Here is a 55,676-nt window from a genome sequence, read left to right on the forward strand (position 1 = left end):
CGTGGGGGGGGGGGCCGGGGGCGGGGCTGGGGGTGGGGCTGGGGCTGGGGCTGGGGCTGGGGCTGGGTTGGAGTTGAGGCTAGGCCGGGGCCAGGGCTGAGGCCGAGTCGGGGTCGGGCTCTGGGATGGGGCCAGGGCGGGGTTATGGGACGGGGGCTGAGGCCGGGCCGAGTCGGGGTCGGGGTGCGGGACGGGAGTCGAGGTCGGGCTGGGGTCGGGGCCGACGCAGGAGCCGAGGCCGGGCCGGGGCAGTGCCAAAGGCCCGGTGGGCAAGGTAAGAGGCCGGGCAGGCAGGTCGAGGCCCGGGCCGGGCTGGCGCAGTGGTCAGGGCCGGGCTGGGGTTAGGGGGCGGGCGCGGTTAGGAGGGGCGGGATTCGACGCTGGTCAGGAGGGTCTTGAGGAGGCCGTCCAGGGTCTGGCGTTCGGCGGGGGTGAGGGCGGCGATGAGGGCGGTCTCGACCTCGGCGCGCAGGAGCATCGCCTCCATCCACAGGTCATGCCCCCGGGCGGTGAGCTCGACGTCGACGCGCCGCCGGTCGGAGGTGCCGCGTACGCGACGGACGAGGCCGGACTTCTCCAGCGTGTCGAGGCGGCCCGTCATGCCCGCAGGTGACAGGAGGAGCTCGGCCGCCAGTTGGGAGGGCGTGGCGGTGCCTCCGGCGGCTACGAGGCGGTGCAGGGTCTCGTACTCGAAGTCCTGCATCCCGACCTGGGCCAGCGCCGTCTCCTTGCTGTGGGCCAGGTGTTTCACCAGGACCTGCATGCGGGTGACGATGCCCTCCACGCGCTCGTCGTAGGGGGCCTTGCCGCGCCAGCGGGCGAGATGACGGTCGACGGAGTCCTCCACGCGACGCACTATACGGCAGCAAGTATTTTGTTGACGAAACATTAGCTGACGAATTAACGTCGTGGCTCATGACGAGACGGTTGCTGATCGGGCGTGCGCTGTCCGCGCTGGCCACGGCGTTGATCCCGACCACGCTCACCCTGGCGGTGCTGCGGGCCACGGGGAGTGCCGAGGACCTGGGTCTGGTCCTGGCGTGCGAGCTGCTGCCGCTGCTGCTGTGCCTGCCGGTGGCGGGGGTGGTCGCCGACCGGCTGCCGCCCGCGCGGGTCGTGCTGGTCGCCGACCTGGTGCGTTGTCTGGCTCAGGCGGGCATCGGGATCGAGCTGCTGGCGGGGGTGGGGCGGATCGCCGATCTGGCGGTGCTGTCCGCCGTGACCGGGGTGGCGATCGCGTTCGGGATGCCGGCGGTGCCCCGGCTGGTGGTCGCCGTCGTTCCGCCGGACGCGCGGCTGCGGGTGAACGCGCGCATCGGCGTGGCCACCAGCCTGTCGAGCGTGCTCGCGCCCGCTCTGGCGGGCGGCGTCGTGCTGGCCGCCGGTCCGGGCTGGTCGGCGCTGCTCACCGCCGCCGTGTTCGCCTGCTCGGCCCTGACCCTCGGCGGCATCCGTACGAGCTCCGACTTGAAGGCGGGTGGCGTCGGGTCGGTCCCCGTGCCGGGTGGCGGAGGATCGGTTCCTGCGCCGGGTGGCATGGCGTCGAGCCCCGCGCTGGATGACGCCCGTACAGGGTCCACCTCGGCGACTGATGGCGTCCGTACGGGGTCGGCTCCGGCGGCGGGTGGCGTTCGTGCGGGGTCCGGTTCCGGGGCGGGAGGGCGGGCAGGCAGGGGGGCGTTCGGGCGGGAGCTGGCCGAGGGGTGGCGGGAGGTGCGGGCTCGGCGCTGGTTCGTGGCGGCGGTGCTGGGGCACGGGGTGTGGCACTTCGTGGCCGGGCTGTTCCTGACGCTGGGCCCGCTCACGGCGGTGAACGCGCTGGGCGGCGAGGCGAGCTGGGTGCTGATCGTGCAGTGCGGCACGGTGGGCCTGGTGCTGGGCGTGCTGGTGGCGCCGAGGCTGCCGGTGCGCAGACCGCTGGTGGCGGCGCAGGCCGGGGCGGCGCTGTACGTGCTGCCGCTGGTCGCGCTGGCCGTGCCGCTGCCCGCGTGGGGGATCGCGGGGGCGTACCTGGTGGCGATGTTCGGGCTGGGCGTGCTGAGCCCGCTGTGGGAGACGCTGCTGGCGGAGGAGATCCCGGAGGCGGCGCTGGGCCGGGTGCGGTCGTTCGACGGGCTGATCTCGTTCGCGTCGCGGCCGCTCGGGCTGGCGGTGGCGGCGCCGCTCGCGGGGGTGACGGGGATGCCGGGGCTGCTGGTGGCCGGGGCGGTGCTGGTGGCCGTGGCGAACCTGGCGGCGGTGGTCAGGTTTCCTGCAGCGCGGCCTCTCGCAGCACGCCGTCGCTGATCTCCAGGACCCGGTCGGCGAGCGTGATCAGGCCCGGGTCGTGGGTGGCGACCAGGGCGGTGACGCCTTCGCTGCGGACGAGGGCGCGCAGCAGTTGCATGATCTGCCGGCCGGTCTGGGAGTCGAGCTGACCGGTCGGCTCGTCGGCGACGAGCAGGCGGGGCCGGTTGGCGAGCGATCGGGCGATGGCGACGCGCTGCCGCTGGCCGCCGGACAGCTCGTAGGGGCGCTGGTTGGCGTGCTGTTCGAGGCCGACGAGGGCGAGCAGCATGCGGATGCGCTTCTCGCGCTCCTCGACGGGGGTGCGGGCCAGGCGCATGGGCACGCCGACGTTCTCGGCCGCCGACAGCACGGGGATCAGCCCGAACGACTGGAACACGAACCCGACGACGTCGCGGCGCAGCGCGAGCAGGTTGTCCTCGGACAGCGAGGTGACCTCGTGCCCGGCGACGACCACGCGGCCGGCGTCGGGCCTGTCGAGGCCGCCGATCTGGTTGAGCAGCGTCGTCTTGCCCGATCCGGACCGGCCTCGGATGGCGACGAGCTCGCCGGGGTACGCCTCGAACGACACCTCCCGGAGCGCGACGACCTCCTTGGGCCCGCTGCGGTAGACCTTGCGGACGCCTTCGACGACGACGAGCGGCTCACTGCTCACCGGACGGCTCCTCTCTCGCCGGCCATACCCCGATATGGTCGGATTCCAGCTCCAGGCGCACGCGGCGCTCCATCTCCAGCGCGTTCATGAAGTCGCGCGGCAGCTGCAGGCGGCCCACGCGGTCGAGCACCGCGTACTCCTCGGCGATGATCTGGCCCTCGGCGTCCTCGCGGCGCAGCGTCTCGCTGCTGGTGCGGCCGTCGCGGATGCCGACGGTGCGGTCCACCTGCTCCGACACCAGCGGGTCGTGCGTCACCACGACCACGGTGACGCCCAGCTCCCTGTTGGCCTTGCGCAGCGCGTCGAACACCTGCTCCGAGGTGTCGCTGTCGAGCTCGCCGGTGGGCTCGTCGGCGAGCACGAGCTGCGGGCCGTTGGCGAGCGCGACCGCGATGGCCACCCGCTGCTGCTCGCCGCCCGACATCTCGGGCGTGGTCCGGTCGGCGCAGTAGCCGACGCCCAGGAGCTCAAGCAGCTCCGTCGCCCGGCCCCGCCTGGCCTTGCCGGCCAGCTTCATCGGCAGCTCGACGTTCTCCCGCGCCGACAGGTACGGCAGCAGGTTGCGCGCCGTCTGCTGCCAGATGAACCCGACCACCTCGCGCCGGTAGCGCAGCCGGTCCTTGGCCGTCATCGACAGCAGGTCCATGCCGCCCACCTTGGCGACGCCCGCCGTGGGCACGTCCAGCCCGGACAGCACGTTGAGCAGCGTCGACTTGCCGGAGCCGGACGCGCCGACGATGGCCAGCAGCTCGCCCTTCTGCACGAGCAGGTCGAGCCCCTGGAGGGCGACCACCTCGACGCCCTCGGTCTTGTAGATGCGCACCAGGTTGTCGCAGACGATGTGCGCGTCGCCGCCGAAGGCGGCCTTTCCCTTGCTGGCCTGCGCCTCCAGCTCGGACAGGGTCGGGTTCAAGACAGATCACCCACTCGGAGTACGGCGCCGAGGCTGCGGCGGCGGCTGATGGCGGTGTGCGCGTAGGCGCCGAGCACGGCCACGAGGGTGAGCCCGGCGGCCAGCGCCGTCGGCGTGACCAGGTCGAGCTCGTAGTCGCCGACGGGCAGCCCGCCGGCGTAGGCGGACAGGTCGACGCCGGGCCCGAGCGCGGCGGGCAGGACGAGCCCGAGGGCCAGGCCCACCAGGGCGGTGACGAGGATCATGGGCATGACCTCCAGCACGGTCAGGCGTTGTGCCTGCCGGTCGGACAGGCCCAGCGTACGCAGGAACGACAGCGCCCTGGCCCGGTCGGCGGCGCCGATCACCAGCGCGATGATCACCGCGACGAGCGCGTACGCGGACAGCGCGATCGTCACCACGAGCAGCGTGGTGCGGACGGTGCCGGTCAGCGGGTCGTCCTGGATGTCGGCGAGCGCGGCGGCCTGCGTCCGCACGATCGTGTCGGGTACGGCGGCGCGCAGCGCCTCGGCGGACGCGGTGCCGCCGACGATCAGCGTGTTGACCACCGGCCGCTGCCCGACGTCGAACGGCACCACGATGAACTTGCCCTCGGTGAAGAAGCCGGGCAGCGTCGGGGCGACGCCGGTCTCGGTGATCTTCAGCCGCGAGTTCCAGCCGATCTCGAACGTGCCGCGCCCCGCCAGCGCGGGCGAGACCACCGCCGGGATGCCGGACGGCGCGGTCCCCGCGGTGGGCAGCGTGATCGGGGAGCCGCCGAGCAGCCCCTGCCAGCTCCGCAGGTCGACCGCGAGCAGCTCGGCCCGTTCCGGCGTGTGGCCGACCTGGACCGAGGCGTACTGCGCGGGCACCACGGCGGTCACGCCGGGCACCTGACGCACGCGCTCGATCGCCTCGGCGGGCAGCTCCATCCTGGAGGTGACGGTGGCGGGCGCGCCCACGCTCTGCCAGGAGGCCAGCCGCTGCGTGTCGCCGACGCCGCCGGAGACCACCGAGGCGAACACCGACACGCCCAGCGCCGGCAGCAGGATCAGCACCGGCAGCATGCTGAACGAGCGCGCCCGGGCCGCCCGCGTCAGCCCGAGGAACGGCACGGCCGGCCGCATCCGGGCCGCGAGCCGTACCAGCAGGCGCAGCGGATAGGGGTAGCAGCGCATGGTGATCAGCCCCGCGGCGAGCGCGAGCGCGAGCGGGACCAGCAGCAGGAACGGGTCCTGCCCCTCGGTCCGCACGTCGGTCGTCAGCCCGCGCGTGCGCAGCAGGTAGGCCCCGGCCAGCGCCAGGCCGACGACCAGCACCTCCAGCGTGATCCGCTTGGCGGACGGCCGGGCGGTGGCCACGTCGTCGCGCCGCTCGTTCAGCGGGGTCCGGTGGGCGACGGCGATCCGCGCCGCCGCGAACGCCACCGCCACGACGACCACGAGCAGCGGGCCCGCGTGCACGAGCGGCAGCACCGGCCCGGGGAAGAGGTACGAGAGCGCGTACCCGGCCAGGGCGGCGGGCACGACGGCCAGCGCGACCAGCCCGGCGCCCGTCCCGGCGAGCTGCCGCAGCGCCCCGCCGCGCGCCCGCATCAGCCCGAGCGCGGTGTCCATCCGGTCGGCCAGGAGCTGCACGGCCAGCAGGATCACGCCGAGCGCGACCAGCAGCAGCCCGCCGAGCACCAGGTACATGACGGTCTGCGCGGTCGCCAGCCGGGCCTGGAACGAGCCGAGCATCTCCGGCAGCCCGGTCCGCAGGATCTGGCGCGGCAGCATCCCGTCGGCGACCTTCATCCGCCGCTCGAACTCTTTGATCGCCGGGAGCAGTTCGGGCACGTCGAGCGCGGTGGCCGCCTGCGTGCGCAGCGGCAGGATCCAGAAGTAGGTCAGGTTGCGGTCGCGCCCGCTGAGCTTGCTCAGGCCCTGGTCGGAGATCAGCGCGGTGGCGTGCACCTCCTCGTCGAGGCTGCCCGCCGGGCGGTTGAGCTGGAGGTTGATGACGTCCTGGTTGTGGCTCCAGTAGCGGTCGGCCGGGTCCTTGGCCTCGAAGGCGCCGACGACCTTGACGGCGGCGTAGTTGTTCTCGCCGATGACCCGCGTGTCGCCGATCTTGATGCCGAGCGCCGACATGGACTCGCGGGCCATGCCCGCTTCGAAGAGCGTGAGCTCCTGGTTGTTCCAGGTGGTCGTGGTCGGCTCGCCGGGTGCCCGGCCCTCGACCCAGGTGACGCGGCGTTCCTGGTCGGACAGCCAGGCGAGGTTGAGGTACTGCTTGCCGCCCGTGCCGGAGATCGGCGTCCCGTACGTCTTCGCGCCGGAGTGGCCGGTGCCTGTGCCGGCGGGGGCGATCAGCCGGTCGAGCGGCGCGGGCAGCACCGCGCGCATGTCCTGCTCGAGCTCGTCGAAGGACTGGGCCCGGGTCAGGTCCTGGCCGGGGGAGTCGGTCGTCATCATCGTCGTCAGGTCGACCCGCTCGGCGGGCGCCTTCAGCAGCGCCTCGCGCAGCGCGGCGTCGAACGCCGCCTGCGTCACGCGCGGCAGCCCCGCCACGAGCAGGCACGCGCTCAGCGTCAGCGCGAGCAGCACGGCCACCGCGCCCAGGTGTACCCGGGCCAGGTGCAGGAGCTTCACTGGTCCTCCCCGATCCGCAGGACCCGGCCGAGCCCTTGCCTGCGCAGGTTGCGCGCGAGTCCCGCGACGATGGCGAACAGCACCAGCGCCACCAGCGCGAGCATGCCCGCGGTCGCGAGCCACGGAATGTCGAGCAGCACCGACGGCGTGACCGCCGCCGCCTGCCCGGTCAGCACGATGTGCGGCACGACGAGGTTGCCCACGACCACGGCGAGCGCGGTGCCGGCCACCAGCGACAGCCCGACGACGAACGCCTGCTCGACGGCCAGCAGCCCGAACACCTGCCGGAAGCTCACGCCGAGCGCCCGCAGGATCGTGAACTCCGACATCCGCTCGCGCGCCGCGACGGTCGCGTTCACCAGGAAGCCGAGGGCGGCGAACACGAGCGCGGCCAGGAAGCCGAGGATGAGCGCGCCCTGGAGCCCGCTGGCCAGCGGGTCGTCCTGCAGCTCGGCGGCCAGCCGCCGCTGGTCGGTCACGGTGACGTTCCACTGCGGGTTGACGCGCAGCGCCGCCGTCGCCGCGCTCGTCTCGCCGTCCTCGGTGGCCAGCCACCACTCCGTCGCCGGTCGCGGCAGCAGTGCCGCGGACAGGCCGTGCTCCTGGAGCGTCGTCCAGTCGGCCAGCAGCGCCGGCTGGGCGGGGTCCGTCGTGGGCATCCGGTCGACGACGCCGGCGAGCGTGACGTCGATGACGCGGCGGTCCAGGTTGATCCGCCCGGTCTGCCCGGCGGTCAGCTTGCTGGCGGCGGCCAGGTCGGCGGTCATGACGACGGGCAGCGGGCCCGGCTTCGGCAGCGGAGCGAACGTCCGCAGGACGGGCAGGTCGCCGACCACCTCCATGCTGACCTGGGGCGCGCCGAGGTCACGGCCGTCGGCGGCCAGGCCGGACACGGTGACGGTCACGGCCGCCTCCTCGACGGGCGGCGGCGTGGCGACGAACCCGCGGACCGTCAGCGGGTATGCGATCTTCCCGGTCTTCCCGCCCAGCCACTTGAGGTCCACCCGGCCGGTGTTCTGCTGGTCGACGGTGACGGGCAGGTCGTGCCAGACGCCGAGCGCGTCGGAGATCCGCGCCCGCAGCGGCCAGACGCGGTTCGTGCGCACCTCCGCGGTGAGCGTGGTGGGCTGTCCCGGCAGTTCGAGGCCGGTGGCCTCGGCCCGGCCGGCGACCAGGCCGCGCGACATCGCCCCGACCGACTGCGCCGACAGGTCGGGCCGAAGCTGGAAGAGCCGCTCCAGCTTGCCGCCGTCCAGGGCGAGCAGGGTGACGGTCTGGCCGCTGAGGTCGACCTGGCCGCGGAAGGCGGGCGAGGCCGCGGTGACGCCGGGCAGGGCGGTGAACGCGGTGCCGCGCCCGGACACGCCCAGCTCGGGCGATTCGGGCGGCCCGGACAGCCGCAGGTCGGCGCCCGCCTGGTGGCGGGCCTGGTCGAGCTGGGAGGCCCGCCAGGTGGAGGCCGTGGCCATCGACACGATGCCGATCGCGATCGCCATGGTCAGCAGCAGCGCGGGCCCGGAGTAGCGCAGCGGCCGCCTGCTGACCTGCCACGCGCCGAGCGCGGGGGCCAGGCTGGGCCGCTTGGCCGTGAGCCGTTCGGCCAGCCGGGAGATGCGCGGCACCAGCCGCAGGCCGAGCATGCCGCCGGTGAGCAGCGCCAGCGCCGGGCCGGAGATGATCAGCGGGTCGATGCCCAGGCCGCCGCCGGCGGTCGTGGTGACGGGCGCGCCGTAGTGCTGGAGCTGCCAGATCGCCAGCGCCGCCACCACCAGCAGCGCCAGGTCGGCGCCCGCGCGCTGGATCAGCCCGCGCCCGCCGCCGCGGCCCCGCGACGCCTGCTCCTCGACGTACGTGCGCCGCGCCCCGGCCAGGGCGGGCAGCATGAGCAGCACGGCCGAGGCCAGCGCCACGCCCGCGGAGACGAGGAACGTGCCCAGGTCGGCGACGGGCGCCAGCCGGACGCCGGAGGCGGCGATCCACGGCAGCATGTTGATGAGCGCGAGCAGCGGCGGCGCGAGGAACGGCGCGGCGACCGCGCACGGCACCGCCACCAGCAGCGCCTCACCGCCCGCCAGCCCGGCCAGGCGCAGCGTCCCGGCGCCGCGCGAGCGCAGCAGCGCCACCTCCATCCGCCGGTGGTCGGCCAGCAGGCGGGCGGTCAGCATGAGCGCGTACGCGGCGAGCAGCAGCAGTTGCAGCACCGGGATGAGCATCGTGGAGCGGGCGACCAGCGAGGCGGTGTCGAGCTGGGTCAGCACCTCGGCCAGCCGCGTGGTCGTCTGGCAGGACGGGCAGCCGCCGGACTTGAGCGCCTCGGGCAGCTCGTCCACGGCGGCGGCGAGCGGGCGAAGCTGCTCGGGCGTCAGGTCGCGCACGGCGGGGACGAGCGTCCACGTGGTCGTGACGTGGGTGGCGAACTTGGACAGGAACGTCTCGCGCGGCACCATCAGCGGCCCGTACGTGGTGAACTGCCCGCTCTCCACGCCCCGGCTGAGCAGCTGCTCGCCGGTCCAGCGGTCGCCGAACGGGTCGTCGAGCTGGAAGACGCCGGTGATGCGCACCTTGACGGTCTTGCCGTCGAGCCGGCCCTCGGTGCTGATCTCCTGACCGGCCGTCAGCCCTGACGCCGAGGACGCCGACAGCGGGATCGCCGCCTGCACCACGTCGCCGCCGGACTCGGGCCAGGTGCCGGAGACTAGCTTGGCGTGCTTGTCGAGCCCGTCGTAGGCGCCGAACCTGAGCAGCTCGGGGACCTTGCGGTCCTGCTGGCCGGGCATCGCGTACGAGTCGGAGCGGAAGCTGGTGGAGATCTCGGCCGGCACGCCCCCGAAGGCCTCGGCGGCGGCGTCGCGTACGGTCTTGTCCTGCCTGCCGAAGTCCTCGGCCGTCACCGGGGCGTTCACGGTGACGGCGATCTGCCGCAGCGGCGCGGTCTCCATCGTCCGGAGCACGCCCGCCTCGGCGATCGAGGAGGCGTACATGGTGAGCGCGACCAGCGTGGTGGTGGCGAGCAGGATCGAGCCGAACGCCGCCAGCAGGAGCAACGGCTCGCTGAACGCACGCTTGACGACTAACGGCCCCCGCATGCGACCCCCATTCACCCGGTTAGGTGAACCTTTGAGCAGTGTCCGCTCCGGCCGCAAGGTCGTCTTTTCAACGGTGACACAGCCGATACGCTGCGGCGATGCGTATGTGATATTGAAACTGTGACACATTCCGCATGGACATACTTCACTCAGCGGAGTATGGGGAGAGTGGGGGCGCAACACAAAACGCCGCACCCCCCGTCAGAGGGTGCGGCGTCGCGCTGAAGCGTTACTTGGCCAGGGCCGCGGCCTGCTTGGCGATCGCGGACTTGCGGTTGGCGGCCTGGTTCTTGTGGATGACGCCCTTGCTGACGGCCTTGTCGAGCTGACGGGCGGCGACCCGCTGGAGCGCCGCGGCCTGCTCGACGTCACCCTGCTCGGCAGCCTCGCGGAACTTGCGGACCGCCGTCTTCAGGGAGGACTTGACCGCCTTGTTGCGCAGGCGGGCCTTCTCGTTCTGCCTGTTGCGCTTGATCTGGGACTTGATGTTCGCCACGAAGAAGCCTCGGTGAAAGTCTTAGGTGATGGATGAAGCGCGCGGGCTCGAGAGAGGGCGCGCCACACGCAGTTGCCCAGGCTACCAATAACCCAGCTGGCAGCTCAAATCAACGGCGTTCTACGACAGCCAGCGTGTCCGGTATTCCGCCCAGTCCTCCGCCGTCGCCGCGAAGTCCACGTACAGGGCGAGGCCGAACCGCTCGCGCGGGCCGTGGCCGGACAGCGCCAGCTTGGCGCCCTCGGCCGCGAGCGCGACGCTCTCGGCCGCGTCGCTCCACGGGACGTCGTGGTCATGATAGGCGGGCGCGCCGACGAACACGTGCTTGGTCTCGGGCACCAGCTCCAGCGCCAGCTCCGCCTGCCTGGCCACGTGACCGCCGTAGAGCGACTGCAGGGGCAGCCCCGAGTCGTACGTCATGACCGCGACCTGGTCGACCCGGGCGACGACCTCCTGGAAGAAGCCCCGCGACCAGTACTTGTCGTGGGTGAGGACGGCCCTGGTGGCCAGGCGCATGCCCGGGTACGGCTCGATCTGGGGCGTGGAGGTCGACAGCAGGCGCGTGTGCTTGCGCGTCTCCTCCAGCAGGACCAGGAAGTCGGTGTCGCCGTCGCCGATCGGCTCGAAGTTGTAGTGGATGCCGTCGTAGCCGGTCCGCATGACGGCGGCGACGCCGGCCAGGACGTTCCGGCGGGAGGCGGGGTCGTCGAGGTCGAGCGCGTCCTCGACGGACTGGCCGAGCCAGGCGGAGACGCGGACCCCGGGGAGGTACTTCTTCATCCATTGGACGAAATTTTGGGCATTGGGGTATTTGGCAGGATCTAGTCGGCCATCCATCTCGAACGGCCCGGAATGCACGTACACATCCTTGATGCCGGTGGCGCGCAGCCGCACGGCCAGCTCCCGCACGTCCGCCTCCGTGCGGCGGCCGTCCACCCACATGTGGCCCAGCCACATGGCGTCGTTACCGGTGCTCTTCGCCCAGCCCGCGGGCTCGCCGGTAAACTGGAGGCGGAACGCTGCGGCTACGACGCCGGTCAGCGCCACCACGACGGCCACGACCAGCGCGACCAGGCGCAGGCCGCGGCGGATGACGGCTCGGGAAGTCACCCGGGCATGTCACCATGAAAGACTGCTTGTCCTCAACCCTGTCGAAACGGACTTCGGTGCGCACTCAGCCTGGCCAGACCGACCCCGCGTTGATCCGCAACTTCTGCATCATCGCGCACATCGACCATGGCAAGTCGACCCTTGCCGACCGGATGCTGCAGATCACCGGTGTGGTCGACGACCGCTCCATGCGCGCCCAATACCTCGACCGGATGGACATCGAACGCGAGCGCGGCATCACCATCAAGTCCCAGGCGGTCCGCCTGCCCTGGGACGGCCACGTGCTCAACATGATCGACACGCCCGGCCACGTCGACTTCACCTACGAGGTGTCGCGCTCGCTCCAGGCGTGCGAGGGCGCGATCCTCCTGGTCGACGCCGCCCAGGGCATCGAGGCGCAGACGCTGGCCAACCTCTACCTGGCCATGAACGCCGACCTGCACATCATCCCGGTGCTCAACAAGATCGACCTGCCGGCGGCCCAGCCGGAGAAGTTCGCCGAGGAGCTGGCCGGCCTCATCGGCTGCGACCCCTCCGACGTGCTGCGCGTCTCCGGCAAGACCGGCGTGGGCGTGCGCGAGCTGCTCGACCACGTCGTCGCCACCGTGCCCGCCCCGGTCGGCGACGCCGACGCGGCCGCGCGGGCGCTGATCTTCGACTCGGTCTACGACACCTACCGGGGCGTCGTCACGTACGTCCGCGTCATCGACGGCCACCTGGGCAAGCGCGAGCGCATCCTCATGATGTCCACCGGCGCCACCCACGAGACGCTGGAGATCGGCGTCATCTCGCCCGAGCCCAAGCCGTCCGAGCCCGGCCTCGGCGTCGGCGAGGTGGGCTACCTGATCACCGGCGTGAAGGACGTACGCCAGTCCCGCGTCGGCGACACCGTCACCACCGCCGTCAAGTCCGCCCGCGAGATGCTCGAAGGCTACGAGCACCCCAAGCCGATGGTGTTCTCCGGCCTCTACCCGATCGACGGCGACGAGTACCCGGAGCTGCGCGAGGCGCTCGACAAGCTCCAGCTCAACGACGCCGCGCTCGTCTACGAGCCGGAGACGTCGGCCGCGCTCGGCTTCGGCTTCCGCGTCGGCTTCCTCGGCCTGCTCCACATGGAGATCGTCCGCGAGCGGCTGGAGCGGGAGTTCGGCCTGTCGCTGATCTCCACCGCGCCCAACGTCGTCTACCGCGTCGTCATGGAGGACGGCACGGAGCTGACCGTCACCAACCCCTCGGAGTTCCCCACCGGCGGCAAGATCGCCCAGGTCTTCGAGCCGGTCACCAAGTCCACCATCCTGGCCCCCGCCGAGTTCATCGGCGCGATCATGGAGATCTGCCAGGGGCGGCGCGGGCAGCTCCAGGGCATGGACTACCTCTCGGAGGACCGCGTCGAGATCCGCTACACGCTGCCGCTCGGCGAGATCATCTTCGACTTCTTCGACCAGCTCAAGTCGCGCACCCGCGGCTACGCCTCGCTCGACTACGAGCCCGCCGGCGAGCAGGAGGCCGAGCTCGTCAAGGTCGACATCCTGCTCCAGGGGGAGGCGGTCGACGCCTTCAGCGCCATCGTGCACAAGGACAAGGCCTACGCCTACGGGGTCGACATGGCCAAGAAGCTGCGCGAGCTCATCCCCAGGCAGCAGTTCGAGGTGCCGATCCAGGCCGCCATCGGCGCCCGCGTCATCGCCCGTGAAAACATCCGCGCCATCCGCAAGGACGTCCTGGCCAAGTGCTACGGCGGCGACATCTCCCGTAAGCGCAAGCTGCTGGAGAAGCAGAAGGAAGGCAAGAAGCGGATGAAGATGGTGGGCCGCGTCGAGGTGCCCCAGGAGGCGTTCGTCGCCGCGCTGTCCACCGACTCCGGCGGCGACAAGACCAAGAAGTGACGCCCGGCTCCCGCTGAGGAGCCGGGCGGTTCAGCGGGCCCGCAGCACGTACGCGGCCAGCACCGCCGCGCCCGTCACCGCCTGCGCCACCAGCGTGGCCGTGAGCGTGGCGGGCGTGAACATCAGCGCGTTCACCAGCGGCAGCGCGCCGATCAGCGCCAGGTCCGGCCCGGTCGCCGCCCAGAACACCGGGCCCAACGGGATCGCCCCCGACCCCGTGTCGAGGATGGGCAGCGAGTGGTCGACCGGCCGCCTCCTGGCCATGCGCAGCGCCGCCGCCGCCAGCGCGGGCGCCAACAGCGGGCCCATCAGCCACCACGCGCCCACCGGCGGCAGCGCGCCCGCCAGCGACAGGCCCGCCAGGGCCAGCGCCGCCCACACGCCGCTCGTCAGCGCGGGCAGCAGGGCCCTCGCCAGCAGCGCCGGGCGGCGGCCCACGCCGAGCAGCCGGGCCAGGGCCGGATTGTCGCCGTCCCTGCGCGCCCCCGACACGCCCGCCGCCGCCACCGCGAGCGCCCCGCCGAGCACCGCCGCGCCCGCCACCGCACCGGCCCCCGCCAGCGCCAGCAGCGCCGGGAGCGCCGCCGCCGCGAACGTCGCGGCCAGCCGCCACGGCCGCCTGGCCGTCCGCAGCCAGTCCTGCCACGCCAGCGCGAGCGGCGCCGGCAGCGACGGCCAGCGGACCGAGCGCAGCCGCCTGGCGCGCCAGTGGTTGTCCTCCGCCATCCAGGTCAGCGCCCCGGTGTCGAGGCTCACGGCCGCCGTCGCCAGGTGCCCGGCGCGGGCCGACGAGGTCAGCAGCGCCGCCGCCGGGATCCGGTCCGCCCGCGCCCACGCGCGCCCCACCAGGAGCGCCGAGGCCAGCGCCGCCACGGCCGCCACCGCGGCGACCGCTCCCAGCGGCGCCCCCGCCACCGCCTCGACCACCCCGCGGAACGGCGCCTCCGCACCGTTCCCAACAGCCGCGGCTGCGCCTGCGGTCGTGCCGGTTACGGCGGCGGTGGTGAGGGAGGCGCGGGCCGTGCCCACGGCGGCGACCGCCGCCGTCACGAGGAGCGCCACCACGACGGCCGTCAGCCAGAGGTGCCACGTGTGAGAGGTCTGAGCCAGTACGGCGAGCGCCATCCCGCCCGCCGTCGCCGAGACCCCGACGACCATCGCCGCCACGAGCCGCCACACCAGGTGGTCCGGCGCGCCCACGAGCGCCAGCAGCGCCAGCCCCAGCACCCCGCCCGTCACCAGCGCCACCACGGCCAGCACCCGCAGGGGACGCCCGAGCACCGCGCGCCGGTCCAGCGGCGACATCACCAGCCAGCCCGCGTCGGACCCGCTCAACGCCACCGGCCCCACCGCCCGGGCCAGCGCCAGCCCGCCGGCCAGCGCCACCAGGGTGACCGCCACGCCCGGCGCCACCCCGGCGAGGTCCGCCGGGCCCCGCAGCCCCGCCACGGCGTCGGCGACCGGCCTGCCGAGCACGGCCACGGCGATCGCCGTCATGATCAGGCCCGCGTACCGGTCCAGCGCGCCGACCGGCGCACGGCGGCGGCGCGTGCGCACGAACGCGCGCACCTCACGCACGGCCGTCACCGGGCCACCTCGCCAGCGGGAGAGGCGGTGGGTGAGGCGGTGGACGAGGCGGCGGGAGGGACGGCGGGAGAGGCGGTAGGAGAGACGGTGGACGAGGCGGTGGGCCTGACGGCGCGGCCACGGGCGGCGAGGGCCGCGTCGTGGGTCGCCATCACCACCGTGCCGCCCTCGCCCGTGTACGCCTCCAGGAGCCCGGCCAGCCGCTCGCGGAAGGCCGCGTCCAGGCCGCGCTCGGGCTCGTCCAGCAGGAGCAGGTCGCTGGGCCTGAGCAGCGCGGCGGCCAGGGAGAGGCGCTGGCGCTGCCCGGTGGACAGGTTCAGCGGCGGCGCGTCGGCGCGCACCTCCAGCCCGAACACCGAAAGCGCCTCCGCCACCGTCATGCGCGGCCCGGCGTGCACGGTCAGCATCAGCTCCAGGTGCTCGCGGGCGGTCAGCCCCGGGTACCAGGCGGGCTCGTCGGCCGCCAGCGCCACGCGGCGCCAGAAGGCGGGCTCGTCGGCCGGTGGCGCGCCGAAGACCTCCACGGTCCCTTCGGTGGCGGGTTGCAGCCCCGCCAGGCAGCGCAGCAGCGTGGACTTCCCCGCCCCGTTGAGGCCGACGACGGAGACGGTCTCTCCCCGGCTGACGGTGAGGTCCATGCCCTGGATGACGGGGTTGCCGCCCAGGTCCACGGTCAGATCGCGGACATGAATGATCTTGTTGGACACCGTTCGAGTCTATGGCGCGGCTCCCGCCGCCGCTGTGCCGCCGCTGTGCCGCCGCCGTGCCGTGGCCGTCCCAGGCGGAATTGTCGGTGGCGCTGGCTAGCTTGTTCACCCGAACACTTGTGCGACTGGAGGGTGACATGATCGCTGCTGAGCGCTTTGAGCGTGCCGCGGTTCTGGGGGTGGCCGTGGCGGAGGAGACGCGGCGGCTCCTCCGGCTCCACCTGGCGCCCGCCGCCGTGGGGGAGGACGGCAAGGTGGTCGTCGACGTCCCCTATCCGGACGCGGCGGTGGTGACGGCGCTGCTCGACGTGGCGGCCGACTGCTTCGGCGAGCGGGGCGACTCGGTCGAGGAGGTGCGCCAGGCCGCGCTGCGCACCCTCTTACAGCTCGCCGACCTCGACGACACCTCCCGTCTCAACGCCCCCCGTTAGCCGATCGCCGGAGGGGGCCGGTCCGGGTTACCGTCGGGCATGCGCGTTTTGTCAGTAAATGTCGGCACTGCCGTCGACGCGGAGTGGGCGGGCAAGCTCAAGCGCACCGCCATCGACAAGAGGCCGGTCACCCACCGGGTGGAGGTGCGCGCCGGCGGCCTGGCCGGTGACGAGCGCGCCGACCGGGAGCACCACGGCGCCCCGGGCCACGCCGTCTACGCCTATGCCCGCGAGGACTACGACTGGTGGGAGGCCGAGCTGGGCCGCGAGCTGCGTGACGGCCGCTTCGGCGAGAACCTCACCGTGTCCGGCGTCGACGTCAACGGCGCGCTCATCGGCGAGCGGTGGCGGGTCGGCACCGCGCTGCTGGAGGTGACGGGGCCCCGGGTGCCGTGCGTGGTGTTCCGCAACTGGCTCGACGAGCCCGCCTGGGTCAGGCGCTTCACCGAGGCGCGGCGCACGGGCGCGTACCTGAGGGTGGTGGAGCCGGGGGAGCTGGGCGCGGGCGACGCCGTGGACGTGGTGTCCAGGCCCGGCGGGAGTGTCACGGTGGCCGAGTCGTTCCTGGCCTACCACGGTGACGAGGAGCTGCTGCGCCGCATCCTGGCCCTGCCCGGTTACGACCCGCGCTGGGACCGGGTGGCCGTACGGGTGCTGGGGGTCGTGTCCTGAGGGGCCTCGCGCGGAACGACCGCGCGGAAGGGGCCTCGCGGAAGAGGCCCGCGCGGATTGGGTTGCGCGGAAGGGCCTCGCGCGGACGTGGGCGCGTTTCACGTCCGCGCGAGGAGCACATCTCCTCCTACGGCCCCGCCGACTGAGCCTTGGTGCGGTTCGGGGCGGGTTCGCGGGTGGGGTGGGGGAGCGCCGGGTCGGGTGGTGGGGCGCTCCCCCGAGGGTGCTGTCTCACTTGAGGACCCTGTAGAGGGCCGTGGTGAGGGAGGCGCGGGAGTCGTCCTGGTCGATGGACCACATCATGGCGCCGCCGAGGCGCTTGAGGCGGATGTAGGCCGCCTTCTGCGTCAGCACCACCGGGTCGTCGTACGACCAGAACTCGTTGCCGTCGTAGAGCCAGACGGCACCGGTGCGCAGGTCGCGGTGACGCTTGCCGGGCTTGTTGACCAGGTCCTTGTAGTCCTCGGCGCCGGCGGCCCACTTGCCGGGGGCGGGGCCGGTGGCCGGCTGGTAGAGGCCGTCGCCGCCGCCGGTGACGCCGGTCCAGCCGAGGCCGTAGGCGGGGACGCCGATGACGAGCTTGCGGGCGGGGGCGCCGCGCGAGAGGTAGTCGCGGACGGTCTGGTCGACGCTGTAGCGGGGGTCGTTGGGGTCGCGGCGGTCGGTGAGGAGGTTGCTCTGGTGGCCGGTGCGGTTCTCCCAGCTGCCGCGCAGGTCGTACCCCTGGACGGTGGCGAAGTCGAGCTGGCGGAACACGCGCCGCACTTCGAAGCCGGCGTCGATCTTGGCGGCGGCGGCGGGGAGGAACGCGGTGAGCTGGGCGTCCCGCGAGAACGCGCGGAGCTGCGAGCGGAGCTCCTCGACGAAGAGGGTGAAGTTCTGCTTGTCCTCGGGCCGGATGATGTTGCCGTCGGCGCCGGAGGAGCCGGGCCACTCCCAGTCGAGGTCGATGCCGTCGAAGACGCCCGCTCCGGCGCCGGGCTCCAGGCCGGGCAGGTTGCCGCGCAGCCACAGGTCGATGCACGACTGGGCGAGCTTGGTGCGCGATTCGGCGGTGAGGACGGCGTCGGAGAAGTACTTGGAGCCGGTCCAGCCGCCGAGCGAGATTAGCGCCTTGAGCCCGGGGTGCTTGGCCTTGAGCTTGCGGAGCTGGTTGAGGTTGCCGTTGAGGGCCTGGCCGGGCTCGTCGGCGACGCCGTCGACGCTCTGCTCGGCCGGCACCGGGCGCTGCCAGTCGGCCCACGGGTCCGCGGAGTAGCAGGCGCCTTCGGCGTTGACGAAGCCGAACGCGTAGTTGACGTGCGTGAGCTTGGCGGCGGCGCCGCTGACGTCCATGTCCTTGACGTGATAGTTGCGCCCGTAGACGCCCCATTGGATGAAGTACGCGACCCGCTTGTAGCGGTCGTTCTCCGCCTGGGCGGGCACGGCGATCGCGGTGAGGGCGACTAAGAGCGACGAGAGAGCGATGAGGATTCTCTTCACGGGGGGCGCCTCCCGGGGCACGCAACTTATAGGAAACTTTCCTATAAGTTGTCCCGGATCGTAGGGCCAGGGGATCGGGCAGTCAATGGCAGCGGGCACACTGGAGACGTGCCATCGACGCTGCCAGACGGAGACCCCGCGCCCGCCTCGGGCGAGCTGCCCGAGAGCGCCCTGCGGGGGCTCGGCGAGCGCCCGTTCGGCTTCTACGTGCACGTGCCGTTCTGCGTGACCCGCTGCGGCTACTGCGACTTCAACACCTACACCGCCGCCGAGCTGGGTCCCGGCGCCTCGCGCGCCGACTACGCGGCCACGGTGGTCGAGGAGATCCGGCTCGCCCGCCGCGTGCTCGGTGACGCCGAGCTGCCGGTCGAGACGGTGTTCTTCGGCGGCGGCACGCCCACGCTGCTGCCCGCCGAGGACCTGTCGAGGATCCTGGCGGCCATCGGCGCGGAGTTCGGCCTGGCGCCCGGGGCCGAGGTGACGACCGAGGCGAACCCCGAGTCCGTCGACCCGAAATACCTGGAGAGACTCCGGGAAGGCGGCTTCAACCGGGTCAGCTTCGGCATGCAGAGCGCCCGCGACCACGTCCTGCGCGTGCTCGACCGCCAGCACACCCCCGGCCGGGCCGGGCAGGCGGTGCTGGAGGCCAGGAAGGCCGGGTTCGACCACGTCAACCTGGACCTGATCTACAGCACGCCGGGGGAGAGCGACGACGACTGGCGCGCATCGCTGGCCGCCGCCGTCGAGGCCGAGCCCGACCACGTGTCGGCCTACTCGCTGATCGTCGAGGACGGCACCCGCCTGGCCGCCCGCATCCGGCGCGGCGAGCTGCCGATGCCCGACGACGACGTGGCCGCCGACCACTACGTGATCGCCGACGAGATGCTGGCCGAGGCCGGGTTCCGCTGGTACGAGGTGTCCAACTGGGCGACCTCCGACGAGGCCCGGTGCCGCCACAACCTGCTCTACTGGACCGGCGGCGACTGGTGGGCCGCCGGGCCCGGCGCCCACAGCCACGTCGGCGGCACCCGCTGGTGGAACGTCAAGCACCCCGCCCCCTACGCGCAGCGCCTGGCGGAGGGCCTGTCGCCCGCGCACGCCCGCGAGGAGCTCACCGGCGAGGACCGGGCGACCGAACGCCTCATGCTGGAGCTCCGGCTCGCGTCCGGCTACCCCCTGGCCGACGTGCCGCCCACCGGCCGCACCCACGTCGCCGCCGCGCTGGCCGACGGGCTCCTGGAGCCGGAGGCGTTCAAGGCCGGCCGCATGGTGCTCACCCTGCGGGGCCGCCTGCTCGCCGACGCCCTGGTCCGCGACATCCTGAGCTGATCAGGCCGTCGCGCTCACGAGGCTGCCGCGGTGACGAAGTCGATCAGCTCCTCGACCCGGCCGAGCAGCTCGGGCTCCAGATCGGCGTAGGTCGAGACGGAGCCGAGGATGCGCCGCCAGGCGTCGGCCGGCTCGGCGCGCCAGCCCAGGGCGGCGATCACGCCCTCCTTCCACGGCACCCCGCGCGGCACGTCCGGCCAGGCCGCGATGCCCACGGCCGACGGCTTGACCGCCTGCCAGATGTCCACGTACGGGTGCCCGACCACGAGCACGTGCGGCGAGGTGACCTGGGCGGCGATGCGGCTCTCCTTGGAGCCCGGCACCAGATGGTCGACCAGCACGCCCAGCCGCCGCCCCGGCTCGGGCGCGAACTCCTCGACGATCGCCGGCAGGTCGTCGACGCCCTCCAGGTACTCGACGACCACGCCCTCGACCCGCAGGTCGTGACCCCAGATCTTCTCCACCAGGGCGGCGTCGTGCACGCCCTCGACGTAGATGCGGCTCTCGCGGGCCACCCTGGCCCGCAGCCCCTCCACGGCGATCGAGCCCGAGGCGCTGCGCCGGGGCGCCCGGGGAGCGGCGGCCTGGGGCCGCACGAGCGTCACGACCTTGCCCTCCAGCAGGAACGCGGCGGGCGCGAGCGGGAACAGCCGGCGCCTGCCGAAGCGGTCCTCCAGCGTGACGGCCTCCTTGTCGCAGGCCACCACCGCGCCGCAGAAGCCGCTGTCGGCGTCCTCCACCACCAGGTCCGGCTCGGCCGGCACCTGCGGGATCTTGCCCTTGCCCGGGCGCCGCCAGTTTCCCGCGAGAACATCACCGTCGTACACACCGGGGACCGTAGCAAATCACCCGCCCGCCGCGAGGCGCTTGCGGTGCCCGCTGCGGCGTACCACGACCACGATCGTCACGAAGGCCGCCGCGAGCACGCCGATCGCGGCCACGATCGCGGCCACCGCCGCGCCGCCCACGACCCCGGCCGCCGCGCCGAGCACGCCCGTGCCGATGCCGAACCGGGCGTCCGACTGCTGCTGGGTGGCGCAGGTGACCTGGTACTGGCCCGCCGACGGCGCGTTGACCAGCGCGATCTGCTCCCAGCGGGTGCCGTCGACGGTGAGCGTGGTCGTGCCGGAGGGCGCGATGAGCGTGGCGCCGCCGGAGATCTGGCAGTCGTAGCTGACCGGGCCGTCGGAGGCGAGGTAGAGGGCGGGGCCGTCGGCCGGGTCGAGCGTGGCCGCGACCGTCTCGCCGGCGGCGAACGTGCGGTTCGGCGCCACGTTCGCCACCGTGCTGAACAGGCTGCTCACGAACAGCGCCCCGGCGGCCAGCACGCACACGGCGGCCACGCCCCATGCGAGGCCGATCCACCTCAGCCGGGGCCGGATCGCCTTCGGGTCCACCCGCTGCCCGTACGGAGGCGGGAACTGCTGCCCGTACGGGGGCGGCGGCGGGGCGAAGTAGGGCTGCTGACCAGGGGGAGGGGGCGGATACTGGTGGTGGGTCCCCGGCTGCGGCCCCGGCGGAGGCGGCGGGCCGTACGGCGAATTGTCCGTCATGGCGGCAAGTGTGAGGCTTGGCATTCGGCTTGTCATCGGGCCCCCGGCGTTATCGCACCTTGTGGGTGAGAGCCGTACACTTGGCACTCGGGAACACAGAGTGCTAGACCTGGCGTTTCCCCTAAAGGCAGCGGTAGGAGGTGCGCACGTGCTCGACGATCGTAAACTCGCGGTGCTCCGCGCCATTGTCGAAGACTACGTGTCGACCAACGAACCCGTCGGCTCGAAGGCGCTCGCCGAGCGCCACAACCTCAAGGTCTCCCCGGCGACGGTCCGCAACGACATGGCCGCGCTGGAGGAGGAGGGCTACATCACCCAGCCGCACACCAGCGCGGGCCGAGTGCCGACGGACAAGGGTTATCGCCTGTTCGTCGACAGGCTCTCGCAGGTCAAGCCGCTCTCCGGAGCGGAGCGCCGGGCGATCGAGACCTTCCTGGCGGGCGCGGTCGACCTCGACGACGTGGTGACCCGCACGGTGCGGCTGCTCGCGCAGCTCACCAGGCAGGTCGCCGTCGTGCAGTATCCGACCCTGACCCGTTCCACGGTCCGGCACGTCGAGCTGGTCCCGCTCGCCGAGCGGCGGGTCATGCTCGTCCTGATCACCAACACCGGCCGCGTCGAGCAGCGCGTGATCGAGCTGCCCGAGGTGGTGGAGGACACCCGCATCGCGCACCTGCGCGCGGTGCTCAACGCCTGTCTCGACGGCTGCGGCCTGGCCAGCGTGCCGGAGCTGGTGTCCGACCTGCCCGAGCGGCTGCCGGTCGAGGACCGGCCGGTGGTGGCGACGATCCTGTCGGTCCTGCTCGAAACGCTCGTCGAGCGGCACGACGAGAAGATCGTGTTCGCCGGCGCGGCCAACCTGGCCGGCGCCGACTTCAGCGTCGGCCTGCGCGACGTGCTGGAGGCGCTGGAGGAACAGGTCGTGCTCATGCGGCTGCTCGGCGAGACAACCACAGACACCCCGTCCGCTCTCACCGTGCGCATCGGTTCCGAGAACGCCTATACCGGACTGCGGGGCACGTCCATCGTCGCCACGGGATACGGTCAAGGCGACAACCAACTGGCCCGGCTCGGCGTGCTGGGCCCCACGAGGATGGACTACCCCGTGACGATGGGCGCCGTACGCGCGGTGGCACGCTACGTCAGCCAGATCCTGGCTGCATCTTAAGAGGTCGATAAGTGGCAAACAGCGACTACTACGCCACCCTCGGGGTGCGCCGTGACGCCAGTCAGGACGAGATCAAGAAGGCCTACCGCCGGCTGGCCCGCGAGCTGCACCCTGACGTGAATCCCGATCCCGCCACCCAGGAGCGGTTCAAGGAGATCACGCAGGCCTACGAGGTGCTGTCCGACCCGAGCAAGCGCCAGATGTACGACCTCGGCGGCGACCCGTTCGGCGGCGGCGGCGCGGGTGCGGGCGCCGGCGGGTTCGGCGCCGGGTTCCCGTTCAGCGACATCATGGACGCCTTCTTCGGCACCGCCGGCGGCACGCGCGGGCCCCGCTCGCGTGCCAGGCGCGGCCGCAACGCGACCATCCGGGTCGAGCTCGACCTGCGCGAGACCGCGTTCGGCACCACCCGTGAGCTCGTCGTCGACACGGCCGTCACCTGTGAGGTATGCCAGGGCGCCGGCACCGCCCAGGGCACCCACCCCGACACCTGTGACATGTGCAACGGGCGCGGCGAGATCTCCCAGGTCACCCGCTCGTTCCTGGGCCAGGTCATGACCTCGCGGCCGTGCCCGCAGTGCGGCGGCTTCGGCAGCATCATCCGCCACCCGTGCCAGGAGTGCTCCGGCGACGGCCGGGTGCGCACCCGCCGCACGATCAAGGTCCGGATCCCGGCCGGCGTCGAGGACGGCACCCACATCCAGCTCGCCGGCGAGGGCGAGGTCGGCCCCGGCGGCGGCCCGCCCGGCGACCTGTTCCTGGAGATCGCCGAGAAGCCGCACGAGATCTTCGAACGGCGCGGCGACGACCTGCACTGCACGGTCCAGATCCCGATGACGGCGGCCGCGCTCGGCACCATCCTGTCCGTCGAGACGCTCGACGGCCCGGAGGAGGTCGACGTGCGGCCCGGCACCCAGTCCGGTCAGGTCATCACCATGTACGGGCGCGGCGTCCAGCGGCTCAACGAGTCGGGCCGCGGCGACCTGCTCATCCACGTCAACGTCGAGACGCCCGGCCGCCTCGACCCGGCCCAGGAGGAGCTGCTGCGCGAGCTGGCCAAGCTGCGCGGCGAGGAGCGCCCGCCCGGCAAGTTCGCGCCGGGCCAGCAGGGGTTCTTCTCACGGCTGCGCGACGCGTTCAACGGCCGCTGAGGCAGCCGTCAGGAGCTCCTCCGGCAGCGCCACCCGGGCGGTCACCCCGGAGCGGGGCGTCTCGTGCAGCCACACCCGCACGCCGAGCCGCTCCGCCAGCCGGCCCACCACGTGGTGGCCGAGGCAGCGGTCGGGCGCGGCCAGGAAGCTCTCCTCGCCCCTGAGCCGGGCGTTGGCCGCGGCCAGCTCGGCGGGCGTCATGCCGACGCCGTGATCGGTGATCGTGATGCGGCACTCGCCCTCGTCGGCGCGTGCCCAGATCTCCACCTCGGCGTCGGGCGGCGAGAACGCCAGCGCGTTCTCCACCAGCTCGGCCAGCAGGTGCGCCACCTCGGCCACGACGGCCCCGCGCACCAGCGGGCCGTCCAGCACCCGCAGCGTCACCCGGTGATGGCCCTCCATCTCCGCCAGCGTCATCCGCACCACGTCGGCCACCGGGACCGGCTCCGACGAGCGGCGTGCCGCCCGCTTGCCCGCCAGCACCAGCAGGCTCTCGGCGTTCCTGCGCAGCCGCCCGGTCAGCCGGTCGAGCTCGCACAGCCGCGCCAGCGCCGCCGGGTCGGACTCGTGCCGCTGCAGCACGCCGACCGCGCCGAGCTGACGGTGCACCAGGTCGCGGTTGCGCCGCCCCAGCTCGGCCAGCGCCTCCGCGGTGCCCTCGCGCAGCGCCGTCCGCTGGGCGGCCAGCCGCGCCGCCGTCGCGTGCATGCCGCCGACGGCCCACGCCACCTCGGTGAACGCGTCGGCCCGCGCCCTGCCGGGGCCCGCCTCCCGTACGCCGGACTCCAGCTCGGCCGCGTGGTCGCGCAGGATGGCCGCCTCCGTGGCCAGGTTGCGCAGCGGACGCAGGACCGAGCGCACGACCAGCGCCCCCAGCGCGAGCAGCACCAGCGTCAGCGCGGCGCCGGAGGCCGCCAGCGTCACCAGGCGGCGCGTCTCGCGCTCCACGGCGGCCACGGCGGCCGCGCGGGCCTGACCTCCCGCCACCCGCTGCGCGGCCCTCAGCGCGTCCGTACGGGCCTCCGTGGCGCTCTCCCATGCCCGGGGCCCCGCCGTCACCTCCGTGCCCGAGGCGCTCGCCACGGCCTCCTGCTCCAGCGCGGCCACCCGGGCCACCGGTCCGGCCCGCAGCGCCCGGTCCAGCGCCGCCGCGCCCGTCCGCCCGGCCATCCGCCCGTAGCGGGCCAGGGCGTCGTCCGCCACGGCCCCGGCCCGCAGGAACGTCGCGTAGTCGGCCGCCGCGAACCCGCCCGCCGCCAGCGCCCCCGTCACCAGCGCGCGCTGCTGCGCGGCGGCCTCCTTGCCCCGCGCCAGCGCCTCCAGCGGCCCCGCCCGGTGCGAGGCCGCCAGCACGGCCGCGATCGTCGTCGTATAGGCGGTGAACACCGTCAGATGCCGGGGTCGCGCCCCCACCTCCCCCGGCACGGCCGCCGCCCCCGGCACGGCGCTCCCGGCTGAGCCCGGCACGACGGTCCCGGCCGCGCCCGGCACCGCGCCTTCGGCAGCTCCTGGGACGGCGGTTGCGGTCGCTTCGGGGACGGCGGCCGTGCCGGGGGCGGTGGTTCCGGCGGCGCCAGGCACGGCGGCTCCGGGGACGGCGCCCTCGGCTGTCCCGGCGGCGTTCCCGACGTTCCCGGCGTTCTCCCCGGCCGCGCGGATCTCGGCCAGGGTGCCGGGCCCGGGAAGCGACTCGCGTACGCGCCCGGCCCCGGCGCGGCCGCTGAGCAGCGGGGCGAGGGCGCCGTCGGTGGCCCGGCGGGCGGCGGCGAGGTCGGCGGCGAAGCGCTCCTCACCGGCCGCGCGGCCCGCGGCGAGGGTGCGTTCGCGCTGGAGGGCGTGGACCAGGTCCTCGGCGGCGAGTGCCACGTCCACCTGGCGGACGCCGGACGCGGCCTCGGCACGGGCCGCGGCGAGGTCCGCGACGCCGGCTCCCGTCGCCGCGATGAGCAGCAGCGCCGGCACGGCCGGCAGCAGGAACAGGCGCGCCCTCAGGGGCAGCCCGCGGGCGGGGGACATGGTCATCGCGCTGGGCCCTCGTAAAGTGACGTCAGGAAAGTGCGAGTGCACGTGACACGATATTGCGTCGCGTGTTCGCTTGACTGCGTGACGTGAAGAATCTGGAGTGCGACACGGTGACGGTTCCGGTGTTCCTCGCGGCGGATCTGAGCGGGTCCGAGCTGGTGCTCGACGGCCCCGAGGGGCGGCACGCGGCGTCGGTGCGGCGGCTGCGCGAGGGTGAGCGGGTCGACCTGACCGACGGCGCGGGCGCGGTGGCCGAGTGCGTGGTGCGCGAGGTGCTGAAGGACGCGCTGCGGCTGGACGTGCTGGCCCGCCACGAGGTGCCCGCGCCGCGGCCCCGGCTGGTCGTGGTGCAGGGCCTGCCCAAGGGTGACCGGGGCGAGCTGGCCGTGGAGATGATGACCGAGGCGGGCGTCGACGTGATCGTGCCGTGGGCCGCCTCGCGCAGCATCACGCAGTGGAAGGGCGAGCGGGCCGCCAAGGCGCTGGGCCGGTGGCGGTCCACGGCGCGGGAGGCGGGCAAGCAGGCGCGCCGGTTCCATCTGCCGGAGGTGGCCGAGCCCGCCACGACGGCCCGCGTGGAGGCGCTGCTGGCGGGCGCGGCGCTGGGGCTGGTGCTGCACGAGGAGGCGGCCGAGCCGCTGTCGCGGGTGGCGCTGCCGGCGGGCGGCGACATCGTCGTCGTGGTGGGCCCGGAGGGCGGCGTGTCGGAGGACGAGCTGGCGCGCTTCGAGGCGGCCAAGGCGGTGCCGGTGCTGCTGGGGCCGACGGTGCTGCGCACCTCGACGGCGGGGGTGGCGGCGGCGGCCGTGCTGCTGGCGCGCTCCGGCCGCTGGTAGCGTCCCGGCGGGCCATGCGCCTGGGGGCGTCAGGGGAGCGGGGGCGGGGTGGCGAGCAGCGGGCTGGGCGCGTCCGACGCGGTCGGCGCCGGGTCGCCCGGCGGGCACTCCTCGGCGGGGCAGGGCGCCTCGGGCGCGGCGGTCTCCGAGATCGACGGGTCCGGCGAGGGCGAGGGCGTGATCTCCGGGCAGTCGGCGGGCGGCTCCGCCTGCTCCTCGGCGGCCGTCGGGCACGGCGTCGTGCTGGGCTCGGAGCTGGGGGAGGGGGAGGGCTTGCTGGTCGACCTGGCCGTCTCCGACGGCTGCGGGGAGGGCGGCGGCGTGGACGGGTCGGGGACGACGACCGCCGGCGGGTCCTGCCGTACGGTGGCCTTCGGCTCGGCGGGCCGGCTGGTCGACGACTTGGCCGGCGGGGTGGCGCTGGAGGTGGCCTCGACCTCCTGGACGGGCACCTGCTCGATCACCTGGTTGCGCAGCTCGGGGACCACCATCACGATCGTGGCGGCGACCAGGACGGCGCTGGCCGCGGCGGCGCCCACCCGCCACCAGATGAGGTTGCGCGCCCCGCGCCGCTCGATCCGGGCGCGGATGATCTCCAGCCCGTCCGGCGAGGGCACGACCGCGTCCGCCTCCGCGTGGAGCGCACGGCGCAGGGCGTCGCCGTGCTCGTCGGGGGGCTGGGTCATGACATCTTCTCCAGGACGGATCGCAAGGCGGCCATGCCACGCGCCGTGTGGCTCTTGACCGCGCCCTTGCTGATGCCCATGGCGTGGGCGATCTCAGCCTCGGACAGATCACCGTAGTAACGAAGGACCAGTGCCTCTCTCTGACGGGTGGGCAGGGCTCGCAGCGCCTCGATCACGGCGGAGCGTTCGAGCTCGCCGATCGCGCCGTTCTCGGCGCTCGGCGCGTCGGGCAGGCCCTTCGGCGCGTATTTCTCGACGACCGCGCGGTGGCGCAGCACGGAACGGGACCGGTTGACGACGGACTGACGCAGGTAGGCGAGTGCTTTGTCGGGGTCACGCAGTCTGCGCCAGGCGCCGTGGATGGCGACGAACGCGTCCTGCACGACTTCCTCCGCGGTTGCCATGTCGCGCACCAGCAACACAGCGAGACGTACCAATGACCGAAAGTGCGCGCTGTAGAGCGCGGTCACGGCCATGTCGGCGTCCCACCCGACCGGCACCGCCCCCATGGACCTGTCGGCCAGGAGGGTTTCGGTGGTCACTTCAGTGGGACGCGCGGCCTTGCCTGAGGGTTTACGCTCTTCCGGTTCCTTAGGGGGCATGACCCAGTCGTGTCCTCGCCAGGTGGCCTCGCCCGACCCTGAATCGTCTCTTTTCCTTGAAGTGTTGCACACACACCCTAACCGCGTTGATCTTCGGACGCCACGCGGGAAGCGGTCACCGATTCGCAACGCCGATCAGGCGATGTCCCGTGTCGGTAAGGTGATCGGGTGACCGACTGCCTCTTCTGCAAGATCGTGGCCAGGGAGATCGAGGCCGAGATCGTCCTGGAGACCGAGCGGGCGCTGGCCTTCCGCGACATCAACCCGCAGGCGCCCACCCACGTGCTCGTCGTACCGAAGGCGCACCACGCCGACGCGGCGGCCCTGGCCGAGGCCGACGACGGGCTGGCCGACGACGTGCTCAAGGCCGCGCACGCGGTGGCCGTGCAGGAGGGCGTCGCGCCCGGCGGTTACCGGATCGTGTTCAACACCGGGGCCGGCGCCGGTCAGACCGTCTTCCACGTGCACGCGCACGTGCTGGGCGGGCGTGACCTGACCTGGCCGCCCGGGTGATATTGGCATGAGCGATCGGCCTGGTCCCGGCTACCATGGGGGCACAAGCAAAGCCAAGGAGACCGGGAGGCATCAGGCCGCTGGCCTGCCCATGTCCGAACTACACGAATCCCGACGAACGGCACCTCCCTCGCGCACTCAAGCCAAGGTGCTGATTCCGGACGAATACCCGATGGTCAGCCTCCTGGGCTCACGTGACGAGCTGCTGCGCGTCATCGAGGGCGCCTTCAAGGCCGACATCCACGTGCGCGGGAACGAGATCACCGTCACCGGCAGCCCCGACGAGAGCGGCACCGTGGTGCGGCTGTTCGAGGAGCTGGTCGAGGTGCTGCGCAGCGGCGGCGAGCTCACCCCCGACGCGGTCGAGCGGAGCATCGCCATGCTCCGCATGACCTCCGACCGCCCGGCCGAGGTGCTGTCGCTCGACATCCTCTCCTCGCGCGGGCGGACCATCAGGCCCAAGACGGTCAACCAGAAGCGCTACGTCGACGCGATCGACAAGCACACGATCGTCTTCGGCATCGGCCCCGCAGGCACCGGCAAGACCTACCTCGCGATGGCCAAGGCCGTGCGCGCGCTCCAGGAGAAGCGGGTCAACCGCATCATCCTGACCCGCCCCGCGGTCGAGGCCGGCGAGCGGCTCGGCTTCCTGCCCGGCACCCTCTACGAGAAGATCGACCCCTACCTGCGGCCGCTCTACGACGCGCTGCACGACATGGTCGACCCCGACTCGATCCCCAAGCTGATGGCCGCGGGCACGATCGAGGTCGCGCCGCTGGCCTACATGCGCGGCCGCACGCTCAACGACGCCTTCATCATCCTCGACGAGGCCCAGAACTCCTCGGCCGAGCAGATGAAGATGTTCCTGACCCGTCTCGGCTTCAACTCCAAGATCGTGGTGACGGGTGACGTCACCCAGGTCGACCTGCCCTCGGGCACGGTCAGCGGCCTGCGGGTGGTGCAGGAGATCCTCGAGGGCATCCCCGACATCCACTTCGCCCGGCTGACCAGCTCCGACGTGGTCCGCCACAAGCTGGTGAGCGAGATCGTCGACGCCTACGGGCGCTACGACGCACTCCAGGAGCCGAAGCAGATCCAGCAGCAGCGGGGAAAGCGCCGATGAGCATCGAGATCAACAACGAGTCCGGCGTCGGCGTCGACGAGGAGACCCTCGTCGCGCTGGCCGGCCACGTGCTCGCCGAGATGGGCATCAACCCGCTGGCCGAGCTCTCGATCGTGGTCGTCGACGAGGACGCCATGGCCGAGCTGCACGAGAAGTGGATGGGCGAGCCCGGCCCGACCGACGTGCTCGCCTTCCCGATGGACGAGCTGCGTCCCGGCGGCGGCGCGCGTGGCGACGGCGAGAGCCCCGCCGACCCGGCGCTGCTGGGCGACGTGGTGCTCTGCCCGCAGGTGGCGGCCCGGCAGGCCGAGGAGGCCGGCCACAGCGCCCAGGCCGAGCTCGAGCTGCTGTGCACCCACGGCATCCTCCACCTGATGGGCTACGACCACGCCGAGCCCGAGGAGCACAAGGAGATGTTCGGGCTGCAGGCCCGGCTGCTCGAAGCCTGGCGGGAGGTGCGCGACTCCCGGTGAACGCCTGGTTGCCGTTGGCCATCGTCCTCGTCGTGGTCGGTGGCCTCATCGCCAGCGCGGAAACGGCGTTGACGCGCATCTCCCGGGTGCGCGCCGAGGAGGCCGTGCGAGACCGCAGGCGCGGCGCCGTCCGGCTGCACGCGATCGTCTCCGACGCGCCGCGCTACCTCAATCTGCTGCTCCTGCTCCGGCTGAGCTGCGAGCTGGTCGCGACGGTGATCGCGACGTTGCTGTTCATCGACCTCATGCACGACCAGGGCTGGGCGTACGTGTCCGCCGCGGCCGTGATGATCGTGGTGAGCTACGTGATCGTCGGCGTCATGCCGCGCACCCTGGGCCGCCAGCACGCCGAGCCGATCGCGCTGGCCAGCGCCCCGATCGTCTACGGGCTGACGAAGATCTTCGGGCCGCTGCCCAAGCTGCTCATCCTGCTGGGCAACGCGCTGACGCCCGGCAAGGGGTTCCGCGACGGGCCGTTCACCTCCGAGGCGGAGCTGCGTGACCTGGTCGACCTGGCCGAGGAGCGCCGGGTCATCGAGCCCGACGAGCGCGAGATGATCCACTCGGTGTTCGAGCTGGGCGACACGCTGGTGCGCGAGGTCATGGTGCCGCGCACCGACATGGTCTACATCGAGCGGGGCAAGACGCTCAGCCAGGCGCTGTCGCTGGCGCTGCGCAGCGGCTTCTCCCGCATCCCGGTGGCCGGCGAGAACGAGGACGACGTCATCGGCATCGCCTACCTCAAGGACATCACCCGGCGGGTGCACGAGTCGGGCGCCGACCGCGGGCACGAGCGCATCGAGTCGATCATGCGCCCGGCCACGTACGTGCCCGAGAGCAAGCCGATCGACGAGCTCCTGCGCGAGATGCAGGCCAAGCAGACCCATCTGGCCATCGTCATCGACGAGTACGGCGGCACGGCCGGCCTGGTCACGATCGAGGACGTGCTGGAGGAGATCGTCGGCGAGATCACCGACGAGTACGACCAGGAGGCGCCCCGGGTCGAGCCGATGCCCGGCGGGGCGCTGCGGGTGACGGCCCGGATGCCGGTCGACGAGCTGGCCGAGCTGTTCGACACCGAGATCGAGGTCGACGACGTCGAGACGGTGGGCGGGCTGCTGGCCCACGCGCTGGGCCGGGTGCCGATCGCCGGCTCCCAGGCCGAGGTGGCGGGCCTCAGGCTGACGGCCGAGAGCCTGGCCGGGCGGCGCAACCGGATCAGCACCGTGGTCGTGCGGCGGGTGCTGCCGCTGGGCGACGACGTGGTCCCCGCCCGCGCCGAGCACGACTGACCGGCGGGTCCAGGTTGTCGCAAGCGTTCTACAAGTCTTCTGCAAGCGCCGTCCGCCAGTCTTTCTCTCGACACCCTGTGCGGTGGGTGTCACGAGGGGGGCTTCCGAGCGCCGGGTGGGGTTCGCGGCGGGAGGAAGGCTTCCGGGGGGACGGCAACGTCTCGATCAGCTAGCCGATCGTGACGTTGTTCGGCGTAAAGGGTGTTCTCGTCCGAACAGGACGGGAGCACCCTTTTTGCGTTTGATCCTTTGTTGGTAGTAGCGGTGGATTGCCGTAATTGCCGACCGGGGAGGCTGCCGGTCGGAGGGAATCATGAAACGCGGACAGCGGATCATCGCCTGCGGGCTCCTTGCCGGTGCCCTGACAGGCTGCGGAGACGGCGGCCTCGTCCAAGGGGTCGACGTACAGGCCCTGGCCCAGATGCGGGAGGTTCTCAAGAAGGAGCCGCGGCTGCCCGAGGGCTTCTCGCCCCGGCCCGAGCAGGCGTGGCGGGCGCCGTTCACCCCGGCCGACCGCAACTGCCGGGCCGTGCTCGACGCGGCCGGCGGGCGGGCGCCCGCGCAGGAGCTGACCGCGCAGGCCGCGGCCAGCTATCAGGGCGACGAGCTCGGCGAGCAGGTCGGCGTCGGCCTGGCCCGCTACACCGGCGCCGCCGCCGAACAGCACCTGGCCGAACTGACCCGAGCCCTGGAGGCGTGCCGCGCGGTGCGCCAGGGCACCGGCACCCACCTGCGCACCACGCTGGTGCCGGTCGGGAAAGTGGCCGACGAGGCGGTGGGCGGCGAGCTGCGCGGACGGCTGAACGGCTATCCCTACACGCTCGACGTCGTGCTCGCCCGCTCGGGCGACACGCTGGTCTCGCTGGTGCACACGAGCATGGCCGAGGTGGACCCGCAGCGCACGCGGCAGCTCCTCGACGCGGTGATGCGGATGGCCAGCGCCTAATCTGGTCCTCGTGACTCTCGATCCCGAAGACAGCAAGATCATCACCCTGGCCCGGTCGTCCCGGGCGCGCAACGGCTCCGCCCAGGGCGCCGCCGTACGCGACGAGACCGGCCGCACCTACGCGGCCACCGACGTCGCGCTCACCTCGCTCACCCTGTCGGCGGTGCAGGTGGCCGTGGCGACGGCCGTCTCCAGCGGCGCGCGGTCGCTGGAGGCCGTGGCGCTGGTCACCGACGGCGACGGGCCGAGCGCCGCCGACGAGGCCGCCGCCCGCGAGCTGGGTGTCAAGACCATCCTCGTGGCCGGCCCGGACGGCACGCTGCGCGACGGCACGCCCGGCGGGGCCTGACATGCCGATGTCGCCGTTCCTGGCCGATCTGCGCGCCAAGGTCGGCTCCCAGCTCCTCATGCTGCCGTCGGTCAACGGCTGCGTGTTCGACGAGAGCGGCAGGCTGCTGGTGGCACGCCACGGCGACGTCGGCCTCTGGGCCACCCCGGGCGGCGGCGTCGACCCCGACGAGCGGCCCGAGGACGCCGTCGTGCGCGAGCTGCGCGAGGAGCTCGGCCTCGAGGTCCGCGTACGCGCCCTCATCGGCGCCCACGGCGGCCCCGACTTCCGCGTCCTCTACCCCAACGGGCACCAGGTCGCGTACGTGATCATCACGTACGCCTGCGCCATCGTCTCCGGCACGCCCACCCCCGACGGGGACGAGATCACCGACGCCCGCTGGGTCACCGAGCCGGAGCTGGCCGGGCTCAGGATGACCGCGTGGAGCCCCCACGTGCTGCCCCAGGTCTTCGCCTGGTGGCGTGACCAGGCCGATCGATGAGCCAGAATGCACTATGTGACTTCGCCAGACAACCATCGCGCCGGATTCGCCTGCTTCGTGGGGAGGCCGAACGTCGGCAAGTCCACGCTGATGAACGCCCTGGTCGGCACGAAGGTGGCGATCACCTCGTCCAAGCCGCAGACCACCCGCCGCGCCATCCGCGGCATCGTGCACCGGCCCGAGGCCCAGATCGTCATCGTCGACACGCCCGGCCTGCACCGCCCGCGCACGCTGCTCGGTGAGCGGCTCGACAGCCTCGTGCTGTCCACGCTCACCGAGGTCGACGTGATCGGGTTCTGCGTGCCGGCCAACGAGCCGATCGGCAAGGGCGACCGGTTCATCGCCGACAAGCTCGCCGCCGTCAAGAACACGCCCGTCGTGGCCGTGGTCACCAAGTGCGACCTGGCGAGCCGCGACCAGATCGCCGCGCAGCTCCTCGCGGTGTCGGAGATCGCGGAGTTCGCGGCGGTCGTCCCGGTGTCGGCGCAGTCGGGCGAGCAGCTCGACGTGCTCGGCGACGTGCTCATCGAGCACCTGCCCGAGTCGCCGCCGCTGTACGAGGACGGGCAGCTCACCGACGAGCCCGAGCAGGTGCTCGTGGGCGAGCTCATCCGGGAGGCGTCCCTCGAAGGCGTCCGCGACGAGCTGCCCCACTCCATCGCCGTCGTCGTCGACGAGATGCTGCCGCGCGAGGGGCGCGACGACCTGCTCGACATCTACGCCCACCTGTTCGTCGAGCGGCCGTCGCAGAAGGCCATCGTCATCGGACACAAGGGCGAGCGGCTGCGCGAGGTCGGCACCGCGGCTCGCAAGCAGATCGAGGCCCTGCTCGGCACCCGCGTCTATCTGGACCTGCGCATCAGCGTGCTCAAGGACTGGCAGCGCGACCCCAAGCAACTGCGCCGCCTGGGCTTCTACGACTGACGGGTGGCAGCCGGGGACCGGCGGAACAGCGCCAGGACCGCCAGCACCACCACCGCCAGCGACGCGCCCAGCGCGGCGAACCAGCCGTAGCGGATGACCGGCTCGATCGACAGGAAGCCCAGGTCGATCGAGACCCGGTCGGGCAGGCCGGCCGAGCCGGTCACGAACAGCACCAGCACCACCGCCGCCAGCGCGCCCGGCAGCGCGGCCAGCGCCGCGACGCGCGGGCGGCCGATCAGTCCGGCCAGCCCGCAGCCCGCCGCCGCCAGCCCGGCCAGCAGCGTCCACACGCCGGAGGCGTCGTCGATGCCGCGCACGTCGCGTGACAGCCCGGCGCCGACCAGGTCGCTCGTCGCCTGCGTCCCGGCCCAGGGCAGGACGACGCAGAAGATCAGCAGGCCGCCCGCGAGCATGACGGCGAAGGCGTGGAGTCTCCCGGCGGGTGACGGCGTGAGATGGTCGGCCACCCGATCACCATAAGCCGATCGTGCCGCCGCCACCACCGTCCGCGACGCGCCAACCGTGTGTCCGCGGCGTACGGCCGGGCGCGCGGCGAGGTCAGGAGTGGCGCCAGGTCTTGGCCTGGTCCTTCACCCAGGCGGAGACCTCCGCCGCGGTGGGATCCTGCCTGATCGAGGTGAACACCACCGGACCGCCGCCCCGGACCGCCGCCGCGTCGCGGGCCATCGACTCCAGGTCGGCGCCCACCAGCGGGGCCAGGTCCGTCTTGTTGACGACCAGCAGATCGGCCTGGGTGACGCCGGGGCCGCCCTTGCGCGGCACCCGGTCGCCGCCGGCCGCGTCCAGGACGAAGATCTGCCGGTCGGCCAGCTTCCGGCCGAACGTCGCCGCCAGGCTGTCGCCCCCGCTCTCCACCAGCACCAGGTCCAGCGGCCCGAACCGCTCCTCCAGCGTCTCCACCGCGTCGAGGTTGGCGGCGAGGTCGTCGCGGATCGCGGTGTGCGGCAGGCCGCCGGTCTCCACGGCCAGGATGCGCTCGGGGTCGAGGACGTCCGCGCCGCGCAGGAAGTCGGCGTCGTCGGTGGTGCGGACGTCGTTCGTGACGACGGCGAGCTGCAGGGCCGGGCCGAGCGTCCGGCACAGGGCCGCCACCAGGGCCGTCTTGCCGCTCCCCACCGGTCCGCCGATCCCCAGGCGCAGTGCGCGCCCGTGGCCGTCGGGGGTGTGGTGACGATCGCGGAGGTTGGCGCCCATGGGTGGGTTCCTTCCTGTCGGGAGGTGAAGAGCCTGACGTGGGGCCTGTGCGTACCGTTCTGCGAGGAGAGCCGAGGCGTGGGCGCTGCGTCGGAGAGGCGGTGCGCGTCCACCTCGGCATCCGGCTCCTCCCACGAGGGCGGGTGACCGGGGAGGGACAGCCATCCTCCGGGGACGGCCCTGCGGGCGGGACGTCCCTCACGTCTGGAGTTTCCCTCCGAAACGCGGCACCGTCCAGGGGCGGCGCCCCCAAGATCAGCCCGCCGAGATCAGCCCGCCGCCCACGCTCGCGCCGCGCGGACGATCTCCTCCAGGTCGCCGCTGTGCGCGCCGTGCCAGTAGACCTGGCCGCACACCCGGCACCGGCCGTAGGCGTCGTAACTGCGCCGGGTGCCGTCACGCAGCACCGGCTCCACCTCCCGCTTGGCCACCGCCTCCAGCTCCCCGTTGCAGGCCGTGCAGCGCGTCCACGGCCGCAGCGGCGGCGCGAACCGCTCCAGCAGGTCGCGGAGCTGGTCGGGCGCCCGCGTGCCGCGCACGTACGCGCCCAGCCACAGCGCGCGGCGGCGCAGCAGGCCGCGGTCCTGGGTGAGCAGCACCCGCCGCTCCGCGTTCGCCTGCGCCACCAGCGACGGGTCGTCCATGTCGTTGTGGTAGGCCGTGTCGATGCCCAGCAGGCGCAGCCGCCTGGCCAGCGTGCCCAGGTGCACGTCCAGCAGGAAGCGCGGCTCGCCCGGCAGCGGCTGCGGGCGGGGCACCCCGAGCACGTCCACGACGTCGCCGGGGCGCGGCTGGTAGGACGGCGGCACGCCCACACCGCCGACCGTCATCGGGCCCACCTCCGTCAGCGGGATGCCGGCCGACTCCACGTGGTGACCCAGCGTCGACGAGCCGTCGGGGGTGATCGGCTGTGCCTCCCGCCGGCGGCTCGCGGGCAGGAACATCAGCAACTCCGGCGCGATGCGAAGAAGCGCGTCCATGACGTCCATTCTGTACGGTCACCTCAGGGGCGGGACGGCGAGCGCGGCGCGTTCCAGGGCCAGCTCGGGCCACCATGACCCGCCGACAGGGCTCTCCTCGCCGCGCAGCGGGTCCTCCTCGCCGCCGGCGCCCCGACGGCAGCGCCCGCTGGAGGTGCCCGCCCGGTTGATCCACAGGTACGCGTCCACCAGCTCGTCGCCCGTCCGCGTCGTCGGGCGTGCGCCCGCGCCCCGGCCCGGCGGGTTGCACCAGGGCTGCGGGTCGGGCAGCTCGGCCGCCTTCCCCTCCGGCACCCACGGGCCGCGGCCGTTGCGGCTGGTGTCGATGACGAAGTGCGGCAGGTCGGCGGCGTCCACCGGGGCGTCCGCCGGGCAGCCCGTGCGGCCCGTCGCCGCCAGGACGGCGACGCACGTGGACAGCTTCCTGCCGTACGCGACCAGGCCGGCCGTCGGCTGGTAGCCCTGCGCGTTGAGGAAGAAGCCGTCGGCGGCCGTCACGCCCGCGCCCACCAGGCTCTGGGCGATCTCCGCCGTGGCGGGCCAGCCCTCGTGGCCGCCGTCGAGGTAGACGGCGGTGCGGCCGCCGCGCTTGAGCTCGCGGACCGCCGTGGCCAGGTCGTGGTAGCGCCGGCTCGGGCTGCCCGGCAGGTCGCAGGCGGCCGTGCCGGGGATCTTGACCAGGCTCGCGGGCTCCAGGATCACCACCGCGTCCGCACTGCCGAGCTGACCGGCGATCCCCTTGATCCAGCTCTGGTAGGCGGCCATGTTCTCGGCGCCGCCCGGGGCGCAGTCGCCGCCCGGCAGGTGGTCGATCACGAACACCGGCACCCCGCCGGCCCGCTCCGCCTCCTCGACGGCGGTGGCCACCGTGGCCACGGCGTCGTCGCCGGCCAGCCGGATCGCGTGGGGGACGGCGGCCAGGGCGCGCATCAGCGCGGCGTCCTCCGGGCGGTCCGCGGCGGCCAGGAACAGCGCCTCGCGTGCGGCGTCCGGCTCCGGCGGGGCGAACAGCCTCACGTCCTCGGCGGCCCGCAGCGGGTTGACGCCCACCGGGGCGGCCTCGTCGCCGGGCCGCAGGGCGACCACCGCCGTGGTGACCGCGACGGCCGCCGCCAGCGCCGCCACCCCGATCGTCAGCCGTCTTCCCGTCGCCGTCCGCCCTCCGCCCGCCGCCGGGCCGTCGCGTACCGGCTCCTGGGGGTCTTCGCCGGACGCGCCGGAGGAGAGGCGGTCGAGGAGGGCCTGGGCCGTGGGGCGGTCGGCGGGATCCCGGGACAGGGCCGCCGCCACCAGCTCGCGCAGCGGCTCGGGCAGCGGCGGCAGGACCGGAGGTTCGTGGACGATCCGGTACAGGATCGCCGGGACCGACTCGCCAGCGAACGGCGAGGCGCCCGTGGCGGCGAAGGCCACCACGCAGCCCCAGGCGAACACGTCCGACGCCGGCCCGACGGGCCCGCCCCGCACCTGCTCCGGCGACATGTACGCGGGCGTGCCCACGACGGCGCTGCTCAGGTCGGCGCCGCCGAGCTGGGCGATGCCGAAGTCGATGACCTTGGGCCCCACCTGCGAGAGCAGCACGTTCGACGGCTTGAGGTCGCGGTGCACGACGCCCGCGCCGTGGATCGCCCGCAGCGCGGTCGCCGTCGCGGCGGCCAGCCCGTCGAGCGCCGACCCCGTCAGCGGCCCGGAGCGGCGCACCGCCTCGTCCAGGCTGGGGCCCTCCACGTACTCCGTCACGATGTAGGCGGGATCGCCGGTGACGTCCGCGTCGAGGACGGGCGCGGTGCAGAAGCGGGCGACCCGGCGCGCGGCGGCCACCTCCCGGGCGAACCGCCGCCGGAAGCCCGGGTCGGCGTCCAGGCCGGGGTGGATCAGCTTGACCGCCACCCGGCCGCCCGCGGTGTCCGCGCCCAGGTAGACGGCGCCCATGCCGCCCTCACCGAGCCGGCCCAGCAGCGTGTAGGGGCCGACGTGCCGGGGATCCCCGTCTCGCAGCGCAGCCACGCTCATGATCGCCAGGTTAGACGTCGAGCCGCCAGTCGTTCCACTCGTCCAGCAGCTCGAACCCCATGGCCTCGTTGATCGCCAGCATGTGCGTGTTGGACCGGGCGTTCCAGGTGATGACGCGCTCCACGCCAGGCTCGCTCTCGCGCAGCCAGAACAGGTTCGTCAGCTTCATCAGCAGGCCCAGCCGGTGGCCGCGGTGCCCGGCCAGCACGGCGGTGTCGGCCTGGGCGGCCCAGCCGCCGGGGACGTCGGGGGAGATGAAGATGCGTGAGAAGCCCGCCGGGGCGCCGTCGGAGATCCGCCGGGCCAGCACGGAGTAGACGGTCTCACCCGCCAGCCCGATGCGCTCCTCGGCGAAGCGCACGCTGTCGAGCGGGAAGCGGGACTCCTCGACGCCCTCGCCGCGCGGAGCGTCGTTCATGCCGCCCAGCAGGGTGGCGAGATCGGGCAGCAGGCCGGGCTCGGCCGGGCCGAGCCAGCGCTCCACCCGGTAACCGGCGGGCTCCGGCAGCATGCGGCGCAGCCCGTCCCAGTCGGCCGCGCGCAGGTCGAGCACCCGGCGCGCCTCGCCCAGCGAGAGCGTGAACCCTCGCGCCGAGGCGAACCGCGCCCCGTCGCTCCCCGCCTGCGTCTCGCTCAGCACGAGACGCCTGCCGCGAGCGCGTACCCGCTCCACGGCGTGCGCGAGCAGGGCGGACCCGACGCCGGCCCGCTGCCGCTCCGGCCGCACCACCAGCACCGCCAGCCGGCCCAGGTGGAGGTTCTCGTGCACGGGGAAGGCCAGCATGGTGCCGCCGATCACCTCGTCGCCGTCGACGGCGACGTGCGCCTCGACCTCCGCCCCGGGAAAGCCCCTGGTCACGTCCACCTCGAACCGCCTGCGGGACCACAGCGGCCCCGGCTGACCGGCGTACGCGGCGACGAACGCGTCATGGAGCGCGGGCAGCAGCCTGCCCGGCCGCTCGGGATCGATGCGCTGGATCTGCATGCGTCCCAGCCAAACGCACCGGCGGCGGCGACGCGACCGGTTTTCCTACTGGCGGTAGTTCTCCACCTCGCCGGCCGGCCGCACGGCGGCGTCGTCGGGGTTCTCGCCCGCGCTGCGGCGGGCCCGGCGCTGGCGCAGCAGGTCCCAGCACTGGTCGAGCGCCGTCTCCAGCTCCCTGACCCGGGCGTTCTCCTCGTCGGAGGGCAGCTCGCCCGCGCGCAGCCTCTCACGCAGGCCGCGCTCCTCGTCGACCAGCTCGCTGATCCTGCTGAGAATCTCGTTGTCCCGCATGCTCAAGATCCTACGTATCGCGTGATAGAACACGCCCTATGGCTGGTATCGCGCTGGTAAGAAAGCCTGGTTCGCGCATCGCCGAGGGCATCGTCACCCACCTCCAGCGCCAGTCCGTCGACCCCGAGCGCGCCGCCGCCCAGCACGCCGCGTACGTGGCCGCGCTCGACGCCGCCGGCTGGCGGCCCGTGCACGCCGAACCCGCCGACGACCTGCCCGACGCGCCGTTCGTGGAGGACACGGTCGTGGTCGCCGGGACGCTGGCCGTACTGACCAGACCGGGCGCGCCCGGACGGCGGCCCGAGGTCGAGTCCGTCGAACGCGCCGTACGCGGCCTCGGCCTGACCACGGTCAGGATCACGCGGCCCGCCACGCTCGACGGCGGCGACGTGCTCCAGACCGGGCCCACCGTGTACGCGGGCCGCTCCGGACGGACGAACAACGCGGGCATCGCCCAGCTCAGCGCGCTGCTGCCCGAGCGCGACGTGGTGACCGTGGACATCTCCGAGTTTGAGAAGCTCGAAGGCTGCGTCACCTGCCTCAGCGTCCTCATCCCGGCACCGCGCTGAACTGCCTGCTCTCACCATGTGAGAACCGGGGCGGTCCACGGCGAGACGTCTGGTAGCGTGAACGGCATGCTGCGCGGGCTCCTTCTTAGCTGCCGCGGCGGGGGCCACTGAGGCCGGCTCCCTCGCCGCGGAGCCAGTCATGCGCGTCGGCCGCTTCGACCCGACCGACAGGAGCACCCGACATGACCGCCCAGCGACCCAGCCCGATGCCGTTCCAGCGCTACCAACCCTTCGAGCCTGTCCGGCTGACCGACCGCACCTGGCCCGACCAGGTCATCACCAAGGCCCCGCGCTGGTGCGCGGTCGACCTGCGTGACGGCAACCAGGCGCTGATCGACCCGATGGACTCCCACCGCAAGCTCCAGATGTTCGAGCTGCTGGTGAAGATGGGCTACAAGGAGATCGAGGTGGGCTTCCCGGCCGCCTCCCAGACCGACTACGACTTCGTCCGCCAGATCATCGACGAGGACCGCATCCCGGACGACGTCGTCATCCAGGTGCTGACGCAGGCGAGGCCCGAGCTCATCGAGCGCACCTTCGAGGCCATCCAGGGCGCCCGGCAGGCCATCGTCCACCTGTACAACTCCACCTCGACGCTGCAGCGCCGCGTCGTGTTCGGCCAGGACAAGGACGGCATCACCGCCATCGCGGTCGAAGGCGCCAAACTGGTCAAGAAGCTGGCCGACGCCACCGACGTCGACGTCTACTTCCAGTACTCGCCCGAGTCGTTCACCGGCACCGAGCTCGAATACGCCGTCGAGGTGTGCGACGCCGTCAACGAGGTGTGGCAGCCCACCCCCGACCGCAAGGTCATCGTCAACCTGCCCGCCACCGTCGAGATGGCCACCCCCAACGTCTACGCCGACCAGATCGAGTGGATGCACCGCCACCTCAAGCACCGCGACTCGATCATCCTGTCGCTGCACCCGCACAACGACCGAGGCAGCGCCGTGGCCGCCGCCGAGCTCGGCTACATGGCCGGCGCCGACCGCATCGAAGGCTGCCTGTTCGGCAACGGCGAGCGCACCGGCAACGTCTGCCTGGTCACCCTCGGCATGAACCTGTTCTCCCAGGGCATCGACCCCGAGATCGACTTCAGTGACATCGACGAGATCCGCCGCGTCACCGAATACTGCAACCAGCTCCCCGTCCACCCGCGCCACCCGTGGGGCGGCGAGCTCGTCTACACCGCCTTCTCCGGCTCCCACCAGGACGCCATCAAGAAGGGCTTCGAACACCTCGAAGCCGACGCCGCCGCGGCCGGCATCCCGGTCGACTCCTACACCTGGGCCGTCCCGTACCTGCCGATCGACCCCAAGGACATCGGCCGCACCTACGAAGCCGTCATCCGCGTCAACAGCCAGTCCGGCAAGGGCGGCGTCGCCTACATCATGAAGGCCGACCACCAGCTCGACCTGCCGCGCCGGCTGCAGATCGAGTTCTCCAAGGTCGTCCAGTCCCGCACCGACGCCGAAGGCGGCGAAATCAGCCCCGCCGCCATGTACGGCATCTTCCAGGACGAATACCTGCCCACGCCGCACAACCGCTGGGGCCGCCTCGGCCTCATGGCCCACCGCCACGAATCCACCGTCGACGACCAGGACCGCATCAGCGCCGACGTCCGCATCGACGGCGAGATCCGCGAGGTCGCCGGCACCGGCAACGGGCCCATCTCCGCGTTCATCGACGCCATCGCCAAGGCCGGCATCCAGGCCCGCGTCCTCGACTACGTCGAACACGCCATGAGCGCCGGCACCGACGCCAAGGCCGCCTCCTACCTGGAGTGCGAGGTCAATGGGCAGGTGCTGTGGGGCGTCGGCATCGACGCCAACACCACCACCGCCTCCCTGAAGGCCATCATCTCAGCCGTCAACCGGGCTTACCGGTGAGCTGCTGAGTAGCGGTGGCCGTGGCTTGAGGGCTGTGCGACTGCGCTCCCTGGGTCCCTTGGGTTCCTTGGGGGGTGCAGTCGTACAGCTCGCCGTAGCGGGACTGGGCTATGCGCATGAGGACGATAAGATCCTGGATCGCGTCCCTGCCTTTGGCCACTTTGGCCAGGTAGATGTCAAGCATGCGATCTTTGCCCCCACAGCGAAACTTCGCACTTATCCGGTAGGGCTGCTGGGCGAGGAGGCCACTCGTCAGGTAGGCGACCATGCCATTTCCGAGGTCGGCGGGAATGGTAACGCCATTGTGGCGAGTATAAATGCTAAGCCTGCCATCCATCACGTAGTCAATGTGCTCCTGGCCCGTCTTGCCCTCTGCGCGTAGCCAGTTCACCTGAAGGGGTGGGCGCATTGGGTCTGGGGTCCGGCACTCGCCGCTTGCTTCGCTCCCGACCGTTTCTCCAGAAATGGGGCCGACTGTTCCGGTGATCGCACGAAACGCCTGCTCGGGGACAAGCTTGCAAACGTACGGTGGGGCGTCGGTGATCGTCTGGCGGGCAGAGTTCGGTGTGGCGACCATGCTCTTTTCGGCAGAGCATGCCGGCAATAGCAAAATGATCGCTGTCGGGATGGCTGACAGGTATGGGCTTCTCAACTTTTCTCCTCCGGGGAGGAGTTATTCTGCAGGCCTAGGTAGTCTAGCGCCCCGGTTGTCCTGTGAAGGGTGCCGTTGCATCGGTCGAGCAGGCTGCTGCTTTCACCCTTTTCCCGAGCCCATTCAAGGAATTTGCTGTACTCCTTTGGGGTCATTTCGGCAAAAGGTTTGATTGTTGGTGGTATCCCAGAGCTGAATATATGCCCCTCGCTAGACAGTTCGTCGAACATCCCCTTGTTTAGCATGGCTGTGGCGAGCATCTGCTCCGACAATCTCTCCACTGCAAGGCGATTGTTGGCCAGCGTGCTATATGTATCATCCAAGCTTCGCCCGGGTTGGGACATTTGTTGTGCGGTATATTTGGCGATTTCGTCGAATCCCGCCCCAGCCAGCTTGTCATAACCCTTAGTGATGGTTTCATTGAACGCTCCGGCGGCCAACTGGCTGATCGGTCTGGCGCCTGGAACTGGAAGTAGTCCAATAGCGTCGCGCACCATGCCTTTCAGGGCGTCGTCAGTTCTCTTGGCATCCAGTCCCAGCGCAATTAGCCCTTGACGACGGGTTTCCACAATGTGGCTGAAGAGTGCTGCCTCCTCTACGGTGCGATCCTCCAAGAACTTCGCCGTGTCTATCCTGTCGACGCGTCCGGTTCCGTTGAGGTCGAAGCGCTTGACGTCGGCCTGTGTGAAGCCGAAGCGTTCGGCGTTGGAGGCGTCGAGGCCGACCGGGGGGACGGTGTCGAGGGCCGCGCGCATGTGTTCGGTCTGTGCTCTCACCAGGGCTTCGAACCCGGCGTCGTGCGACGTGGCCAGCAGCAGCGCGTAGGACATGTCCTCGGGGGCGACCCTCTCGAAATGGGCTCGGTTCAGGTACAGCTGAGACAGTTCGTCCACGTTCGCGGCGATGGCCCGGGCCAAGGGGTACGACAGGGGCGTGTAGCGGTCGAACAGTTCTCTGTTGACGAGTTTGAGGTTGCCGTCGTCCGCTTTGCCGAAGGCGCTCCGCACCTCGTCGGACAGGATCTTGGTCAGTTCGGCGGCCAGGTGTCGTGAGGTGGGGTCCTGGCCGGTGGTGGCGGTGATCAGCAGGTCGTTGAAGGGTGCGTGGTCCTTCAGGTAGAGGGAGGCCCGCCAGCGCGTCGTCAGCAGGTAGTCCAGCGTGGACTCCTTCCAGCCGGGCGGGGTGTGGGCCAGGAGGGCGTGGGCGGCTTCGCGGCTGGACTTGGCGGCGTGGAAGAGGTCGTCCACGACGGCGGAGGATCCTCTGGCGCCGGGGACGCCGGCGTGGGCGCCGGGGCGGAGGAGGGTGCCGAGGCCGAGGGTGCCGGCGAGGTCGGGGACGGGGACCTGGGTGCTGCCGAAGAGGCGGCCGAGCGCGTCGCCGGTGGCTGCCCATTGGGCTTTGCGCTGGTCGTGTTCGTAGGCGATGGCGTCGCGGCCGACGACGGTCATGAACTCCCGGGAGAACGGGCTCCGACCGTCGTGGGCTCGCCAGATGAGGGCATGAGCCTGGTAGCCGGTGTAGGTGGTGTCGCCGGTCCGGTGGGTGGCGCGGCCCTGCTGGGTGAGGTCCTTGAGGAAGGTGGAGCCCAGGTACGCGGGGTCGCGCGGGTCGGTGGCCTTGGCCAGGGCGGTGGCGAGCAGGCTGAGGACGTGGGGGGCGGTGGTGGTGAGGGGGGTGGTGGCCTGGCGGTCGCGGGCGTCGCGGAGCTGGGCGGCGAGGGAGCCGGGGAGGCGGGTGACGCCTTCGGCGCCCAGGACGCCGAGGAAGGTCTTGACGAACGCGGCGTCGGCGGTGCGGGAGGCGTACGCGCGCAGTTCGGCGAGGGCGCGGGTGTCGCCGTCGGCGGCACGCCGGGCGGCGCGGGCGGCGAGGGTGCCGTCGAGCAGGGCCTGGGCGGCGTCGAGGGTGTCGGGGAGCTCGACGAAGCTGCCGGCGGGGGTGCTGGTGCCGAAGGTGACCTTCTGGCGTTGGAGTTCGTGGACGAGGCGCTGCCGTCGGCGCAGGTCGCCGGCCTGGGTGGCGACACGGGTGGCGAGGTCGCGCAGGCGGGTGGCGGGGGTGGTGTCGAGGCCGGCGGCGTGCAGCTCGCGGTGGAGGGCCTGGGCGAGCTGTTCCAGCCGGCGGGCGGCCTGGGTGTGGGCGCTGGTCATGGCGTCGAACTGGGCCGGTTTGACCCCGGTGAAGCCGCTCATGGGGTGTCCCGCAGCGCGGCGAGCTTGCGGTCGGCGCTGTGGACGGCCTCGGTGAGCATGGCCCACAGCTCGCGCTGGTCGGCGTGGAGCTGGGCGCCGAACCGGTCGCCGGTGGGGCCCACCCAGGCGTCGTCGGCCATCAGGCGGCAGGCGGGGGCGAGCGCCCACCAGTGTTCGTCCGACAGCCGCCGGATCCGCTCCGCCGTCGCGCGCATCGCCTCGCGGTCGAGGTCAGCCACGATGATCCCCTCGTATGGCTCGTGCACAGAACCAGATCAGGAGGCGGCGTTCCTCCACGTCACCCCGACGGTAATCACGATCACGACGACAAGACAAGTTGAACGTCAGCGAAAGTATGAATGCGTTCGATATTCGCCGGGAATTGTGTGGATTTGCGGTACGAAATTCGGGCGGGGGAAATCCGGTCGCCGTGATCTCGTGTGCCACGCTTGACCGCATGGGACATGACGCGAGGATCGCGGTCACCGGGGTGACCGGTTATGTGGGCGGCAGGGTGGCGCGCAGGCTGGCCGAGGAGGGGGTGGCGCTCCGGCTGGTGGCGCGCGACCCGGCCCGGGTGCCGAGGCTGCCGGGAGCGGTGGTGGAGCAGGCGTCCTACGGCGACGCGGAGGCCGTGCACCACGCGGTGGCCGGGGCCGAGGTGGTGCTGATGGTGTCGGCGACGGAGGCGGCCGACCGGCTGGCCGAGCATCGGGCGTTCGTGGACGCGGCGGCGGAGGCGGGGGTGCGGCATCTGGTCTACACGTCCTTCTGCGGGGCCGGGCCGGAGGCGGCGTTCACGCTGGCGCGCGACCACTGGGCGACGGAGGAGCACATCCGGGCGTCCGGGATGGCGTTCACGTTCCTGCGGGACAACCTGTACGCGGACTTCCTGCCCGCGATGGCCGGTGACGACGGGGTGATCCGGGGACCTGCGGGCGACGGGCGGGTGGCGGCGGTGGCGCGTGACGACGTGGCCGACGCCGCGGCGGCGGTGCTGTGCGGGCCGGGGCGGCACGAGGGGGCGACGTACGACCTGACGGGGCCGCAGGCGCTGACCCTGGCCGAGGTCGCGGCCGTGCTGACGGAGGCGGGCGACCGCGAGATCACCTACCACGCCGAGACGGTCGAGGAGGCCTACCGCTCGCGTGCCTCGTACGGGGCGCCGCCGTGGCAGGTGGACGCCTGGGTGTCCACGTACACGGCGATCGCGCGCGGCGAGCTCGACCGGGTCAGCGGCGACGTCGCCCTGCTGACCGGCCACCCGGCCACCGCCCTGGCCGACCTGATCCGCCGCCTGTAGCCCCGCACAAGCCTGTACAGCTCCGCTGAAGCCTGTACAGCTCCGCGCAAGCCCGTGCAGCTCCGCACAATGCTGGGACGGCGGAGGTCCATAGCGGAATCACAGAGGATGCAAAGCGCCCGTCCGTACGCTGCGGCCCACGGGGAGCGGAGGGCAGGCATGTTCAAGGTGCTCGGTACGTTGGAGCTGGACTTTCCTGGGGAGTGCGTCGAGATCGGCGCGGCGAAGCAGCGGGCCGTCCTGGCCGTGCTGCTGTTGCGGGCGGGGCGCCCGGTCGGCGCGGACCGGCTGATCGCGGAGGTGTGGGGCGACGCGCCGCCGCCCACCGCGCGCACGAGTCTGCGCACGTACGTCTACCGGCTGCGGCGGACGCTGGCGCCGCTGTCGGGGCCGGGGCTGCGGCTGGCCACCCGGGGCCGGAGCTATGTGCTGAGCCTGCCGGAGGACGCGCTCGACGTGAGCGTGTTCCAGCGGTCGGTGGCGGCGGCCGGGGCGGCGATGGAACGCGGGGACGCTCCCGGCGCGGCCGGGACGCTGCGTTCGGCGCTGGAGATGTGGCGCGGGCCGGTGCTGCCGGAGCTGGACCTGGAGCTCGTCCGGCAGGAGCGGCACCGGCTGGAGGATGCCCGCGGGTACGCCCGCGAGCTGTGGCTGGAGGCCGAGCTCGGCTGCGGCAGGCACCGGCAGGCCGTGCCGGCGCTGGAGAGGTTCGTGGCGGCTCATCCGTTCCGGGAGAACGTGTGGGCGATGCTGGTCCGGGCCCTGTGGATGTCCGGCCGCCGGGCCGACGCGCTGGCCGCGTACCGGAGGGTGCGCGCGCTGCTGGCGGAGGAGCTGGGCGTCGATCCGTCGGGCGAGCTGGAACGGCTCCACCAGGACATCCTCAGCGGGCGCGAGCCCTAGCGGCGGCGGCCCCGGAGCCGCGCGGGCCCCGGGGCGCCGGCCTGAGGCCGCTACTGCGGGATGCAGGTCTTGCGGTGGTAGATGCTGCCGTCGGAGCGGCGGCACTGGTAGACGTAGCAGCACATGCCGTCACGGCAGTAGGAGCTGACGAGCTTGCAGGTGTCGGCGGCCTTCGCCGAGATGGTCGGGACGAGCAGGCCGGCGACGGCGCTGATGAGCTTCATGATCGGGTTCTCCTCAGTCTTTCGAACGCGGCCGGGGCTAGCCGCAGACCTTCTCGTAGCGGGTGCCGCACCTGTAGACGTAGCAGCACATGCCGTCGGGGTAGCAGTTCTTGGAGATCAGGACGCAGTCGGCCGCGGCGCGTGCCTTGAGGGTGGGGATGAGGCGGTCGATGAGCTTCATTTCTCTTCCTTCTTTTCGATCAGGTTCGGGGGCCTTGCGGGAGTGACCTCCTCTCCGGCCGGAGCGGGCGGATCATGACGCCGAGGAGGCTCGATCCCGGGAGCGGTCCCAGGTCCCGGGAGTCGAGGCTGACCTCGGAGTTGTCGCCCAGCACCACCACGTGTCCCGCGGGCACCGCCCCGCCGCACGGCACTCCCGGCGGGGCCGGGTCTCCGGGCAGGGCGGCGACGCGCTTGACGAGGTGGCCGGGTTCGGCGGGGTGGCGCAGGACGGCGATCTGGCCGCGGCGCAGGCGGGCCAGGCGGGTCCGGCGCAGGAGCAGGCGGTCGCCCGGCAGCAGCGCGGGCGCCATGCTGATCCCGTCGACGACCACGATCCGGTACGCGTGCCGTACCCAGGCGAGGGCGACGGCGGCGGCCACGAGCACGATGATCATCGCGGCACCGCCTGGTAGCCCTCGGCCTGGAGGCGGAACAGGCAGGCGTAGGCGCCGTCGGCGGCCATGAGCGCGTCGTGGCCGCCCCGCTCGGTGACCACGCCGTCCTCCAGGACGACGATCAGGTCGGCGTCGCGGACCGTGTTGAGCCGGTGGGAGATGAGCAGGCTGGTGCGGCCCTCGCGGTGCAGGCGCATGCGGGCGTGCACGTCGGCCTCGGCCTCCGGGTCGAGGCCGGAGCTCGGCTCGTCGAGGATCATCAGGTCCCGTCCGTCGCGGAAGAAGGCCCTGGCCAGTGCGGTCCGCTGCCACTGGCCGCCGGACAGGACGACGCCGGTCGCGGAGTCCTCCCGGTCCTCCTCGCTGAGGAACATCCGGGTCAGCAGCGTGTCGTAGCCGCGCGGCAGGCCGGACAGCAGCTCGTCCACCCCGGCCCGGCGGGCGGCGGCGCGGACGCGGTCCAGGTCGCCGAGGGCGGCGGGGTCGCCGATGCCGATGTTGTCGCGGGCGGAGAAGTCGTAGGCCATGTGGTCCTGGAAGACGCCGCTGATGCGCTGCCGCAGCTCCTCCGGCCGTACGTCGCGCAGGTCGGCGCCGTCCCAGAGGATCGCGCCCCGGCTCGGGTCGTAGAACCGGCACAGCAGCTTGACCAGCGTGCTCTTGCCGGCGCCGTTGCGGCCCACGAGTGCCACGGACGCGCCGTACGGGATGAACAGGGAGACGCCGCGCAGGATCCACGGGTGCTCGTCGCTGTAGCGGAACCACACGTCGCGCAGCTCGATGCCGCGCCGCAGAGGCGGCAGGGGGAGCGGCGCGGCCGGAACGGCGAGGTCGGGGCCGGCGTGGACCACGCTCACGTAGTGGCCGAGCAGGCGCAGGCCGTGGTGGGTGCCGGCGATGCCGGACACGAGCGTGCCGAGCGCGTTCTGGACGCCGGCGACGGCGGCGACGAACATGGTCACGTCGCCCGCGCTGAGCCGGCCGGCGAGCGCGGCGTGCCCTGCCCAGAGCAGGCCGCCGCCCGCCGCCAGCGCCGACAGCAGGGCGAGCGCGCCCTCGGCCGAGAGCTCGCGCCGGTCCATCCGCCGCTTGGCCGTGTCGGAGGCGCGCAGCTCGGCCATCATCCGGTCGCGCAGGAGCGGCCCGCTGCCGAACAGCCGGATCTCCTTGGCTGCCTCGATCGTGCTGAGCAGGCTGCCGTAGAAGAACTGCCGCCGTTCGGCGGGGCCGATCTCCCACAGCATGGCCGCGCGCCGCCGCGACAGGCGGAGCTGGGCGACGAGGGCGGGGACGGCGACGGCGGTCACGATCGCGGTCATGGCGGGGCTGATGACGAGCAGCGAGCCGACGAACCCCGTCAGCACGAGCGCGGAGCGGACCAGGCCGAACGCCCCGGTGACGAGGCCGCCCGCCTGGGAGGCGCCGTCCTGGGCCAGGCGGAGCCCGTCGAGGACGCGCGGGTCCTCGAAGCGGCGCAGCCCAGCGAAGCCCGCCGTCGCGGTGAACAGGCGCTCGGTCGTGCCGGCCGCCACCTCGCGGCCGATCTGGTTGCCCAGGTAGCGGGACAGGTGGGGCAGCACGGCGAGGGCGGTCCCGGCGGCGGCCAGGCCGGCGAGGGCGGCCGTCAGCGGGCCGGAGGCCCCGGTGAGGATGTCGATCACCAGCTTGGTGAGCCAGGCCACGGCGACCGGCGTCGCGGCCTCGGCGAGCATGACCAGGACGTACGCGGCGGCCGGGCGGCGGGCGCGGCTCCAGGCGATGCGGGCCGCCTCACGCGCCGACGCGGTCAGCCGGATCTCGTCGCCCGTCATGCGACCGGGATGGCGTCGAGGTCGCCGGCGAGCACGGTGCCGTCGCCGCCGACGAGGAAGACCGCGGGGAACGCGGCGACCTGGAAGGCGCGCTGGACGGGGCCGCCGGGGCCTTCGACGACGACGCGGGCGGCGCCGGCGAGCCGGGCGGCATAGCCTTCCGCGTCCTCGGCGCGTACCGCGTGTACGACGGCGAGGCAGTCGTGGGGCAGCGCGCCCGCTCGCGCCACGAACCGGGGCAGCAGGTCCTCGCACGGTTCGCAGCCGGGGGTGAAGAAGCCGACGAGCGTCGGCCCGGTCAGCAGCTCGCGGGCGACGGGCCGGCCCTCGGTGTCCTGGGCGGCGAAATCGCCGACGTGGTGCCCGACGGGGACGCCGCCGGCGGGGGCGTCGAACTGGCGCAGGCGGCGGATGAGCCCGGCGGTCAGCGCCAGGTTGAGCAGTGACAGCACGCCCAGCAGGACGACGGCGGCGACCAGGTACTGCATCAGACGCTCCTCACGTTTCCGGGAAGGACGATCAGCAACGCGGCGCCCGCCACGCCGGCGAAGGCGGCCACGGCGAGCCCGCCGGCCGTCGCGTCCGGATGCACGGCGGGCACGGCGGATACGGCGGGCACGGCGGCCCAGCCGAGCGCGGCGACGGCGAGCAGCAGGCCGTTGCGCACCAGGTGCGCGGGGCCCAGCGGCCCGGAGGCGGCGCCGAAGCAGCGGCACTCCACGCGCGAGCGGCGGCTCTTGACGATCACCGCGCAGAACCCGAGCAGCAGGGCCGCGGCCAGGGCGAACCCGGCGCGCGGCAGGAACATCAGCGCGGCCACCGACGCCTCGGCCACGGCCACCGCCCCCGCCGCCAGGGACGCGACGCCCTTCGGCACCAGCCGGAGCGCCGCCACGGACGCGGCGAAGGCCGCCGGATCGCGCAGCTTCGTCAGGGCCGCCACGGCGAACACGGCGCCGATCAGCACCTGGCAGGACAGGAGTGCGTAAGCCACGCCACCAAGGTGCGCGCGGCCGGTAGCGCCGCTGTAGCGGGGCTGTAGCACGGCACGTTAGTGAACGTTGCGTTTCTTATGAGTGACGCCTATGCTCGATAGAGAACGGTTCGTTCTCTAAGGAGGGATCGGCGTGGCACTCGTGCTGGCGGGCCTGATGCTCGCGATGCTGCTCGGCGCGCTCGACCAGACGATCATGGCCCCCGCCCTGCCCGCCGTCGCCGGGAGCCTCGGCGGGCTGGACGAGATGCCCGCCGTCGTGACCGCCTACCTGGCCGCCGCCACCGTCGTCATGCCCGTGTACGGCAAGCTGGGCGACCGGTTCGGCCGCAAACCGGCGATGCAGGTGGCGATCGTGGTGTTCGTGACCGGGGCGGTGCTGTGCTCGCTGGCCGCGACGATGCCGCAGTTCATCGTCTTCCGGGCGATCCAGGGCGCCGGGGGCGGCGGGCTGATGATCGGCGCCCAGGCGATCATCGGCGAGATCGTCAGCCCCCGCGAACGAGGCCGCTACCTGGGCCTGATCGGCGCCATGTACGTCGTGGCCGCGGTCGGCGGGCCGCTGGTCGGCGGGCTCTTCATCGACACGGTCGGCTGGCGGTGGATCTTCGCGCTCCACCCCCCGCTGGGCGTGCTGGCCTTCGCCCTGCTGACGGCCGCGCTGCGGCTGCCCAGGCCGGTCTCCCGCGCGCCCATCGACTACGCCGGGGCCCTCACGCTGGCCGTGGCCGTCATCGGGGTCGTGCTGCTGGGGCAGAGCGGCAACCCGTGGTTCCTGGCCGTGTCGGCGGCCGGGGCGGCGGCCTGGCTGGTCAGCGCGCGCCGGGCCGCCGATCCGATCCTGCCGCTGCGGCTGTTCCGGGACCGGGCGTTCGCCGTGCCGGTCGCGATCAGCCTGCTCGTCGGCTTCGCCCTGTTCGGCACGCTCACGTACATGCCCGCCTACCTGCAGATCGCGCTGGGCACCAGCGCGACGCAGGCGGGGCTGCTGGTGACGGCGCTGATGGGCGGCGTGCTGGTCACCACCGTCGGGTCCGGCCGGCTGATCACCAGGACCGGCCGCTACAAGGGCTACCCCGTCGCCGGGACGGCGGTGGCCGCAGCCGGGCTGGCCGCGCTGCCGCTCACCGGCCACCGGGCCGCGGCGCTGGCGGGCGTGATGCTCGTCATCGGGCTCGGCGTCGGCCTGGTCATGCAGGTCATGGTCCTGGCCGCGCAGAACTCCGTGGACTACGCCGACCTCGGGACGGCCACGTCGGCGGTGACGTTCCTGCGCCAGATCGGCGCGTCGGCCGGGGTCGCGCTCGTCGGCGCGCTGATCACCGCCCAGGTGCCCGGGGCGTCCGACCCGTCGCACCTGCCCGCCGCGGCCAGGGCGGCCTTCGCCGACGCCGTCCCGCCCGTGTTCGCCGCCATGGCGCCGCTGCTCGGGCTGGCCTTCCTGCTCGCGCTGGCGCTGCCCGCGCGCCCCCTACGCACCACCGCGCACGCCGAGGAGAGATCATGAGACTCGTCGCACCCCTGCGGTCCTTCGGCCGCGCCGACCTGGCGTCGGCAGGCGGCAAGGGGGCCAACCTGGGCGAGCTGACGGCGGGCGGGTTCCCCGTCCCCGACGGCTTCGTCGTCACCACCGACGCCTACGCGCTGGTCGCCTCGGGCCTGACCGCCCGGGACGACGTCGAGCGGGCCGAGGTCCCGGCCGAGCTGCGCCGGGAGATCGCGGCGGCGTACGAGGAACTGGGCGGCGGGCCGGTGGCCGTGCGGTCCAGCGCCACCGCCGAGGACCTGCCGGGCGCCGCGTTCGCCGGCCAGCAGGACACCTACCTCAACGTGGTCGGCGAGCAGGCGCTCCTCGACGCCGTACGCCGCTGCTGGGGCTCGCTGTGGACGGACCGGGCGCTCGCCTACCGCGACAGGCTCGGCATCGACCACGGCGAGGTGCGCATCGCGGTCGTCGTGCAGCGGATGGTCGAGGCGGAGGCCGCGGGCGTGATGTTCTCCGCCGACCCGGTCACCGGCGAGCGCGGCCACCTCGTGGTCGACGCGAGCGCCGGGCTGGGCGAGGCCGTCGTGTCCGGGCTCGTCACCCCCGACCACTACGTGCTCACCCCGGACGGCCGGGTGGTGGACTTCCGGCCGGGCCGCCGCGAGGTGGTCGTCCGGGGCACGGCGGGCGGCGGCGTCGTCCACGAGCGCGGCGACGGCACGCCCGGCGAGCGGCTGCCCGCCGCCGCCCTGCGCGAGCTGGCCGCGCTCGGCACCCGGGTCGCCGCCCACTTCGGCCGCCCGCAGGACATGGAGTGGACCTACGCGGGCGGCCGGATCAGCCTGGTCCAGGCCCGCCCGATGACCGCGCTGCCGCCGCCGCCCGTGGGCCGGCTCAACCCGCTGCAGCGCAAGCTCCTGGCGGTCCTGCTGGAGTACGTGCCCGTGCGCCCCTACCCGATCGACATGACGACCTGGGCCCCGTACGGCCCGGCCGGGCTGATGGCGCGGGTGACCGCGTACTTCGGGCTGCGCGGCGCCTTCGAGGGGTTCCTGGAGGAGCGCGACGGCGTCGTCTACCGGCTCAGGCCGCCCCGGCCGCGTCCCACCGCGCGCCTGCTCGGCACCCCGTTCCGGTTCCTGGCCAAGGCCAGGCGGTACGATCCCGCGCGCTGGACCGAGGACCCGCGCCTGCCCGCGTTCATGCGCGCGACCCGGGAGCTGAACGAGCTCGACCTGGCCGCGCTGCCCTGGTCCGAGCTCGTCCGGGTGCCGCGCCGGGCGCTCGACGCCGTCCAGCCCATCGCCGGCGTGCGCATCGACTACCTGCCGGGGGCCGGCCGGGCGCTGGTGCGGCTGCTGCTGGCGCTCAAGCTCCGCCGCAGGGGCAGGCTGTTCGGCGACCTGATCACCGGGGCGCGCACCCGCACCTCCGACGCCAACGACGCGCTGGCCGCGCTGGCGGCGGAGGGGCCGGACGGGCCGCGGTTCGAGGAGATGTTCCGGGCGTTCCTCGCCGAGTACGGCCACCGCGAGACCGCGACCCCGCTCCTCGTCACGCCGCCGACCTGGGCCGACGCCCCGCAGACCGTGCTCGACCTGGTCAAGGTGCTGGCCGCCGGGCCGCCCGCGCCGCAGCCGCCCGGCGGCGACGCGCTCGGGCGGCTGCTGGCCTCGCTGCGGTCGCCGCGAGCGAAGGCGAAGCTGGCCCGGCTGGTGCGCGACGCCCGCGCGGGGGTCGCCTTCCGCGAAGACAGCCACTTCTACTTCACGATGCCGCTGCCGGTCCTGCGCAGGTCGCTGCTGGAGCTGGGCCGCAGGCTGTTCGACGACCCGCAGGACGTCTTCCACCTGCGGCTGGAGGAGCTGGAGGCGATCGGCGACCCGGCCACGGCGGACCTGCGGGCGCTGCGGTCGGCGGTGACCGCCCGCGCCGCCAGGCGGGAGGAGCTGGCCGGGGTGCGGCTCATCGACCCCAGGGCGATCTACCCGGTGCGCGCGACCGGCGACGCGCTGGCCGTCGGCGCGCCCGCCGGCGCGGGCGTCGCCACCGGCCCGGTCAAGGTCATCCGCGACCCGTCGGAGTTCGGCAAGCTCGACGGCGGCGACGTGCTGGTCTGCCCCTACACGAACCCGTCGTGGACGCCGCTGTTCCAGCGGGCCGCCGCCGTCGTGGTCGACGCGGGCGGCAGCGCCTCGCACGCCGCGATCGTGGCCAGGGAGTACGGCATCCCCGCGGTCATGGGCACCGGCGACGGCACCACGGTCCTGGCCGACGGCCGTCTGGTGACGGTCGACGGCGACGCCGGGCTCGTCACGGCGGCAGCCCCCCAGGACGCCTGACAGGATGGCTCACATGGTCACCGACCACCGCAAGCTGCCCCGGCGCCGCGGCGAGGAGCTGAGCGCCGCCATCTACCGGGCGACGCTCGACGAGCTCGCCGAGTCCGGCTACGCCCGGCTGACCATGGAACGGGTCGCCGAGCGGGCCAGGGCCAGCAAGGCGTCGCTCTACCGCCGCTGGCCGACCAGGGTCGCCCTGGTCATGGAGGCCGTCTACCACTCGCTGCCCGACGCGGCCGACGTGCCCGACACCGGCAGCCTGCGCGAGGACCTGCTGGCGACGCTGCGCCGGATGGCGGCGGCGCTGTCGGGGCCGGCCGGTGAGGCCATGCGCGGGCTGCTGAGCGAGGCGCTGCGGGACGAGTCGAGCGCCGCGGCGTTCCGGGCGGCCTCGCAGGGCACCGGCCGCAAGATCCTCGCCGAGATCGTCCGGCGGGCGGCCGAGCGCGGCGAGGTCGATCCGGCCGACGTCACGCCGCGCCGCCTGGACGCCGGTCAGGCGCTGCTGCGGCACCACTTCCTCTTCCAGGGGCCGCCCATCCCCGACCAGCTCCTGATCGACATCGTGGACGAGGTCGTCGTCCCGCTGCTTACCGCAGGCCGATCGCCCCGCCCATGACCCGCATCGCGTGGTCGAAGGCCGTGTGCCGGTCCTCGATCGTGTTCGTGAACTGGCCGAACAGCTCGAAGCTGACCCATCCGTAGAGGCCCGTCCACGCCGCCAGGCAGCGGAACACCACGTCGTCGGGCACGCCCGGCATGAGCTCGCGCACCCGTTCGGCGTCCTCGCGCAGCGGCGCCGGGGGAGCGGGCGCCAGGGCGGGCGGGTCGACGGCGCCGGCCGCCTGGGCCTGCGAGACGATCCGGCCGAGCACCGCCACGTCGCGCACGCGGGCGGCGACCGTGTCCTGCGGAGCCTGGTAGCCGGGCACCGGCGAGCCGTAGAGCAGCGCGTACTCGTGGGGGTGCGCCAGCGCCCAGGTGCGCACCGCGTGGCAGGCGGCCAGCCAGCGGCCCGCGTAGTCGTCGTCCGGGCAGGCGGCGTCGGCCTGCTCGACCGCCTCGCCGAGGGCGTTGTAGCCGTCGATGATCAAGGTGGTCAGCAGGTCGTCGCGGCTGGGAAAGTAGCGGTAGACGGCCGACGACACCATGCCCATCTCGCGCGCCACCGCGCGCAGCGACAACCCGCCCGCGCCCTCGGTGGCGAGCTGTCGGCGGGCGATGTCGGCGATCTCCCTGGTGAGCTCGGCTCTGACACGTTCTCTGGCAGTACGGCTCGCTGTCATGTCCGCCACGTTAGCAGAGCACCGAGAAAAAACGAGAGCACTGCTCTTGACGACTGTCGCTCTCTTGAGAGAGCATTGCTCTCGTAAGCGAACGCCAGTCACCGGAGGTAATGATGATCGCCAAGGGCGCCAACATGGTCCTGATGTTCCTGCTGGAGCTCGGCGTGATCGCCTCCGCCGGCTACTGGGGCTTCACGCTCCACGCGCACTGGGTCGTCAAGGTGGTCGCCGGGCTCGGCGCGCCGGCGCTGTTCATCACCGCCTGGGCGCTGTTCGGCGCGGGGGGCGGCGCCAACGCCACCTTCCCGCTCACCGGCGCCGGCCGGGTCGTCCTGGAGATCCTCTGGTTCGGCGGCGGCGCCCTGGCCCTGTACGCGGCGGGCCAGGCCCGCGCGGCCGCCGTCTTCGCCGCCCTCTTCGTCGTCAACGCGGTCCTCCGCATCGTCTGGAAGCAGGTCTGATCATGGGAAAGCACGTCGTGGTGGGCTCCGGCCAGGTCGGCACGCACCTGGCCGGCAAGCTCCTCGCCCAGGGACACGAGGTCACCGTGGTG

56 protein-coding genes (1 of these 56 running past the window's edge) are annotated in these 55,676 nt (G+C 73.0%); 25 read left to right on the forward strand and 31 right to left on the reverse strand.

From position 1 onward, the window contains the following. Positions 1-358: 358 nt before the first annotated feature. Positions 359-847 carry a MarR family winged helix-turn-helix transcriptional regulator gene (locus KME80_RS20620; protein WP_219507482.1) on the reverse strand — a complete coding sequence of 163 codons (489 nt, stop codon included), beginning with the start codon at positions 845-847 and terminating at the stop codon, positions 359-361. A 68-nt stretch (positions 848-915) separates the two neighbouring features. Here KME80_RS20620 and KME80_RS20625 point away from each other — a divergent pair, with 68 nt between their 5' ends. Next, complete coding sequence (locus KME80_RS20625; RefSeq protein ID WP_219507483.1) at positions 916-2,286, forward strand: MFS transporter; 1,371 nt, start codon at positions 916-918, stop codon at positions 2,284-2,286. On the opposite strand, the gene KME80_RS20630 is transcribed toward KME80_RS20625, so the two are convergent. From KME80_RS20630 to KME80_RS20655, 6 genes are all read right to left on the reverse strand, one after another. Next, positions 2,243-2,941, reverse strand: a complete 699-nt coding sequence (locus KME80_RS20630) for an ABC transporter ATP-binding protein (protein ID WP_219507485.1) — start codon at positions 2,939-2,941, stop codon at positions 2,243-2,245. The genes KME80_RS20625 and KME80_RS20630 overlap by 44 nt on opposite strands. After that, complete coding sequence (locus tag KME80_RS20635) at positions 2,931-3,854, reverse strand: ABC transporter ATP-binding protein (protein WP_219507487.1); 924 nt, start codon at positions 3,852-3,854, stop codon at positions 2,931-2,933. Before KME80_RS20635 ends, KME80_RS20630 begins: the two co-directional genes overlap by 11 nt. Further along, positions 3,851-6,466 carry an FtsX-like permease family protein gene (locus KME80_RS20640; RefSeq protein WP_219507488.1) on the reverse strand — a complete coding sequence of 872 codons (2,616 nt, stop codon included), beginning with the start codon at positions 6,464-6,466 and terminating at the stop codon, positions 3,851-3,853. The genes KME80_RS20635 and KME80_RS20640 overlap by 4 nt, the downstream gene beginning before the upstream one ends. Then, entirely contained in the window at positions 6,463-9,552 is a 3,090-nt protein-coding gene (locus KME80_RS20645) for an ABC transporter permease (RefSeq protein ID WP_219507490.1), read from the reverse strand. The genes KME80_RS20640 and KME80_RS20645 overlap by 4 nt, the downstream gene beginning before the upstream one ends. A 229-nt stretch (positions 9,553-9,781) precedes the next feature. Continuing rightward, complete coding sequence (rpsT, locus tag KME80_RS20650; protein ID WP_049574879.1) at positions 9,782-10,048, reverse strand: 30S ribosomal protein S20; 267 nt, start codon at positions 10,046-10,048, stop codon at positions 9,782-9,784. Positions 10,049-10,168: 120 nt separating this feature from the next. Continuing rightward, entirely contained in the window at positions 10,169-11,158 is a 990-nt protein-coding gene (locus tag KME80_RS20655) for a glycoside hydrolase family 18 protein (protein ID WP_219507492.1), read from the reverse strand. 14 nt (positions 11,159-11,172) lie between these two features. Between KME80_RS20655 and lepA the strand changes: the two genes are divergently transcribed. Then, entirely contained in the window at positions 11,173-13,044 is a 1,872-nt protein-coding gene (gene lepA / locus KME80_RS20660; protein WP_219507494.1) for a translation elongation factor 4, read from the forward strand. A 30-nt stretch (positions 13,045-13,074) separates the two neighbouring features. Here the strand turns inward: lepA and KME80_RS20665 are convergent, their stop codons facing one another. After that, on the reverse strand, positions 13,075-14,631 hold the full coding sequence (locus KME80_RS20665) for a DUF6297 family protein (RefSeq protein ID WP_219507495.1): 1,557 nt from the start codon (positions 14,629-14,631) through the stop codon (positions 13,075-13,077). Then, positions 14,628-15,338 carry a heme ABC exporter ATP-binding protein CcmA gene (gene ccmA, locus KME80_RS20670; protein WP_219507497.1) on the reverse strand — a complete coding sequence of 237 codons (711 nt, stop codon included), beginning with the start codon at positions 15,336-15,338 and terminating at the stop codon, positions 14,628-14,630. The genes KME80_RS20665 and ccmA overlap by 4 nt, the downstream gene beginning before the upstream one ends. Before the next feature lie 137 nt (positions 15,339-15,475). Here ccmA and KME80_RS20675 point away from each other — a divergent pair, with 137 nt between their 5' ends. Next, the gene (locus KME80_RS20675; protein WP_219507499.1) at positions 15,476-15,769 is read left to right on the forward strand and encodes a hypothetical protein; all 294 of its coding nucleotides are present in this window, start codon (positions 15,476-15,478) and stop codon (positions 15,767-15,769) included. Positions 15,770-15,808: 39 nt separating this feature from the next. Next, entirely contained in the window at positions 15,809-16,441 is a 633-nt protein-coding gene (locus KME80_RS20680) for an MOSC domain-containing protein (protein WP_219507500.1), read from the forward strand. Between the two features lie 231 nt (positions 16,442-16,672). On the opposite strand, the gene KME80_RS20685 is transcribed toward KME80_RS20680, so the two are convergent. Continuing rightward, entirely contained in the window at positions 16,673-17,923 is a 1,251-nt protein-coding gene (locus KME80_RS20685) for a glycoside hydrolase family 18 protein (protein ID WP_219507501.1), read from the reverse strand. 108 nt (positions 17,924-18,031) lie between these two features. Here KME80_RS20685 and hemW point away from each other — a divergent pair, with 108 nt between their 5' ends. Beyond that, positions 18,032-19,252 (forward strand): radical SAM family heme chaperone HemW, encoded by a 1,221-nt coding sequence (hemW, locus tag KME80_RS20690; protein WP_219507502.1) that lies wholly within the window; start codon positions 18,032-18,034, stop codon positions 19,250-19,252. A 14-nt stretch (positions 19,253-19,266) separates the two neighbouring features. Here hemW and KME80_RS20695 read toward each other — a convergent pair whose 3' ends face one another. Further along, positions 19,267-20,079, reverse strand: coding sequence for a DUF3097 domain-containing protein (locus KME80_RS20695; RefSeq protein ID WP_219507503.1), 813 nt, complete (start codon positions 20,077-20,079; stop codon positions 19,267-19,269). 18 nt (positions 20,080-20,097) lie between these two features. Next, the gene (locus tag KME80_RS20700) at positions 20,098-20,805 is read right to left on the reverse strand and encodes a hypothetical protein (RefSeq protein ID WP_219507504.1); all 708 of its coding nucleotides are present in this window, start codon (positions 20,803-20,805) and stop codon (positions 20,098-20,100) included. Between the two features lie 148 nt (positions 20,806-20,953). Here KME80_RS20700 and hrcA point away from each other — a divergent pair, with 148 nt between their 5' ends. Next, positions 20,954-21,973: a heat-inducible transcriptional repressor HrcA gene (gene hrcA, locus KME80_RS20705; RefSeq protein ID WP_219507505.1), complete on the forward strand. Its 1,020-nt coding sequence runs from the start codon at positions 20,954-20,956 to the stop codon at positions 21,971-21,973. 11 nt (positions 21,974-21,984) lie between these two features. Further along, positions 21,985-23,124 carry a molecular chaperone DnaJ gene (gene dnaJ / locus KME80_RS20710; RefSeq protein WP_219507506.1) on the forward strand — a complete coding sequence of 380 codons (1,140 nt, stop codon included), beginning with the start codon at positions 21,985-21,987 and terminating at the stop codon, positions 23,122-23,124. Here the strand turns inward: dnaJ and KME80_RS20715 are convergent. Further along, positions 23,092-25,146, reverse strand: a complete 2,055-nt coding sequence (locus KME80_RS20715; RefSeq protein WP_219507508.1) for a nitrate- and nitrite sensing domain-containing protein — start codon at positions 25,144-25,146, stop codon at positions 23,092-23,094. The two genes, dnaJ and KME80_RS20715, sit on opposite strands and share 33 nt — an antisense overlap. 110 nt (positions 25,147-25,256) lie before the next feature. Here KME80_RS20715 and KME80_RS20720 point away from each other — a divergent pair, with 110 nt between their 5' ends. Then, the gene (locus tag KME80_RS20720) at positions 25,257-25,982 is read left to right on the forward strand and encodes a 16S rRNA (uracil(1498)-N(3))-methyltransferase (protein ID WP_219507586.1); all 726 of its coding nucleotides are present in this window, start codon (positions 25,257-25,259) and stop codon (positions 25,980-25,982) included. A gap of 29 nt (positions 25,983-26,011) precedes the next feature. On the opposite strand, the gene KME80_RS20725 is transcribed toward KME80_RS20720, so the two are convergent. Together KME80_RS20725 and KME80_RS20730 are read right to left on the reverse strand one after the other, a co-directional pair. Further along, complete coding sequence (locus KME80_RS20725; RefSeq protein WP_219507509.1) at positions 26,012-26,668, reverse strand: hypothetical protein; 657 nt, start codon at positions 26,666-26,668, stop codon at positions 26,012-26,014. Then, positions 26,665-27,177 carry a SigE family RNA polymerase sigma factor gene (locus KME80_RS20730; protein ID WP_049573205.1) on the reverse strand — a complete coding sequence of 171 codons (513 nt, stop codon included), beginning with the start codon at positions 27,175-27,177 and terminating at the stop codon, positions 26,665-26,667. The genes KME80_RS20725 and KME80_RS20730 overlap by 4 nt, the downstream gene beginning before the upstream one ends. Positions 27,178-27,438: 261 nt before the next feature. Here KME80_RS20730 and KME80_RS20735 point away from each other — a divergent pair, with 261 nt between their 5' ends. The 8 genes from KME80_RS20735 to era all read left to right on the forward strand — a co-directional run bounded on the left by KME80_RS20735 (position 27,439) and on the right by era (position 33,371). Further along, a complete protein-coding gene (locus KME80_RS20735) occupies positions 27,439-27,783 on the forward strand; it encodes a histidine triad nucleotide-binding protein (protein WP_219507510.1) in 345 nt (114 codons plus the stop codon). 91 nt (positions 27,784-27,874) lie between these two features. Then, positions 27,875-28,906 (forward strand): PhoH family protein, encoded by a 1,032-nt coding sequence (locus KME80_RS20740; RefSeq protein ID WP_219507511.1) that lies wholly within the window; start codon positions 27,875-27,877, stop codon positions 28,904-28,906. Beyond that, positions 28,903-29,379 carry an rRNA maturation RNase YbeY gene (ybeY, locus tag KME80_RS20745; protein ID WP_219507512.1) on the forward strand — a complete coding sequence of 159 codons (477 nt, stop codon included), beginning with the start codon at positions 28,903-28,905 and terminating at the stop codon, positions 29,377-29,379. The genes KME80_RS20740 and ybeY overlap by 4 nt, the downstream gene beginning before the upstream one ends. Further along, on the forward strand, positions 29,376-30,671 hold the full coding sequence (locus tag KME80_RS20750) for a hemolysin family protein (RefSeq protein ID WP_219507513.1): 1,296 nt from the start codon (positions 29,376-29,378) through the stop codon (positions 30,669-30,671). The genes ybeY and KME80_RS20750 overlap by 4 nt, the downstream gene beginning before the upstream one ends. Positions 30,672-30,984: 313 nt before the next feature. Then, a complete protein-coding gene (locus KME80_RS20755) occupies positions 30,985-31,617 on the forward strand; it encodes a hypothetical protein (protein WP_219507514.1) in 633 nt (210 codons plus the stop codon). 10 nt (positions 31,618-31,627) lie between these two features. Beyond that, positions 31,628-31,966 carry a cytidine deaminase-like protein gene (locus KME80_RS20760; protein ID WP_219507516.1) on the forward strand — a complete coding sequence of 113 codons (339 nt, stop codon included), beginning with the start codon at positions 31,628-31,630 and terminating at the stop codon, positions 31,964-31,966. Between the two features lies 1 nt (position 31,967). Then, the gene (locus KME80_RS20765) at positions 31,968-32,447 is read left to right on the forward strand and encodes an NUDIX domain-containing protein (RefSeq protein ID WP_281427088.1); all 480 of its coding nucleotides are present in this window, start codon (positions 31,968-31,970) and stop codon (positions 32,445-32,447) included. Positions 32,448-32,462: 15 nt separating this feature from the next. Continuing rightward, positions 32,463-33,371 carry a GTPase Era gene (era, locus tag KME80_RS20770; protein WP_308125855.1) on the forward strand — a complete coding sequence of 303 codons (909 nt, stop codon included), beginning with the start codon at positions 32,463-32,465 and terminating at the stop codon, positions 33,369-33,371. Here era and KME80_RS20775 read toward each other — a convergent pair. From KME80_RS20775 to KME80_RS20800, 6 genes are all read right to left on the reverse strand, one after another. Further along, a complete protein-coding gene (locus KME80_RS20775; RefSeq protein ID WP_219507520.1) occupies positions 33,362-33,838 on the reverse strand; it encodes a hypothetical protein in 477 nt (158 codons plus the stop codon). The two genes, era and KME80_RS20775, sit on opposite strands and share 10 nt — an antisense overlap. A 91-nt stretch (positions 33,839-33,929) precedes the next feature. Then, positions 33,930-34,586, reverse strand: coding sequence for an urease accessory protein UreG (gene ureG, locus KME80_RS20780; protein WP_219507522.1), 657 nt, complete (start codon positions 34,584-34,586; stop codon positions 33,930-33,932). Positions 34,587-34,855: 269 nt separating this feature from the next. Beyond that, positions 34,856-35,566 carry a Mut7-C RNAse domain-containing protein gene (locus KME80_RS20785; protein ID WP_219507524.1) on the reverse strand — a complete coding sequence of 237 codons (711 nt, stop codon included), beginning with the start codon at positions 35,564-35,566 and terminating at the stop codon, positions 34,856-34,858. A gap of 18 nt (positions 35,567-35,584) precedes the next feature. Beyond that, entirely contained in the window at positions 35,585-37,576 is a 1,992-nt protein-coding gene (locus KME80_RS20790; RefSeq protein ID WP_219507526.1) for a glycoside hydrolase family 6 protein, read from the reverse strand. A 10-nt stretch (positions 37,577-37,586) separates the two neighbouring features. Beyond that, positions 37,587-38,561: a GNAT family N-acetyltransferase gene (locus KME80_RS20795; RefSeq protein WP_219507528.1), complete on the reverse strand. Its 975-nt coding sequence runs from the start codon at positions 38,559-38,561 to the stop codon at positions 37,587-37,589. A gap of 45 nt (positions 38,562-38,606) precedes the next feature. After that, positions 38,607-38,852: a DUF2630 family protein gene (locus KME80_RS20800; protein WP_219507529.1), complete on the reverse strand. Its 246-nt coding sequence runs from the start codon at positions 38,850-38,852 to the stop codon at positions 38,607-38,609. Between the two features lie 38 nt (positions 38,853-38,890). On the opposite strand from KME80_RS20800, the gene KME80_RS20805 reads away from it, so the two are divergent. Together KME80_RS20805 and leuA are read left to right on the forward strand one after the other, a co-directional pair. Next, a complete protein-coding gene (locus KME80_RS20805) occupies positions 38,891-39,421 on the forward strand; it encodes a hypothetical protein (RefSeq protein WP_219507530.1) in 531 nt (176 codons plus the stop codon). Positions 39,422-39,603: 182 nt separating this feature from the next. Continuing rightward, positions 39,604-41,310 (forward strand): 2-isopropylmalate synthase, encoded by a 1,707-nt coding sequence (gene leuA, locus KME80_RS20810; protein ID WP_219507531.1) that lies wholly within the window; start codon positions 39,604-39,606, stop codon positions 41,308-41,310. Here the strand turns inward: leuA and KME80_RS20815 are convergent. From KME80_RS20815 to KME80_RS20825, 3 genes are read right to left on the reverse strand one after another with little or no spacing between them, the layout of a single operon-like run. After that, positions 41,291-41,962, reverse strand: a complete 672-nt coding sequence (locus tag KME80_RS20815) for a hypothetical protein (protein ID WP_219507532.1) — start codon at positions 41,960-41,962, stop codon at positions 41,291-41,293. The genes leuA and KME80_RS20815 overlap by 20 nt on opposite strands. Further along, positions 41,959-44,157: a hypothetical protein gene (locus KME80_RS20820; RefSeq protein WP_219507533.1), complete on the reverse strand. Its 2,199-nt coding sequence runs from the start codon at positions 44,155-44,157 to the stop codon at positions 41,959-41,961. The genes KME80_RS20815 and KME80_RS20820 overlap by 4 nt, the downstream gene beginning before the upstream one ends. Beyond that, entirely contained in the window at positions 44,154-44,396 is a 243-nt protein-coding gene (locus tag KME80_RS20825) for a hypothetical protein (protein ID WP_219507534.1), read from the reverse strand. The genes KME80_RS20820 and KME80_RS20825 overlap by 4 nt, the downstream gene beginning before the upstream one ends. Before the next feature lie 218 nt (positions 44,397-44,614). Between KME80_RS20825 and KME80_RS20830 the strand changes: the two genes are divergently transcribed. Together KME80_RS20830 and KME80_RS20835 are read left to right on the forward strand one after the other, a co-directional pair. Continuing rightward, positions 44,615-45,460, forward strand: a complete 846-nt coding sequence (locus tag KME80_RS20830) for an SDR family oxidoreductase (protein ID WP_219507535.1) — start codon at positions 44,615-44,617, stop codon at positions 45,458-45,460. Between the two features lie 159 nt (positions 45,461-45,619). Continuing rightward, complete coding sequence (locus tag KME80_RS20835; protein WP_219507536.1) at positions 45,620-46,363, forward strand: AfsR/SARP family transcriptional regulator; 744 nt, start codon at positions 45,620-45,622, stop codon at positions 46,361-46,363. Positions 46,364-46,413: 50 nt separating this feature from the next. On the opposite strand, the gene KME80_RS20840 is transcribed toward KME80_RS20835, so the two are convergent. From KME80_RS20840 to KME80_RS20865, 6 genes are read right to left on the reverse strand one after another with little or no spacing between them, the layout of a single operon-like run. After that, a complete protein-coding gene (locus KME80_RS20840; protein ID WP_219507538.1) occupies positions 46,414-46,587 on the reverse strand; it encodes a hypothetical protein in 174 nt (57 codons plus the stop codon). Positions 46,588-46,624: 37 nt separating this feature from the next. Beyond that, complete coding sequence (locus tag KME80_RS20845; protein WP_219507539.1) at positions 46,625-46,768, reverse strand: hypothetical protein; 144 nt, start codon at positions 46,766-46,768, stop codon at positions 46,625-46,627. Positions 46,769-46,787: 19 nt separating this feature from the next. Beyond that, positions 46,788-47,204 (reverse strand): signal peptidase I, encoded by a 417-nt coding sequence (gene lepB / locus KME80_RS20850; protein WP_219507541.1) that lies wholly within the window; start codon positions 47,202-47,204, stop codon positions 46,788-46,790. Beyond that, the gene (locus KME80_RS20855) at positions 47,201-49,015 is read right to left on the reverse strand and encodes an ABC transporter ATP-binding protein (protein ID WP_219507542.1); all 1,815 of its coding nucleotides are present in this window, start codon (positions 49,013-49,015) and stop codon (positions 47,201-47,203) included. Before KME80_RS20855 ends, lepB begins: the two co-directional genes overlap by 4 nt. Then, positions 49,012-49,503, reverse strand: a complete 492-nt coding sequence (locus KME80_RS20860; RefSeq protein ID WP_219507543.1) for a TlpA disulfide reductase family protein — start codon at positions 49,501-49,503, stop codon at positions 49,012-49,014. The genes KME80_RS20855 and KME80_RS20860 overlap by 4 nt, the downstream gene beginning before the upstream one ends. Further along, positions 49,503-50,009: a MauE/DoxX family redox-associated membrane protein gene (locus tag KME80_RS20865; RefSeq protein ID WP_219507544.1), complete on the reverse strand. Its 507-nt coding sequence runs from the start codon at positions 50,007-50,009 to the stop codon at positions 49,503-49,505. Before KME80_RS20865 ends, KME80_RS20860 begins: the two co-directional genes overlap by 1 nt. 133 nt (positions 50,010-50,142) lie before the next feature. On the opposite strand from KME80_RS20865, the gene KME80_RS20870 reads away from it, so the two are divergent. Genes KME80_RS20870 through KME80_RS20880 form a run of 3 tightly spaced genes read left to right on the forward strand, consistent with a single transcriptional unit; the run spans position 50,143 to position 54,456 of the window. Further along, complete coding sequence (locus KME80_RS20870) at positions 50,143-51,516, forward strand: MFS transporter (protein WP_308125856.1); 1,374 nt, start codon at positions 50,143-50,145, stop codon at positions 51,514-51,516. Further along, on the forward strand, positions 51,513-53,837 hold the full coding sequence (locus KME80_RS20875; RefSeq protein ID WP_219507545.1) for a PEP/pyruvate-binding domain-containing protein: 2,325 nt from the start codon (positions 51,513-51,515) through the stop codon (positions 53,835-53,837). The genes KME80_RS20870 and KME80_RS20875 overlap by 4 nt, the downstream gene beginning before the upstream one ends. 13 nt (positions 53,838-53,850) lie before the next feature. Then, positions 53,851-54,456: a TetR/AcrR family transcriptional regulator gene (locus KME80_RS20880; protein ID WP_308125857.1), complete on the forward strand. Its 606-nt coding sequence runs from the start codon at positions 53,851-53,853 to the stop codon at positions 54,454-54,456. Here the strand turns inward: KME80_RS20880 and KME80_RS20885 are convergent. Beyond that, positions 54,428-55,123 carry a TetR/AcrR family transcriptional regulator gene (locus KME80_RS20885; protein ID WP_219507547.1) on the reverse strand — a complete coding sequence of 232 codons (696 nt, stop codon included), beginning with the start codon at positions 55,121-55,123 and terminating at the stop codon, positions 54,428-54,430. The genes KME80_RS20880 and KME80_RS20885 overlap by 29 nt on opposite strands. 110 nt (positions 55,124-55,233) lie before the next feature. Here KME80_RS20885 and KME80_RS20890 point away from each other — a divergent pair, with 110 nt between their 5' ends. Then, positions 55,234-55,584 carry a YrdB family protein gene (locus KME80_RS20890; protein ID WP_219507548.1) on the forward strand — a complete coding sequence of 117 codons (351 nt, stop codon included), beginning with the start codon at positions 55,234-55,236 and terminating at the stop codon, positions 55,582-55,584. Positions 55,585-55,586: 2 nt separating this feature from the next. Next, a protein-coding gene (locus KME80_RS20895) for an NAD-dependent epimerase/dehydratase family protein (protein ID WP_219507549.1) crosses the window boundary here: on the forward strand, positions 55,587-55,676 show its beginning. It continues 822 nt past the right edge of the window; only the first 90 of its 912 coding nucleotides appear in the window; it begins with the start codon at positions 55,587-55,589; its stop codon lies beyond the right edge, outside the window.

The sequence above is a fragment of the Nonomuraea ceibae genome, from assembly GCF_019396325.1.
Taxonomy (GTDB): Bacteria; Actinomycetota; Actinomycetes; order Streptosporangiales; family Streptosporangiaceae; genus Nonomuraea; species Nonomuraea ceibae.

What these genes read in the sequence shown, in the direction of transcription:
- lepA (WP_219507494.1), top strand. Translation starts at nt 11,173, where the DNA reads ATGAAAGACTGCTTGTCCTCAACCCTGTCGAAACGGACTTCGGTGCGC.
- KME80_RS20835 (WP_219507536.1), top strand. Translation starts at nt 45,620, where the DNA reads ATGTTCAAGGTGCTCGGTACGTTGGAGCTGGACTTTCCTGGGGAGTGC.
- KME80_RS20675 (WP_219507499.1), top strand. Translation starts at nt 15,476, where the DNA reads ATGATCGCTGCTGAGCGCTTTGAGCGTGCCGCGGTTCTGGGGGTGGCC.
- KME80_RS20790 (WP_219507526.1), bottom strand. Translation starts at nt 37,576, where the DNA reads ATGAGCGTGGCTGCGCTGCGAGACGGGGATCCCCGGCACGTCGGCCCC.
- ybeY (WP_219507512.1), top strand. Translation starts at nt 28,903, where the DNA reads ATGAGCATCGAGATCAACAACGAGTCCGGCGTCGGCGTCGACGAGGAG.
- KME80_RS20890 (WP_219507548.1), top strand. Translation starts at nt 55,234, where the DNA reads ATGATGATCGCCAAGGGCGCCAACATGGTCCTGATGTTCCTGCTGGAG.
- KME80_RS20680 (WP_219507500.1), top strand. Translation starts at nt 15,809, where the DNA reads ATGCGCGTTTTGTCAGTAAATGTCGGCACTGCCGTCGACGCGGAGTGG.
- KME80_RS20830 (WP_219507535.1), top strand. Translation starts at nt 44,615, where the DNA reads ATGGGACATGACGCGAGGATCGCGGTCACCGGGGTGACCGGTTATGTG.
- KME80_RS20845 (WP_219507539.1), bottom strand. Translation starts at nt 46,768, where the DNA reads ATGAAGCTCATCGACCGCCTCATCCCCACCCTCAAGGCACGCGCCGCG.
- KME80_RS20715 (WP_219507508.1), bottom strand. Translation starts at nt 25,146, where the DNA reads ATGACCATGTCCCCCGCCCGCGGGCTGCCCCTGAGGGCGCGCCTGTTC.
- ureG (WP_219507522.1), bottom strand. Translation starts at nt 34,586, where the DNA reads ATGGGCGCCAACCTCCGCGATCGTCACCACACCCCCGACGGCCACGGG.
- KME80_RS20855 (WP_219507542.1), bottom strand. Translation starts at nt 49,015, where the DNA reads ATGACGGGCGACGAGATCCGGCTGACCGCGTCGGCGCGTGAGGCGGCC.
- leuA (WP_219507531.1), top strand. Translation starts at nt 39,604, where the DNA reads ATGACCGCCCAGCGACCCAGCCCGATGCCGTTCCAGCGCTACCAACCC.
- KME80_RS20795 (WP_219507528.1), bottom strand. Translation starts at nt 38,561, where the DNA reads ATGCAGATCCAGCGCATCGATCCCGAGCGGCCGGGCAGGCTGCTGCCC.
- KME80_RS20805 (WP_219507530.1), top strand. Translation starts at nt 38,891, where the DNA reads ATGGCTGGTATCGCGCTGGTAAGAAAGCCTGGTTCGCGCATCGCCGAG.
- KME80_RS20800 (WP_219507529.1), bottom strand. Translation starts at nt 38,852, where the DNA reads ATGCGGGACAACGAGATTCTCAGCAGGATCAGCGAGCTGGTCGACGAG.
- KME80_RS20785 (WP_219507524.1), bottom strand. Translation starts at nt 35,566, where the DNA reads ATGGACGCGCTTCTTCGCATCGCGCCGGAGTTGCTGATGTTCCTGCCC.
- KME80_RS20880 (WP_308125857.1), top strand. Translation starts at nt 53,851, where the DNA reads ATGGTCACCGACCACCGCAAGCTGCCCCGGCGCCGCGGCGAGGAGCTG.
- KME80_RS20755 (WP_219507514.1), top strand. Translation starts at nt 30,985, where the DNA reads ATGAAACGCGGACAGCGGATCATCGCCTGCGGGCTCCTTGCCGGTGCC.
- KME80_RS20645 (WP_219507490.1), bottom strand. Translation starts at nt 9,552, where the DNA reads ATGCGGGGGCCGTTAGTCGTCAAGCGTGCGTTCAGCGAGCCGTTGCTC.
- KME80_RS20625 (WP_219507483.1), top strand. Translation starts at nt 916, where the DNA reads ATGACGAGACGGTTGCTGATCGGGCGTGCGCTGTCCGCGCTGGCCACG.
- KME80_RS20725 (WP_219507509.1), bottom strand. Translation starts at nt 26,668, where the DNA reads ATGACCCAGCCCCCCGACGAGCACGGCGACGCCCTGCGCCGTGCGCTC.
- KME80_RS20885 (WP_219507547.1), bottom strand. Translation starts at nt 55,123, where the DNA reads ATGACAGCGAGCCGTACTGCCAGAGAACGTGTCAGAGCCGAGCTCACC.
- KME80_RS20820 (WP_219507533.1), bottom strand. Translation starts at nt 44,157, where the DNA reads ATGAGCGGCTTCACCGGGGTCAAACCGGCCCAGTTCGACGCCATGACC.
- KME80_RS20840 (WP_219507538.1), bottom strand. Translation starts at nt 46,587, where the DNA reads ATGAAGCTCATCAGCGCCGTCGCCGGCCTGCTCGTCCCGACCATCTCG.
- KME80_RS20860 (WP_219507543.1), bottom strand. Translation starts at nt 49,503, where the DNA reads ATGCAGTACCTGGTCGCCGCCGTCGTCCTGCTGGGCGTGCTGTCACTG.
- KME80_RS20765 (WP_281427088.1), top strand. Translation starts at nt 31,968, where the DNA reads ATGCCGATGTCGCCGTTCCTGGCCGATCTGCGCGCCAAGGTCGGCTCC.
- lepB (WP_219507541.1), bottom strand. Translation starts at nt 47,204, where the DNA reads ATGATCATCGTGCTCGTGGCCGCCGCCGTCGCCCTCGCCTGGGTACGG.
- KME80_RS20730 (WP_049573205.1), bottom strand. Translation starts at nt 27,177, where the DNA reads ATGGGGGCGGTGCCGGTCGGGTGGGACGCCGACATGGCCGTGACCGCG.
- KME80_RS20875 (WP_219507545.1), top strand. Translation starts at nt 51,513, where the DNA reads ATGAGACTCGTCGCACCCCTGCGGTCCTTCGGCCGCGCCGACCTGGCG.
- KME80_RS20700 (WP_219507504.1), bottom strand. Translation starts at nt 20,805, where the DNA reads ATGACGGACAATTCGCCGTACGGCCCGCCGCCTCCGCCGGGGCCGCAG.
- KME80_RS20740 (WP_219507511.1), top strand. Translation starts at nt 27,875, where the DNA reads ATGTCCGAACTACACGAATCCCGACGAACGGCACCTCCCTCGCGCACT.